The 57,671-nt window shown below is 71.5% G+C and carries 45 protein-coding genes (1 of these 45 running past the window's edge); 19 read left to right on the top strand and 26 right to left on the bottom strand.

Going from position 1 to position 57,671, the window contains the following annotated elements; all coding sequences use genetic code 11:
* The 5 genes in view from AB0C82_RS10270 to fdhD are tightly spaced (at most 5 nt apart) and all read left to right on the top strand, a layout consistent with a single transcriptional unit that may run on beyond the window.
* On the top strand, positions 1-773 hold the 3' portion of the coding sequence (locus AB0C82_RS10270; RefSeq protein ID WP_362839802.1) for a 2-dehydropantoate 2-reductase. It extends 271 nt beyond the left edge of the window; 773 of the gene's 1,044 nt are visible here — the last part of the coding sequence; the start codon falls outside the window, past its left edge; its stop codon occupies positions 771-773.
* The gene (locus AB0C82_RS10265; protein WP_362838561.1) at positions 770-2,734 is read left to right on the top strand and encodes a molybdopterin-dependent oxidoreductase; all 1,965 of its coding nucleotides are present in this window, start codon (positions 770-772) and stop codon (positions 2,732-2,734) included. The genes AB0C82_RS10270 and AB0C82_RS10265 overlap by 4 nt, the downstream gene beginning before the upstream one ends.
* The gene (locus AB0C82_RS10260; protein ID WP_362838558.1) at positions 2,725-4,692 is read left to right on the top strand and encodes an NAD(P)H-dependent oxidoreductase subunit E; all 1,968 of its coding nucleotides are present in this window, start codon (positions 2,725-2,727) and stop codon (positions 4,690-4,692) included. Before AB0C82_RS10265 ends, AB0C82_RS10260 begins: the two co-directional genes overlap by 10 nt.
* Positions 4,689-5,549 (top strand): 2Fe-2S iron-sulfur cluster-binding protein, encoded by an 861-nt coding sequence (locus AB0C82_RS10255; protein WP_362838555.1) that lies wholly within the window; start codon positions 4,689-4,691, stop codon positions 5,547-5,549. The genes AB0C82_RS10260 and AB0C82_RS10255 overlap by 4 nt, the downstream gene beginning before the upstream one ends.
* Positions 5,550-5,554: 5 nt before the next feature.
* Positions 5,555-6,403 (top strand): formate dehydrogenase accessory sulfurtransferase FdhD, encoded by an 849-nt coding sequence (gene fdhD, locus AB0C82_RS10250; protein WP_362838552.1) that lies wholly within the window; start codon positions 5,555-5,557, stop codon positions 6,401-6,403.
* An 88-nt stretch (positions 6,404-6,491) separates the two neighbouring features.
* Here fdhD and AB0C82_RS10245 read toward each other — a convergent pair whose 3' ends face one another.
* Positions 6,492-6,701 (bottom strand): DNA-binding protein, encoded by a 210-nt coding sequence (locus AB0C82_RS10245; RefSeq protein ID WP_362838549.1) that lies wholly within the window; start codon positions 6,699-6,701, stop codon positions 6,492-6,494.
* 34 nt (positions 6,702-6,735) lie between these two features.
* Positions 6,736-7,755 (bottom strand): bile acid:sodium symporter family protein, encoded by a 1,020-nt coding sequence (locus AB0C82_RS10240; RefSeq protein ID WP_362838546.1) that lies wholly within the window; start codon positions 7,753-7,755, stop codon positions 6,736-6,738.
* A gap of 116 nt (positions 7,756-7,871) precedes the next feature.
* On the opposite strand from AB0C82_RS10240, the gene AB0C82_RS10235 reads away from it, so the two are divergent.
* The 5 genes from AB0C82_RS10235 to AB0C82_RS10215 all read left to right on the top strand — a co-directional run bounded on the left by AB0C82_RS10235 (position 7,872) and on the right by AB0C82_RS10215 (position 13,118).
* The gene (locus tag AB0C82_RS10235; protein WP_362838544.1) at positions 7,872-8,756 is read left to right on the top strand and encodes a LysR substrate-binding domain-containing protein; all 885 of its coding nucleotides are present in this window, start codon (positions 7,872-7,874) and stop codon (positions 8,754-8,756) included.
* A gap of 301 nt (positions 8,757-9,057) precedes the next feature.
* Complete coding sequence (locus tag AB0C82_RS10230; RefSeq protein WP_362838541.1) at positions 9,058-10,857, top strand: long-chain fatty acid--CoA ligase; 1,800 nt, start codon at positions 9,058-9,060, stop codon at positions 10,855-10,857.
* A 111-nt stretch (positions 10,858-10,968) separates the two neighbouring features.
* A complete protein-coding gene (locus tag AB0C82_RS10225) occupies positions 10,969-11,805 on the top strand; it encodes an aldo/keto reductase (RefSeq protein ID WP_362838538.1) in 837 nt (278 codons plus the stop codon).
* Positions 11,806-11,929: 124 nt separating this feature from the next.
* On the top strand, positions 11,930-12,433 hold the full coding sequence (locus tag AB0C82_RS10220; protein WP_362838536.1) for an RICIN domain-containing protein: 504 nt from the start codon (positions 11,930-11,932) through the stop codon (positions 12,431-12,433).
* 76 nt (positions 12,434-12,509) lie between these two features.
* Positions 12,510-13,118 (top strand): hypothetical protein, encoded by a 609-nt coding sequence (locus AB0C82_RS10215; RefSeq protein ID WP_362838533.1) that lies wholly within the window; start codon positions 12,510-12,512, stop codon positions 13,116-13,118.
* Between the two features lie 49 nt (positions 13,119-13,167).
* Here AB0C82_RS10215 and AB0C82_RS10210 read toward each other — a convergent pair whose 3' ends face one another.
* On the bottom strand, positions 13,168-14,106 hold the full coding sequence (locus AB0C82_RS10210) for a class I SAM-dependent methyltransferase (RefSeq protein WP_362838530.1): 939 nt from the start codon (positions 14,104-14,106) through the stop codon (positions 13,168-13,170).
* A gap of 96 nt (positions 14,107-14,202) precedes the next feature.
* On the opposite strand from AB0C82_RS10210, the gene AB0C82_RS10205 reads away from it, so the two are divergent.
* Positions 14,203-14,544 carry a hypothetical protein gene (locus tag AB0C82_RS10205; protein ID WP_362838527.1) on the top strand — a complete coding sequence of 114 codons (342 nt, stop codon included), beginning with the start codon at positions 14,203-14,205 and terminating at the stop codon, positions 14,542-14,544.
* 51 nt (positions 14,545-14,595) lie between these two features.
* On the opposite strand, the gene AB0C82_RS10200 is transcribed toward AB0C82_RS10205, so the two are convergent.
* Positions 14,596-15,336 (bottom strand): class I SAM-dependent methyltransferase, encoded by a 741-nt coding sequence (locus AB0C82_RS10200; protein ID WP_362838524.1) that lies wholly within the window; start codon positions 15,334-15,336, stop codon positions 14,596-14,598.
* A 92-nt stretch (positions 15,337-15,428) separates the two neighbouring features.
* Here AB0C82_RS10200 and AB0C82_RS10195 point away from each other — a divergent pair, with 92 nt between their 5' ends.
* A complete protein-coding gene (locus AB0C82_RS10195) occupies positions 15,429-16,391 on the top strand; it encodes a LysR family transcriptional regulator (RefSeq protein ID WP_362838521.1) in 963 nt (320 codons plus the stop codon).
* 37 nt (positions 16,392-16,428) lie between these two features.
* Here the strand turns inward: AB0C82_RS10195 and AB0C82_RS10190 are convergent, their stop codons facing one another.
* From AB0C82_RS10190 to AB0C82_RS10165, 6 genes are all read right to left on the bottom strand, one after another.
* The gene (locus AB0C82_RS10190) at positions 16,429-16,734 is read right to left on the bottom strand and encodes a 4a-hydroxytetrahydrobiopterin dehydratase (protein WP_362838518.1); all 306 of its coding nucleotides are present in this window, start codon (positions 16,732-16,734) and stop codon (positions 16,429-16,431) included.
* 93 nt (positions 16,735-16,827) lie between these two features.
* Positions 16,828-19,119 (bottom strand): protein translocase subunit SecD, encoded by a 2,292-nt coding sequence (gene secD, locus AB0C82_RS10185; RefSeq protein ID WP_362838516.1) that lies wholly within the window; start codon positions 19,117-19,119, stop codon positions 16,828-16,830.
* 708 nt (positions 19,120-19,827) lie between these two features.
* Positions 19,828-20,670, bottom strand: a complete 843-nt coding sequence (locus tag AB0C82_RS10180; protein ID WP_362838513.1) for a rod shape-determining protein — start codon at positions 20,668-20,670, stop codon at positions 19,828-19,830.
* Positions 20,671-20,802: 132 nt separating this feature from the next.
* The gene (gene ligA, locus AB0C82_RS10175; RefSeq protein ID WP_362838511.1) at positions 20,803-22,935 is read right to left on the bottom strand and encodes an NAD-dependent DNA ligase LigA; all 2,133 of its coding nucleotides are present in this window, start codon (positions 22,933-22,935) and stop codon (positions 20,803-20,805) included.
* A gap of 61 nt (positions 22,936-22,996) precedes the next feature.
* Positions 22,997-25,132, bottom strand: coding sequence for a phage holin family protein (locus AB0C82_RS10170; RefSeq protein WP_362838508.1), 2,136 nt, complete (start codon positions 25,130-25,132; stop codon positions 22,997-22,999).
* A gap of 93 nt (positions 25,133-25,225) precedes the next feature.
* Complete coding sequence (locus AB0C82_RS10165; protein ID WP_362838505.1) at positions 25,226-25,630, bottom strand: hypothetical protein; 405 nt, start codon at positions 25,628-25,630, stop codon at positions 25,226-25,228.
* 114 nt (positions 25,631-25,744) lie between these two features.
* Here AB0C82_RS10165 and AB0C82_RS10160 point away from each other — a divergent pair, with 114 nt between their 5' ends.
* On the top strand, positions 25,745-26,521 hold the full coding sequence (locus AB0C82_RS10160) for an MBL fold metallo-hydrolase (protein ID WP_362838502.1): 777 nt from the start codon (positions 25,745-25,747) through the stop codon (positions 26,519-26,521).
* Complete coding sequence (locus AB0C82_RS10155) at positions 26,518-27,162, top strand: VTT domain-containing protein (protein WP_362839799.1); 645 nt, start codon at positions 26,518-26,520, stop codon at positions 27,160-27,162. The genes AB0C82_RS10160 and AB0C82_RS10155 overlap by 4 nt, the downstream gene beginning before the upstream one ends.
* Here the strand turns inward: AB0C82_RS10155 and AB0C82_RS10150 are convergent.
* The 4 genes from AB0C82_RS10150 to AB0C82_RS10135 form a co-directional block, all read right to left on the bottom strand.
* Complete coding sequence (locus AB0C82_RS10150) at positions 27,156-28,157, bottom strand: MBL fold metallo-hydrolase (RefSeq protein ID WP_362839797.1); 1,002 nt, start codon at positions 28,155-28,157, stop codon at positions 27,156-27,158. The two genes, AB0C82_RS10155 and AB0C82_RS10150, sit on opposite strands and share 7 nt — an antisense overlap.
* Positions 28,158-28,193: 36 nt before the next feature.
* Positions 28,194-29,420: an aminotransferase class I/II-fold pyridoxal phosphate-dependent enzyme gene (locus tag AB0C82_RS10145; protein WP_362838499.1), complete on the bottom strand. Its 1,227-nt coding sequence runs from the start codon at positions 29,418-29,420 to the stop codon at positions 28,194-28,196.
* Between the two features lie 146 nt (positions 29,421-29,566).
* A complete protein-coding gene (locus AB0C82_RS10140) occupies positions 29,567-30,415 on the bottom strand; it encodes an SMP-30/gluconolactonase/LRE family protein (RefSeq protein ID WP_362838497.1) in 849 nt (282 codons plus the stop codon).
* Entirely contained in the window at positions 30,412-31,185 is a 774-nt protein-coding gene (locus AB0C82_RS10135) for an IclR family transcriptional regulator (RefSeq protein ID WP_362838495.1), read from the bottom strand. The genes AB0C82_RS10140 and AB0C82_RS10135 overlap by 4 nt, the downstream gene beginning before the upstream one ends.
* A gap of 191 nt (positions 31,186-31,376) precedes the next feature.
* On the opposite strand from AB0C82_RS10135, the gene AB0C82_RS10130 reads away from it, so the two are divergent.
* From AB0C82_RS10130 to AB0C82_RS10120, 3 genes are all read left to right on the top strand, one after another.
* Positions 31,377-32,861 (top strand): phosphatase PAP2 family protein, encoded by a 1,485-nt coding sequence (locus tag AB0C82_RS10130; RefSeq protein ID WP_362838492.1) that lies wholly within the window; start codon positions 31,377-31,379, stop codon positions 32,859-32,861.
* 100 nt (positions 32,862-32,961) lie between these two features.
* Positions 32,962-33,771 (top strand): methyltransferase domain-containing protein, encoded by an 810-nt coding sequence (locus AB0C82_RS10125; protein ID WP_362838490.1) that lies wholly within the window; start codon positions 32,962-32,964, stop codon positions 33,769-33,771.
* Positions 33,772-33,830: 59 nt separating this feature from the next.
* Positions 33,831-34,184 carry a VOC family protein gene (locus AB0C82_RS10120; protein WP_362838488.1) on the top strand — a complete coding sequence of 118 codons (354 nt, stop codon included), beginning with the start codon at positions 33,831-33,833 and terminating at the stop codon, positions 34,182-34,184.
* A 153-nt stretch (positions 34,185-34,337) separates the two neighbouring features.
* Here the strand turns inward: AB0C82_RS10120 and AB0C82_RS10115 are convergent, their stop codons facing one another.
* Together AB0C82_RS10115 and AB0C82_RS10110 are read right to left on the bottom strand one after the other, a co-directional pair.
* Positions 34,338-36,302, bottom strand: a complete 1,965-nt coding sequence (locus AB0C82_RS10115) for a DUF5107 domain-containing protein (protein WP_362838486.1) — start codon at positions 36,300-36,302, stop codon at positions 34,338-34,340.
* Between the two features lie 97 nt (positions 36,303-36,399).
* Positions 36,400-37,296: an arginase family protein gene (locus tag AB0C82_RS10110; protein ID WP_362838483.1), complete on the bottom strand. Its 897-nt coding sequence runs from the start codon at positions 37,294-37,296 to the stop codon at positions 36,400-36,402.
* A 70-nt stretch (positions 37,297-37,366) separates the two neighbouring features.
* On the opposite strand from AB0C82_RS10110, the gene AB0C82_RS10105 reads away from it, so the two are divergent.
* Positions 37,367-37,711: a DUF6204 family protein gene (locus AB0C82_RS10105; protein WP_362838480.1), complete on the top strand. Its 345-nt coding sequence runs from the start codon at positions 37,367-37,369 to the stop codon at positions 37,709-37,711.
* 112 nt (positions 37,712-37,823) lie between these two features.
* Here the strand turns inward: AB0C82_RS10105 and AB0C82_RS10100 are convergent, their stop codons facing one another.
* On the bottom strand, positions 37,824-38,462 hold the full coding sequence (locus AB0C82_RS10100; protein ID WP_362838476.1) for a LysE family translocator: 639 nt from the start codon (positions 38,460-38,462) through the stop codon (positions 37,824-37,826).
* A 233-nt stretch (positions 38,463-38,695) separates the two neighbouring features.
* Here AB0C82_RS10100 and AB0C82_RS10095 point away from each other — a divergent pair, with 233 nt between their 5' ends.
* On the top strand, positions 38,696-41,074 hold the full coding sequence (locus tag AB0C82_RS10095) for a glycoside hydrolase family 95 protein (protein ID WP_362838473.1): 2,379 nt from the start codon (positions 38,696-38,698) through the stop codon (positions 41,072-41,074).
* Positions 41,075-41,118: 44 nt separating this feature from the next.
* Here AB0C82_RS10095 and AB0C82_RS10090 read toward each other — a convergent pair whose 3' ends face one another.
* From AB0C82_RS10090 to AB0C82_RS10050, 9 genes are all read right to left on the bottom strand, one after another.
* Positions 41,119-43,170, bottom strand: a complete 2,052-nt coding sequence (locus AB0C82_RS10090; protein ID WP_362838471.1) for a SpoIIE family protein phosphatase — start codon at positions 43,168-43,170, stop codon at positions 41,119-41,121.
* A gap of 116 nt (positions 43,171-43,286) precedes the next feature.
* On the bottom strand, positions 43,287-43,526 hold the full coding sequence (locus tag AB0C82_RS10085) for a LapA family protein (protein ID WP_362838469.1): 240 nt from the start codon (positions 43,524-43,526) through the stop codon (positions 43,287-43,289).
* Positions 43,527-43,667: 141 nt separating this feature from the next.
* A complete protein-coding gene (locus AB0C82_RS10080; RefSeq protein WP_362838466.1) occupies positions 43,668-45,458 on the bottom strand; it encodes a CocE/NonD family hydrolase in 1,791 nt (596 codons plus the stop codon).
* Positions 45,459-45,629: 171 nt separating this feature from the next.
* Positions 45,630-46,574, bottom strand: coding sequence for an LD-carboxypeptidase (locus AB0C82_RS10075; RefSeq protein ID WP_362838464.1), 945 nt, complete (start codon positions 46,572-46,574; stop codon positions 45,630-45,632).
* Positions 46,571-48,589: a prolyl oligopeptidase family serine peptidase gene (locus AB0C82_RS10070; RefSeq protein WP_362838462.1), complete on the bottom strand. Its 2,019-nt coding sequence runs from the start codon at positions 48,587-48,589 to the stop codon at positions 46,571-46,573. Before AB0C82_RS10070 ends, AB0C82_RS10075 begins: the two co-directional genes overlap by 4 nt.
* A gap of 19 nt (positions 48,590-48,608) precedes the next feature.
* Complete coding sequence (locus AB0C82_RS10065) at positions 48,609-49,952, bottom strand: M20/M25/M40 family metallo-hydrolase (RefSeq protein ID WP_362838459.1); 1,344 nt, start codon at positions 49,950-49,952, stop codon at positions 48,609-48,611.
* Positions 49,945-50,778 (bottom strand): M55 family metallopeptidase, encoded by an 834-nt coding sequence (locus AB0C82_RS10060; RefSeq protein ID WP_362838456.1) that lies wholly within the window; start codon positions 50,776-50,778, stop codon positions 49,945-49,947. Before AB0C82_RS10060 ends, AB0C82_RS10065 begins: the two co-directional genes overlap by 8 nt.
* Positions 50,779-50,953: 175 nt before the next feature.
* Positions 50,954-51,481: a hypothetical protein gene (locus AB0C82_RS10055; RefSeq protein ID WP_362838453.1), complete on the bottom strand. Its 528-nt coding sequence runs from the start codon at positions 51,479-51,481 to the stop codon at positions 50,954-50,956.
* A gap of 2 nt (positions 51,482-51,483) precedes the next feature.
* Positions 51,484-57,671, bottom strand: a 6,188-nt coding sequence (locus AB0C82_RS10050; protein ID WP_362838450.1) for a DNRLRE domain-containing protein, incomplete at its 5' end; no start/stop codon positions are given.

Genomic DNA, 57,671 nt, shown 5'->3' with positions numbered 1-57,671 from the left:
TCGGCCTGAAGGCCAACTCGTACGCCCTCTCGGGCCCCCTGGTCCATCCGCTGATGCACGGGCGCACCGCCGTGATCGCGGCGCAGAACGGCATTCCCTGGTGGTACTTCCACGGCCTCGCGGGTCCGCACACCGGACGCCGCCTGGACAGCGTCGACCCGGCGGGCGCGGTCAGCGCGACCCTGCCGCCCGAACGCGCCATCGGGTGCGTCGTGTACGCCGCCACGGAGATCGAGGCGCCGGGCGTCGTACGGCACCTGGAAGGCACCCGCTTCTCCATCGGGGAACCGGACCGCTCCGTATCCCGGCGCTGTCTCGACTTCAGCGCCGCGATGGTCGCGGGTGGGCTGAAGTGTCCCGTGGAACCGGACCTGCGCAACGACATCTGGATCAAACTGCTCGGCAACATCTCCTTCAATCCGATCAGCGCGCTGGCCAGAGCCACCATGGGCCAGATCTGCCGCCATCCGGACACCCGCGCGCTCGTGGAGTCGATGATGCGCGAGACCCTCGACGTGGCGGCGGCCCTCGGCTGCCACCCCGAGATCTCCGTGGAACGGCGCATCGCGGGTGCCGAACGCGTCGGCGACCACAAGACCTCCACCCTCCAGGACCTGGAGAAGGGCAAACCCCTCGAACTCGACGTGCTGCTCGCCGCCGTCGTCGAGCTGGCCGGACTGGCCGGGACGCCCGTACCGACGCTGCGCGCCGTGCACGCGCTCGCCGACCTCCTCGCCACCACCTCCTCGGCCCCAGCAGGGAGCGCGCCATGAACGACAGCCCCGCCAACGGCACCCACGGAAGGCGCCGCAAGGACCGGCAGCCGAAGACGTACGAACGACTGACGCACCCGCTCGTACGCGACGAGGGCGGCACCCTGCGCCGCGCGAGCTGGGACGAAGCACTGACACGCGCGGCTGCCGGGTTCCGGCAGACCCGGGCGGCGTACGGTCCCGACGCCTTCGCCATGCTGTCCTGCGCCCGTGCCACGAACGAGATGAACTACGTGGCCCAGAAGTTCACCCGCGTGGTGATGGGGACGAACAACGTCGACTCCTGCAACCGCACCTGCCACGCCCCCAGCGTCGCCGGTCTCTCGGCGGCCTTCGGCTCGGGCGGCGGGACCTCCTCGTACGCGGAGGTCGAGCACACCGACCTCATCGTCATGTGGGGCTCCAACGCCCGTTTCGCGCACCCGATCTTCTTCCAGCACGTCCTGAAGGGCATCCGGAACGGGGCCCGCATGTACGCCGTCGACCCGCGCCGCACCTCTACCGCGGAGTGGGCGGAGAGCTGGCTCGGCCTGGACGTCGGCACCGACATCCCGCTCGCCCACGCCATCGGCCGCGAGATCATCCACTCGGGACTGGTCAACACCGCTTTCGTGGAGCGGGCGACGACGGGCTACGCGCAGTACGCGGCGCTCGTCGAACCCTGGACCCTCACCGCGGCGGAGAAGGTGACCGGCGTCCCGGCCGAGGCCGTCCGGGACCTCGCGCACGCCTACGCCACCGCCGAACGCGCCCAGCTGTGCTGGACCCTCGGCATCACCGAACACCACAACGGCACCGACAACGTGCGCGCCCTGATCAACCTGTCGATGCTCACCGGGCACGTCGGCCGCTACGGCTCCGGGGTACAGCCGCTGCGGGGCCAGAACAACGTGCAGGGCGGCGGCGACATGGGCGCCATCCCGAACAAACTGCCCGGCTTCCAGGACATCCTCGACCCCGGGTCGCGGGAGAAGTTCGAACGGTCCTGGGAGACCGTGATCCAGCCCCGGTACGGCAAGACGCTCACCGAGATGTTCGAGGCGATGGAGGACGGCGAGCTGCGGGCCGTGTACTGCATCGGCGAGAACCCGGCCCAGTCCGAGGCGGACAGCGAGCAGGCGATGCGGCGCCTGGCCTCGCTCGACCACCTGGTGGTGCAGGACATCTTCCTGACGAAGACGGCCGAGATGGCCGACGTGGTCCTGCCCGCCGCCGCCGCGTGGGCGGAGACGGACGGCACGACGACGAACAGCGAACGGCGCGTACAGCGGGTCCGGGCGGCCCTCGTGCCTCCGGGCGAGGCCCGCGAGGACATCGACATCATCTGCGCGATGGCCGGACGGCTGGGCCACGACTGGAAGTTCGCCGATTCCGAGGCCGTGTGGAACGAGCTGCGCGCCCTGTCCCCCGACCACTTCGGCATGACGTACGACCGACTGGCCGAGCACCAGGGGCTGCAGTGGCCGTGCCCGGACACGGAGAAACTGCCCTCCAGCTTCCTGCACGCCCGCCTCTGGGAGACCGATCCGGCGCGGCGGGGGCCAGCGGCCCCCTTCGGCCTCGTGGCGCACGATCCGCCGGTCGATCTGACCGATGAGACGTACCCGCTGCGGCTGACGACGGGACGGCGCCTCGACTCGTACAACACGGGCGTGCAGACCGGGAGTTACGCCTCGCCGCTGCGTCGCGGCGAGTACATCGAGCTGTGCCCGGAGGACGCCGAGACTTACGGCGTCACGAGCGAGGAGCAGGTCCGGGTCTCCTCACGGCGAGGCAGCGTCACGGCGCCCGTCTGGATCGACCCAGGACTGCGGCCCGGGCTGGCCTTCATGACCATGCACTTCCCGGACGAGGTCGACACCAACCAGCTGACGATCGAGGCGAACTGCCCGATCGCCGGCACCGCCGAGTTCAAGGCGTCCGCCGTACGGATAGAGAAGCTGGTGCCCGCATGGACCTGAGATTCACCGGCGCGGCCCCCTCGGACGCCGAGCGCGCCGCGGTCGACGCCCTGCTCGGCCCTCCCCCGTCCGGCTGGGAGGGGGCGGACGAACGCACGGACGAGGACCTGCGCTGGGCGACGGGCGGTGCCTCGGCCGCCAAGGACCGCCGCGACCAGCTCCTGCCCGCTCTGCACGCGGTGAACGACCAGGTGGGGTGGATCAGCGAGGGCGCGCTCGACTACATCTGCCGACGGCTGACGGTGGCTCCCGCGGAGGCCTACGGCGTCGCGACGTTCTACTCGATGTTCTCGGTGAAACCACGCCCCACGAAGGTGCTGCACGTCTGCACCGACCTGGCCTGCGCGGCCCGCGGATCGGGACCGCTCTGCGCGGCCCTGCGCACGGAACTCGGCGAACCGGGCACACCGGTGGAGGGGACGGTGTGGCAGGAGAGCCCGTGTCTGGGCCTGTGCGAGAGGGCCCCGGCGGCGTTGCTGCTCCAGGCGGGGAGTCCAGCCCCTCCCACCCGCGATTCCACCCCTCCCGTGCCCCGCCACCCGACGCCGGCCCTTCCCGTGGCCCACCACCCGCCGGCCCTTCCGGGGCCCGTGCCTCCGGCCGCCCCCGGCGACGGCCCCCGCCGGCACGCCGCGGTGATCGCCCCCGCCACCACCCCCGCCCTCCTCGCGGCGGCCCGCTCCCCCGCCGACGCCCCCACCGAGCCCCCCGCCCGGTCCGCCGTCCCCCAGTCCGGCTCTCCCGCCCTCGTCCTCCTCAAGCGCATCGGCACCGTCGACCCCGCCTCCCTCGACGACTACCGCGCCGCCGGCGGATACACCGCCCTGCGTCGCGCCTTCACCCTCGGCCCCGCCGGAGTGATCCGCGAGGTACTGGACTCCGGCCTCGTCGGCAGGGGCGGTGCCGCGTTCCCGACCGGACGCAAGTGGCAGGCCACCGCCCAGCAGGCCGACGGCCCGCACTACCTCGTCTGCAACGCGGACGAGAGCGAACCGGGCACGTTCAAGGACCGTGTCCTGATGGAGGGCGACCCCTTCGCCCTCATCGAGGCGATGACCGTCGCCGGATACGCGATCGGCGCCGGGCACGGTTACCTCTACCTGCGCGGCGAGTACCCCCGCGCGTACGCCCGGCTGAGCGGCGCCCTCGCGTCCGCCCGCGCCCGCGGCCTGCTGGGGCCGGACGTCCTCGGGCAGGGGTACGCCTTCGACATCGAGATCCGGCGCGGGGCCGGGGCGTACATCTGCGGCGAGGAGACCGCCATCTTCAACTCGATCGAGGGGCAGCGGGGCGAGCCACGCTCCAAACCGCCGTTCCCGGTGGAGAAGGGGCTCTTCGGCAAACCGACCGCCGTCAACAACGTCGAGACGCTGGTCAACGTCCTGCCGGTCCTGGAGCGGGGTGGCGCCGCCTACGCGGCGACCGGCTCCGGAGCGTCCACCGGCACCAAACTGTTCTGCGTCTCGGGGCAGATCGCCCGCCCCGGCGTCTACGAGCTGCCGTTCGGCGCGAACCTGCGGGAACTGCTCGATCTGGCGGGCCCGCCGCGCAATCTGCGGGCCGTGCTGCTCGGCGGCGCGGCGGGCGGCTTCGTACGCCCTGACGAGCTGGACGTCCCGCTCACCTTCGAGGGGACCCGGGCCGCCGGTACGACGCTCGGTTCAGGGGTCGTGCTGGTCCTGGACGACTCGGTCGAGCTGCCGCGCATCCTGCTGCGGATCGCCGAGTTCTTCCGCGACGAGTCGTGCGGCCAGTGCGTGCCCTGCCGGGTGGGCACCGTGCGCCAGGAGGAGGCGCTGCACCGGATCGTGGACCGGACCGGGGCGGGCGCCGCCGAGGACATCGCGCTGATGAGAGAGGTGGGGCAGGCAATGCGGGACGCCTCGATCTGCGGTCTGGGGCAGACCGCCTGGAATGCCGTGGAGTCGGCCATCGACCGTCTGGGGGTCTACAAGTGACCGCTGTGCCGCTGCAACTGCCCCGCCGTCTGATCGAGTTCACCCTCGACGGGCAGGAGACCCGGGTCCCGGAGGGCTCGACGATCCTGGATGCCTGCCGCGCGGCGGGCAAGGACATCCCCACGCTCTGCCAGGGCGACACCCTCACACCGAAGAACGCCTGCCGGGTCTGCGTCGTCGAGGTGGAGGGCGCCCGCACCCTCGCACCGGCGTGCTCGCGCCGCGCGGAGGCGGGCATGACGGTGCTGACGGAGACCGAACGGGCCCGGCACAGCCGCAAGGTGGTCCTGGAGCTGCTCGCGTCCTCCACCGACCTGTCGACGACACCACGCGCCGCGGAGTGGCTCAAGGAGTACGAGGCGAAGCCTGACCGTTTCGGCCCGGACGCCGCCCGGGTCGACGAGGAACCCAAGGTCGACAACGACCTCTACGTCCGCGACTACGACAAGTGCATCCTCTGCTACAAGTGTGTGGACGCCTGCGGCGACCAGTGGCAGAACACGTTCGCGATCGCCGTGGCGGGGCGGGGGTTCGACGCCCGGATCTCCACGGAGCACGACGCGCCGCTGACCGATTCGGCGTGCGTGTACTGCGGCAACTGCATCGAGGTCTGCCCCACCGGGGCGCTGTCCTTCAAGAGCGAGTTCGACATGCGCGCGGCAGGCACCTGGGACGAACCGGCCCAGACCGAGACCACCACGGTCTGCGCGTACTGCGGCGTCGGCTGCAACGTCACCCTCCACGTGCAGGACAATGAGATCGTCAAGGTCACCTCACCGCACGACAACCCGGTGACTCACGGCAACCTCTGCATCAAGGGCCGTTTCGGCTACCAACACGTACAGAATCGGGTTTAACCGCCATGGGACGGGTCACCGAGCGCCGCCGCACCATCCGCATCCGGGACGGGGCTGTCACCACCCGCCCCGACACGCTGGTCGCCGAGGAGCCGCTGGAGATCCGGCTGAACGGCAGGCCGCTCGCCATCACGATGCGCACCCCGGGCGACGACTTCGCGCTGGCGGCGGGCTTCCTGGTGAGCGAGGGCGTGATCGGCGAGGGCTCGGAGGTGCAGTCGATCGTGTACTGCGCCGGGGCGACGGCCGACGGGGTCAACTCGTACAACGTGGTCGACGTGAAACTCGCGCCGGGCGTCGTGGTCCCCGACATCACGCTCGAACGCAACGTCTACACCACGTCCTCGTGCGGTCTGTGCGGCAAGGCGAGCCTCGACGCCGTCCGCACCACGACCCGTCATCCCGTGGCCGATACTCCCCCGGTCCGGGTCACACCCGAACTGCTCGCCGGCCTCCCCGACCGGTTGCGCGAGGCACAACGGGTGTTCGACCGGACCGGGGGTCTGCACGCGGCGGCGCTGTTCTCGGAAGCGGGCGAACTGCTCGACATCCGGGAGGACGTCGGCCGGCACAACGCGGTCGACAAGCTCGTCGGCCGGGCCCTCACCGACGACCGGCTGCCGCTCTCGCGGGCGATTCTGCTGGTGTCGGGGCGGGCCTCGTTCGAGCTGGCGCAGAAGGCGGTGATGGCCGGCATCCCGATGCTCGCCGCCGTCTCGGCGCCGTCGTCACTGGCCGTCGATCTGGCTGCCGAGACCGGACTGACCCTGGTGGGTTTCCTCAGGGGTCCGTCCATGAACGTGTACGCGGGTGAGCACCGCATCGCTCTTACGGCGACGGCCGGCACGGGCTGACGCGGACCCGCCCGCTGCACGGGTCAGGGGTCCGGCCGGCGGGGAGCGCCCCCTGCGCCGGCCGGTCCCTCCCGGCACGCGCGCCGGATCACTTCCCCGCCAACGACAGCCCCTTCTCCGCGAGGGCCTCCTCGATCACGCGCAACGCCTTCGGCCCGAATCCGTGCAGCCGCAGCAGCTCGGCCCCGGTGGCACCGGTGAGCTGATCCAGCCGGGTGTATCCGGCGGCGCGCAGGGCTCCTCGGGCGGGGTTGCCCGCGGCGTGCGGAAAGCCGTCCTCGGGTGCGGTGCGGTCCACGGCCATCGTTCCTCCCGGGCAGGGTGGTGGGGTCTCAGCCCACCGTAACGGGCTCCTCGGACACCGCCCCGCTCGTGGGCAGCGGGTCCCGGGAGCGTCGCTTCGCGAGTACCGCGCAGACCATCAGCTGCATCTGGTGGAAGAGCATCAGGGGCAGCACCGCGAGGCTCGCGTGGGCGCCGAACAGGACACTCGCCATCGGCAGCCCGGCTGCCAGGCTCTTCTTCGAACCGGCGAACTGGATGGCGATCCGGTCCCCCCGGTCGAAGCCGAGGCGCTTCCCGCCGTACCAGGTGAGGGTGAGCATCAGCGCGAGCAGCACCGCTTCGGTGGCGAGCAGCGCGCCGAGGCGGCCGGGAGTGACCTGGTGCCAGATGCCGGCGACCATGCCCTCGCTGAACGCCGTGTAGACGACCAGCAGGATCGATCCGCGGTCGACGTATCCGAGGACCTTCCTGTGCCGGGCGAGGAAGCCGCCGATCCACCGGCGCAGCAGCTGTCCGGCGAGGAACGGCACCAGCAGCTGGAGCACGATCTTCAGCAGCGCGTCGGCCGAGAAGCCGCCGCCGCTCCCCCCGATGAGCAGGGCGGCGAGCAGCGGGGTGAGGAGGATCCCGGCGATGCTGGAGAAGGATCCCGCGCAGATCGCCGCTGGCACGTTGCCGCGGGCGATCGAGGTGAAGGCGATCGATGACTGGATCGTCGAGGGGACCAGGCAGAGGAAGAGCAGGCCCTCCTGGAGCTGGGGCGTCAGTACGTACGGCACGAGCCCCGTGCTCGCGAGTCCGAGCAGCGGGAACGCGACGAACGTGCAGGCCAGGACGGTGAGGTGGAGACGCCAGTGCCTGAGGCCTTCGAGCGCCTCGGCGGTGGAGAGCCGTGCTCCGTACAGGAAGAAGAGGAGGGCGACCGCTCCGGTGGACGCCCCGCCCGCAACCTCCGCGGCGGTGCCGGAGGCGGGGAGCAGCGCCGCGAGTACGACGGTGCCGATCAGCGCCAGGACGTATGGGTCGATCGGCAGCCAGGTCGGCAGCTTCAGGGTGCGGCGGCTCATGTGCTCCACGTGTCTCTCGGTCAGGTCGTGCCCTCCCCATCGTGCTCCTGATCATCGCGATCGGGAATCCGGCATACCGCTCTGACTGTGATCACGGATCGCGATAACGTGGACCCATGTACGACCCCGCGCAGCTCCGCACCTTCCTCGCCGTCGCGCAGACCCTGAGCTTCACGCAGGCCGCCCGCAGGCTCGGTGTCCGCCAGTCCACGGTCAGCCAGCACGTGCGGCGGCTGGAGGACGCGACCGGGCGGCAGTTGTTCGCCCGCGACACCCACAGCGTCGACCTCACCGAGGACGGCGAGGCCATGCTCGGCTTCGCCCGGTCGATCCTCCAGGCGCACGAACGGGCGTCGGCCTTCTTCACCGGCACCCGGCTGCGCGGCCGGCTGCGGTTCGGCGCCTCCGAGGACTTCGTCCTCACCCGCCTCCCGGAGATCCTCGAAGCGTTCCGCCGCGACCACCCCGAGGTCGAACTGGAACTGACCGTGGAGCTGTCGGGGACCCTGCACCAGCAGCTGGAAGCGGGACGGCTCGATCTCGTGCTGGCCAAGCGGCGCGCGGGCGACACCCACGGCGAGGTGGTCTGGCGTGACGCGCTGACCTGGATCGGCGCGCCGCAGCTGCGGATCGATCCGGAGCGCCCGGTGCCGCTGATCGTCTTCCCGCCGCCCGGCATCACCCGGGCCCGCGCCCTGGAGGTCCTGGAGGAGCACGGCCGGTCCTGGCGGGTGTCCTGCACGAGTACGAGCCTGAGCGGACTCGTCGCGGCGGCCCGCGCGGGCCTGGGCGTCATGGCGCACACCCGCGGGCTGATCCCGCCGGGCCTGGCGCCGGTGCCCGCCAGGGCGGGGCTGCCGGAGCTCGGCGACGTGGACTTCGTCCTGCTGCAGGGCAGGAACCGGGGCCGGGCGCAGGAAGCGGCGGACGCGCTGGCCGCGTCGATCCTGGCGGGCGGCGACCGGCTGCACCGGGGGATCAGCGGCCGGGAGTCCGCCTGACCACCGGGACAGGCCCCCCTCCGCACCCTGACAAGACCGGGGAAGAGCCGTGTTCGGGGACGAAGCGGGAGTGACCGCGGTGTACGGATTCGGTGGAGATTCGGGCGCAAGCCCCGTACCTCACGGCCGGAAGTCTGCCCGGGCCTTGCCCATCTGGCCGGATTTCTACGGCTGACCTGTGCGGATGCGAGGCGTTACGGAGGCTTCACACTCTCCCGCGAAGGCGCCCGGTGGGGTAGCGTCGCGGCGCTGTGCGGAGGTCACGAGGAGCAGTTCATTGCGCGAATTCACTGTCCCACCCATGGCGGCCGCGCCTCACGTCGGCGGTCTCGCCGATGCGGTGTTCGACAACGCCGAGGACGATCCGCACCGGATCGCCCTGGGGCGCAAGGACGCGGACGGACACTGGCGCGATGTCACCGCCGCGAACTTCCGCGACGAGGTACTGGCCCTGGCCAAGGGGCTGATCGCGCACGGCGTGCGCTTCGGCGACCGCATCGCCCTGATGTCCCGCACGCGGTACGAGTGGACGCTCTTCGACTTCGCGGTGTGGACCGTCGGAGCCCAGTCCGTACCGATCTACCCGACGTCTTCGGCCGAGCAGGTCCTCTGGATGCTCCACGACTCCGAGGTCACGGCCGTCATGGTCGAGCACGAGGACCACGCGATGACCATCGGCTCGGTCGTCGACCGGCTGCCCCGGCTGAAGCGGCTCTGGCAGCTGGACGCCGACGCGGTGGGCGAGCTGGTCGCGGCGGGCGCGCAGATCGACGACGACGTGGTGCACAGGCACCGCCGTGCCGTGACGCCGGAGTCGGTGTCCACGGTGATCTACACCTCGGGCACCACGGGCCGCCCCAAGGGCTGCGTGATCACGCACGCGAACTTCATGTTCGAGTCGGACACCATGGTCACCCGGTGGGAGCCGGTGTTCCACTCCAAGACGGGCGACGAGGCGGCGACGCTGCTCTTCCTCCCGCTGGCCCACGTCTTCGGCCGGATGGTGGAGATCGCCGCGATCCGGGGCCGGGTGAAGCTGGGCCATCAGCCGGAGCTCTCGGCACGCGCCCTGATGCCGGACCTGGTCTCGTTCCGGCCGACCTTCATCCTCGCGGTTCCCTACATCTTCGAGAAGGTCTTCGCCGGCGCCCGGCGGAAGGCGGAGGCGGAGGGCCGGCTCGGACCGTTCGAGAAGGCCGTCGAGATCGCGGTGAAGTACGCGGAGGCCTTGGAGGACCGGGCCTTCGGCACCGGACCCGGACCCTCGGCCGGACTGCGGATGCAGCACCAGTTCTTCGAGAAGATCGTCTACAAGAAGGTCCGCGACGCGATGGGCGGCCGCGTGCGGCACGCGATGTCCGGCGGTTCCGGGATGGACCGCAGGCTCGGCCTGTTCTTCGCGGGCGCCGGAGTCCTCGTCTACGAGGGGTACGGCCTCACCGAGTCCACCGCGGCAGCGACGGCGAACCCGCCGGAGCGCACCCGCTACGGCACGGTCGGGCAGCCGATTCCCGGCGGGACCGTCCACATCGCGGACGACGGTGAGATCTGGGTGCACGGCGCGAACATCTTCTCCGGGTACCTGGGCGACCCGAAGGCCACGGAAGCGGCACTCCGCGACGGCTGGCTGGCGACCGGCGACATCGGGGCGCTCGACGAGGACGGGTATCTGACGATCACCGGGCGGAAGAAGGAGATCCTCGTGACGTCCGGCGGCAAGAGCGTGTCGCCCGCAGGTCTGGAGGAGCGCGTACGGGCCCATCCGCTGGTGGCCCAGTGCATCGTCGTCGGCAACGACCGCCCGTACATCGCGGCGCTGGTGACCGTGGACCAGGAGTCCGTGGAGCACTGGCTCGCCATGCAGGGCCGGTCGATGCCGAGCCCGGGCGAACTGGTGCGCGACCCGGACCTGGAGATGGAGGTCCGCCGTGCGGTCGTGGCCGCCAACACGGCCGTGTCCCAGGCCGAGTCGATCCGCACGTTCCGGATACTGGCACACCAGTTCACCGAGGAGCGCGGGCTGCTCACCCCTTCGCTGAAACTGAAGCGCAAGGCGATCGAGACGGCGTACGCGGCCGAGGTCGACGCGCTCTACCACTGAGCCGCTCGCGTGGAGCACTCCGGGCGAGTCACTCGCACGAGCGGGAATGTGTACGCCCCCGTGATCGTTGACCTTCGGAGTACCAACCGACGACGTAAGGATCGACCGCTCGTGAGCCAGGTCCCCTCCCTCACCCTCAACAACGGTGTCGACATGCCGCAGCTCGGCTTCGGCGTCTGGCAGGTGCCGGACGACGAGGCGGAGAAAGCGGTGGCGACGGCCATCGAGTCCGGGTACCGGAGCATCGACACCGCCGCGATCTACGAGAACGAGTCGGGCACCGGCAAGGCCGTCGCCGCCTCGGGTGTCGCCCGTGACGAGCTGTTCGTCACCACCAAGCTGTGGAACAGCCAGCAGGGTTACGACAAGACGCTGCGCGCGTTCGACGCGTCGCTCGACAAGCTGGGTCTCGACTACGTCGACCTGTATCTGATCCACTGGCCGCTCCCGGTCAAGGACGCGTACGTGGACACGTACAAGGCCCTGGAGAAGATCCTCGCGGACGGCCGTGCCAAGGCCATCGGCGTGTCGAACTTCCTGCCGGTGCACCTGGAGCGCCTGATGGCGGAGACCTCCGTGGTGCCCGCGGTCAACCAGGTCGAGCTGCACCCGCAGCTCCAGCAGGCCGAGCTGCGCGCCTTCCACGCCCGGCACGGCATCGCCACCGAGGCATGGTCCCCGCTGGGCCAGGGCCGTGGCCTCCTGGAGGTCCCCACCGTCGTCGCGATCGCCCGGAAGCACGACCGGACGCCCGCCCAGGTGGTGCTGCGCTGGCACCTCCAGACGGGCAACGTGGTGATCCCGAAGTCCGTGACCCCGTCGCGGATCGTGGAGAACCTGGACGTGTTCGGCTTCGAGCTGGACGCCGACGACCTCGCGGCGTTCGCGGCGCTGGACGAGGGCAAGCGCCTCGGCCCGGACCCGGCGGAGTTCGACTACGACGCCTGAGCCACCCCGCGTCCGGTGACGCGTGAAGCCGCCGCGGGTCCCGAGGGACCCGCGGCGGCTTCGTACGCCGGGGCGCTGGTGAATACTGGTTCCGCCGTCCGGACACGCCTGAGGAGCAAGGAACATGAGCGCCGACCACGCGCCCGTCGTCGAAGCGGGCACGTACCGCCTGCGCAACGTGGCCAGCGGACTCCTGCTGGAGGTCCGCGGGGCGGCGCGGGGCGGCGGCGCCAAGGTGCAGCAGGGCGAGGAGAGCGGATCGGCCGCGCAGCACTGGCAGATCTCCCCGGTGCACGAGGGTGCGGCTCTGCACCATCTGGTCAACGCCCACAGCGGCAAGCGCCTCGACGTCGCCAACGCCTCCACGGAGAACGGCGCCAGAATCCAGCAGTGGCGTGCCAACAACTTCGGCGCCCAGGAATGGCTGATCGAACAGCACCTGGAGGCGCCCGGCACCGTCACCCTCGTCAGCTTCATCAGCGGTCTCGTCCTGGAGGTCGCCAAAGGAAGCACCGAGGACGGGGCCGACGTCCAGCAGTGGGAGGACACCGACTCCCCGGGCCAGTGGTGGCAGTTGGAGCCGGTGCCGGGCTCCGGTGGACGGACGGGGCATCGGACGTCGTCATGAGTACGCGTACTCATGACCCCGACAATCCGCTCGTCCCACAATCGAGCGGCCCCTGTCGTACGGAACGGAGTCCCTCGTGAGACGTCTCCCGCTGGCCGTCGCCGCCGGTCTGCTGCTGCTGACCGCCTGTGGCACCGAACGCGTGACCTCCGCCGACGGCCCACAGGACGCGGGCTCGCCTTCCAGCGCCCGCCCCTCCACGGCCGAGGACTGGAAGAAGCTGGCGGACGAGGCACGAGCGAAGCACGACAGGAAGTTCCGTGACGTGGCGGCCCGTTGCACGGACGTCGCCCCGAGCGCGTCGGCCGGTCCGACCGGAGGCGCCACGGAACCCTCCAACCCCGAGGCGGACCGCTACCGGGAGAACCACGCCTTCAAGCAGCAGGCTCCTCTCGGCCCCGAACAGCAGTGCCGCGGAGACGCCCACGCGGACCGGATCACCGACGCCCTGCGTGAGACGGGCGGGCCCGGCCCGTCCGACGAACAGCACGTACGCGCCGTACTGGAGAAGCTCGGTTATCCGGCGGAAGTGACCGAGGTCTACGGCTCGGGACAGGCGCTCGGCTTCAGCATCTCCGTACCCGGCGCCCCGTGCGTCAGCGGAGGCGTGGGCCCGCCGCTGAACGTCGAGGCGCACGGCGTCTACATGGAGGGCGGCTGCAAGGAGCCCCAGGGCGGGCACTGAGCCAGGGGCCCCGCCCGTTCCAGGGCCCTCCTGCGCACCGGACCCGCGCTCAGCCCCGCGCGGCCACCTGCACCGTCCGCGCCGACAGCACGAAGACGTCGTCGCGACGGTGCAGCCCGGCCGGGTCCGCCGGATCGAGCAGCCGGTCGATGACCGCGAGGTCCTCTTCCGACAGCCGGTCCGCCAGCACCTCGCGCTGACGGGCGAACGTCTCGACGACGTGCTCGCGGGCGAGCGTGGAGAGCGGGGCCGGCAGGTCGAGCAGGAAGCTGCGGGTGCCCTGCGGCTTCAGACCGACGGCGCAGAACAGGGCGTTCCAGTCCTCGGTCTCCTGCCTGGCGTCCGGCAGGGCCGCCCGCATGTCCGCGAACCAGTCCGCCGAAGCCGCGTCGATGCGGGCCTCCAGACCCGCCCCGCCGATGCCGATGTCACGCGGCAGCTGACGTGTGGGCAGCCCGCCCTCGACGAGGGCGACGGCGCCGCCCGGGCGCAGCAGCCCGGCGAAGCCGGCCAGGACACCGCGCTGGTCTCCCATGTGGTGCAGGGAGTTGCCCGCCCAGATCAGATCGGCCTCCACCAACTTGCCGAGATCCTGGGGAAGTTCGGCGTGGATGGTCCGGACCCTGTCACCCAGCCCGAGCCGCTCAGCGCGGGCCCTGGCGCGCTCCAGGAGGGCCGGCGTCCCGTCCACCGCGATGACCTCGGCTTCGGGGAACACCTCGGCGAGCAGGCAGGTGATGACGCCGGGGCCGCTGCCGACGTCCAGGACGCGGCGTACCTCGCGGGCGGCCGGCAGGCCTGCGACCCAGCGGGCGGCCTCCCCGTACTGCCCGAGACCGAGCTCCGCGTTCTGCTCCAGCATGGGACCCATCACGTCCCAGTCGAAGTCGCCTGCATCGGGGCCGTGGCCGTGTGCCGCGTGACCGTGCCCGTGTGTCTGCCCGTGGTGTCCGTGTCCGCCATGTACCTGTTCGGTGTGCTTGGTCATGGCGTCAGCCTGCACGGAAATCACATCCTGGGCGAACTTTCTTGCCGGTTCCGCAAACCCTGTTCCAGCGCCGCGTCAGGTGCGCCCCGGAATGACGTGGTCGTCGCCCTGCTCACGGGGGACGTCCCCGACGAGGGCATGCACGAACTGACCGGGCCCGGGCTGCTGACCTTCGGCGAGGCGGCCTCCATGATCGGGGAGGCGACGGGACGTGAGGTGCGGTACGTCCCGGTGTCCGGCCCGCAGTACGCGGCGGCGCCGGCGGAGTACGGCGTGCCGGAGGCCGAGGCCGGTTTCCTGGCGGAGCCGTTCTCGACGCTGCTGGACGGGCACAACGCGGTGACGACGGACGGCGTCAAGCGCGCCCTGGGCCGCGAGCCGAAGGAGTTCGGCGCGTACGTGAGGGAGACGGCCAAGAGCAGCGTCTGGCGGGTGTGACAGCCGCCGGACCGGACGGAACCTGAACCGGCAGGAACCGGAACCGGCCGGTCAGACGCGGCGGAAGGCCAGCAGCCGGTACGCCGGGTCGGGGCGCGGCCGGTCCGGTTCCGGCAGGCCGGTGAGCCGCATCGCGAGCCGTTCCGCCGCGTTCCCCGGCAGGGCGAGCCGTGAGGCGTAGTACCCCTGGCGCACGGCCCTCGCCGTGGTGAGCGGGGTTCGGCCCTGGCCGTGGCCGGCAAACCCGGCCTCCCCCGCCTGCTCCAGGCCGTACCGCTCCGCGTACGCGCCGACCATGTCCGCGCCGTCCGACGGGCCCGCGGTGAGATACGGGGCGAAGAGCTCGTCGATGTCGCTCCCCACGTCGTGCCCCGCGTCCTTGTCGACCGTGGTCACGAAGACTCCGCCGGGTCGCAGGACCCGGGCCGCCTCCGCCACCACGTCCCCTACCGCTCCCTCCGGCCGCAGCAGGTGCAGCAGCCAGACCGCGGTGACGGCGTCGACCGCGGCGTCGGGCAGCGGCAGCCGCCGTACGTCGGCGAGTGTCACCGCTTCGATCCGCTGGTGTGCCATCCGCGCCATCCCCGGCGAGGCGTCGGCCCCGATCACCCGGAGGCCGGGACGGCCCAGCGCTATGCGCTCGCTCACGAGACCCGTACCGCAGCCGATGTCCAGCAGGGTGCGGGCGGTGGGCGGGATCAGTCCCAGGACGGCGTGGGCCGCGGCCTCGGCGCGGGGCACTCCGCCGCGCGTGGTGTCGTAGACCGCTGCCTCGATGTTGTAGTCCAGCACGTTCATGACTCTAGGACACCGGTCCGGCATCGCCGGGCACAAAGAGGGCGCGTGTATTGCCGCCGCGCCACCGGCGCCCATAACGTGCGTTTATGGAGCTGGAGTTGCGCCATCTGCGGACCGTACGTGCCATCGCCGACACCGGCAGCCTCACCAAGGCCGCCGCCTCCCTGGGGCTGGCGCAGCCCGCGCTCAGTGCCCAGCTGCGGCGGATCGAGAAGGCGCTCGGCGGTCCGCTCTTCGACCGGGACCACACGGGTTCCCGGCCCACCCCGCTCGGTGAGCTGGTGCTCGAACGGGCCAGGGTTGTGCTGCCCGCCGTCAGCGAACTCCAGGAGGAGGCGGTGCGGTTCGCCCACGCGCGCACCGCGATGGAGCGCTTCCGGCTCGGCGGGACGCACGGTCCGCTGCTCGGCGGACTCGTCGACCGGCTGGCCACCGCCCACCCGACGGCGCCGGTGTCCACGTACACCACGTGGTCGGTGGCGGAGATCGCCTCGCTGCTGATCGGTGGGCGCCTCGACTTCGCTCTGATCGGCGCGTGCGGCGAGAGTCCGCCACCGGAGCCCGACCGGCTCAGCTGGCGGGTCGTCGGCGTCGACCCGGTGTTCGTGATGCTGCCGGAGAGCCATCCTCTGGCAGGACGGCCCGAGCTGGAGCTGTCCGAACTGGCCGACGAGTGCTGGGTGGACGTGCCGGGCGACGGCTGTTTCGCGGACTGTTTCGCCACCGCGTGCGCGCGGGCCGGTTTCACCCCGGCGTCGGTGTACGAGACGGACACCGCCTCCGTCGTCCATCTGGTGCAGGTGGGGCGGGCCGTCGGGCTGTGCCGGGCGACGTTCCCGCCGACACCCGGTCTCGTGACCCGGCCGATCGCCGGAGCGCCGCTGAGCTGGCGTCACCTGCTCGGCTGGCACCCCCGTTCACCGGCCGCCGGCCGGGCGGCCGGGATGGTGGGCCGGCACGCCGGGGCGGCGTACGCGCAGGCGGTGGAGCGCAGCGAGAGCTACCCGGGCTGGCTCGCCGCGCATCCCCGGTTCGGCGCCGCGCCCTGACCCGCGTTCGGTCGTGGCCGGGGGCGCGGCGCCGGCCTCACCTGGCGTCGTGCGCGGAGGCGATGGCCTCCACACGCGTCGCCAGCGTCAGGTCCTTCCCGGTGACGGCGCCGCCCGCGGAGTGGGTGTTCACGGACAGGCCGACGGTGTTGTAGCCGAGGGTGAGGTCCGAGTGGTGACCGAGCTCCTCCTGGATCTGAGCGATGTGGACGGTCAGGGCGGCGGCGGCGAAGTGCGAGGGAAGCCGGTAGGAGCGGGCGATCCTGCTCCCCTCCAGCTTCCAGCCGGGCAGATCACCCAGCCGGGCCTCGATCTCTTCCTGCGACAGCGGTTCATCGGCCACGGCACGGCTCCCTACGGCGACGGGCGGCATCAGCAACTGCCCGTGACGTTACGGGGCCCGTGCGAGCCCCGCCGCGAGTGACACGGCCGCGCGTCACACCCTGGCTCCGTTGTCGAGCGGTCCTCGGCGCGCCGCCGGTGCGGTCCGCCGCCCGGACGCACGGACCGGCGGCGGGACCTTGCTGCTCCTTTCCAGTACGAGGGCCAGGGGTACGGCGGTGAGCACCGAGGAGTAGGTCCCCACGCAGACACCGATGAGCAGGGCCAGCGCGAAGTCGGCAAGGGAGTCGCCCCCGAGCACGGCGAGCGCGACGAGGATGAAGAGCGCGCCCATGCCGGTGTTGACCGTTCTGGGGACGGTCTGGAGCACAGCCCGGTCGGCGACGGTGGCGAGGGGCAGACCCCGGTTCCCCGCCCACAGCTCGCGTACCCGGTCGAAGACCACCACGGAGTCGTTGACGGAGTAGCCGATCACGGTGAGGAGGGCCGCCAGGAAGATGCCGTCGACGGTGCGTCCCAGCCAGGCGAACGCGCCGACGAGGATGACGAGGTCGTGGACCAGTGCCCCGACCGAGGCCACGGCGAAGGTCCAGCGGAACCGGACCGCCAGGTAGGCGAGTTGCACGGCGACGGCGACGGCCAGGGCGATCAGCGCATGGCGCCGCAGTTCCTCGCCGAGGCTGGGTCCGATCAGTTCGTCGCGCACCTTGACCGTCTCACCGCCCTCGGCGGCCAGCGCCGCACGGAGGGCGTGCTCGCCGTCGTTGTCGAGCTCTCCGGTGCGTACGGACAGGTCGCCCGCGCCCGCGGTGGTGACCTCCGCCTCACCGAATCCGGCGGCGGCGAGAGCGGTACGGGCGCTCTCCACGTCGACGGGCCGGCTCGTGGAGTACTCGACCAGCCTGCCCCCCGTGAACTCGACACCGAGACCCACCCCGCGCACGACGATGCCGAGCACGGCGAGCGCGACGAGTGCGGTGGAGAGCAGCAGCCACCGGCGCGGCGACGTGAAGAGCCGCCGGTCCCGGCGGGTCAGCCACGTCCGTACACGTCCGGGCGTGGCGATGCCGTTGACGCCCCGGTAGTCACTGACGAACCGTGACCGGGCGGCCGTCTCGGTGAGTGCGCGGGCGATGACGAGCGCGGAGAACATGGAGGCGAGGACGCCGATGCCGAGCGTGACGCCGAAGCCCTTGACGGGTCCGGAGCCCAGGAGGAAGAGGAGTCCCGCCGCGATGAGGGTGGTCACGTTCGAGTCGGCCACGGCACTGCGGGCGTTACGGAATCCGGCGGCGAGCGCGGTACGCAGGGTACGGCCGGGGCGCTCCGCGCACTCTTCGCGGGCCCGCTCGAACACAAGGACGTTGGCATCGACCGCCATCCCGATGGCGAGGACGAATCCGGCGAGACCGGGAAGCGTGAGCGTGACCCCGAGCGCGACGAGGGCGGCGTACGAGATGACGCCGTACGCGGCCAGTGCGACGGCGGCGAGCGCGCCGAAGAGCCGGTACACGAAGGTGATGAAGAGCGCGGTGGCCGAGGCCCCGATGAGAGCGGCGGCGACACTGGCGTCGATGGCCTGGGCGCCGAGCGTCGGGCCGACGGTCCGCTGTTCGACGACCTCGACCGGGACGGGCAGGGCGCCGCCCTTGACGAGGAGCGCGAGGTCGCGCGCCTCGTCGGCCGAGAAGGAGCCGGTGATGCGGGTCGAGGCGGACGGGATGCCCACGTCGCAGGCGACCGAGGGATCGACCTGCGGTGAGGAGATGACCTTCGTGTCCAGGACGATGGCCACCCGGCGCCGGTCGTCCTGGACGGGGTGGCAGGCCGCCTCACCGGTCAGCCCGGTCCAGTCGCGGGCGGCGTCCTTGTGGAAGGCGAGGTCCACGGTCCAGCCGGCGCCCTGCTGGGCGTCGAAGACGGCGGTGGCGTCCTTCACGCCCGCGCCGGTGAGTGCCGCGGGTCCCAGGGCGAGGAGACGGCCCCGCTCATCGGGCAGCGACGTCCCTCCCTTGTCACCGTCCGCTTCGGTGCCCGGCCCCCGCACGGCGTGGAAGGTGAGCTGGGCGGTGCGGCCGAGCACGTCGGCGGCCTTGCGCGGGTCCTGCACGTCGGGCAGTTCGACGATGATGCGGTTCTCGCCTGAGCGGGTCAGTGTCGGCTCGGACACGCCGAGGGAGTCGATGCGGTGGCGGAGCACCTCCAGCGTGCGGTCGGTGCTCTCCCGGTCCGCGACGGCGGTACCGGAGTCCTTGGCCTGGAGCACCATCCGGGTGCCTCCGCGCAGGTCCAGGCCGAGTGCGGGAGACATGGTCAGCGTGATGTACACGGACACGAGCAGTACGGCAGCAGCCAGAACCGCTCGCACCGTGGCGGCGCGAGTCATGGGAATCCTCCGAGGGGGCGCCGTCGCCCTCGTCTCAGCGAGGACGGTACGGCTGCGCTGTGGAACAGGTCCGGAGACCGGTCGGTGGACCGGCCTGACCTGCGGGAGGACCCCGTACGCCGGGCAGCGCGGCACAGGCGCTGTCGGGCACGCGGACGGGCGCACCGGCCGGACGCGGTCCGGTGGTGCGCGGTACGGCCGTACGGTGCGGGCCGGGCGGCAGCGCGTGGTGACCCGGAGTCCCGACGTACGGGGATGAGTGGGGGCGTTCGGTACCGGCGCGGGGCGGCCCGGTGGGATCACCGCTGGGCGCTCCGGCGCGCCGGGGTGTGGATGCCGCCGGGAGCGGGGGGCGTCGGGGTTCCTGGACGCCCGCCCCTGGGGTGCGCGGGCGGCGGGTGTCGTGAAGGTGGCCGGGCCGTGCGGTCCTGTCGGTGTGCTGGACCGGGGCGTGCGAGGAGGGTGCGCGGGCTGTGGACGACTGGGCTGCGGAGGACGGGGCTGCGGAGGACCGGCCGGTTGACGACTGGGCTGAGCCCGCTTCCGCGAGCGCGGGAAAAGCCGACGCTCCCGCCGCCGGGGCGCCGCCGATGAGCGCGAGGACCGTGAGGAGGAGTGCGGTCAGGAGGTGACAGGCAGCGTTCTCGGTCCGGGCGCGTGGCCTGCCCCCCGGGTGTGTGTTCCCCGGGGGCGTCCCCGGGAGGGGGGTCACCTCGGTAGGCCGGGAAGGGCGGGAGCAGCCGCGCCGGAGTGGTGCAGGACGGAGCCGAGTATCAGTCCGGCACCGCGCACGACCGCCGTCGACGGGTCGTCGGCGAGTCGGACGGGCACTCCGAGGCGGACCGCGATCCGGTTGGTGATGTCGGGGCGCAGGGCTCCGCCTCCGGCGAGCAGGGGTCCCCTGCGCAGGGCGCCACGGAGGGCCCCGTACCGGTCCTGCCGCCACATCGACATGATCATGTCCAGCACGCTCCGGACGACGATTCCGGGCACGGGGTCCGCCGCGGGGTCCGCCGTCAGGTCCGCCGAGGGACCCGCCACCGGGTCGCTGAGTCCGGTCTCGGCCTGGCGGGCATCCGCGACCGCCCCGTCGACGAGCAGGGTGACCTCGGTCAGCTCGGCACCCAGATCGATGACGAGCAGCGGACCGCTCCCCCGTGGATCCGCGTGCGCGGCGGCGGCCCTGGCGCTGTCGAGGACGACGATGCCGGCGGGCCCGAGGGCTGCGAGGAGTTCCGTCGCCGCCCTCCGGTGCCCGGCTCCGGCCAGGACGGGGTGGCTGAGCACGATCACGGTGTCGCTGCGGTCGGGTCCCAGCGCCGCGTCGGCGATGCGGCCGAGCAGCCGGCCGCAGGACTCGGGATCGGTGATCCGCCCGCGCCGTACGGGACGCCCCGAGGCGTCCTCCGGCAGCGGGTCGAGGACGATGCCGCGCCCCGGAACCCAGGCACGGGTCCGTGAGCTGCCGAGGTCGATGGCGAGCCCGCGCGTGGCCCTGGGGTGCCTGCGGAACGGGCGGCCGTGTCGCCGACCCTCGCGCAAAGAACTCATCGCCCCTCACCCCTGGCCCGCCACCGCAGCCGTCCACGCACCGATGACCCGCTGATAGCGAGGCATGACCGATCCCTCACTATGCAATACCGGGGAGGAGAACGCCACTTCCTCGGAGAATCAAAGGAGCACTCACTCGGGCCCGGTCTCTCCCCCCGGGGCCCCGGCCTCAGACTCCGTGACCAGAAACGCTTCCACCAGCTCGGCGAACTCGTCGGGCGCCGTGATCCGCACGCCGAGGTCCTCCGCCTTCGTGCGCTTGGACCCGGCCTTCTCCCCCGCGACCAGGAGGCTCGTCCGCTTGGAGACACTGGACGACGACTTGCCGCCGGCCCGCTCGATCAGTTCGTTCATCTGGTTGCGGGACAGCTTCTCCAGCGGGCCCGTCATGGCACCGGTGACGACCACGGTCATCCCGTCGAGAGGCAGCTCCGGCCGCGCTTCGGCGCCCGCTTCGGCGTCCTGCGCCGTCCCCCGCTCCGGCGGCGGCGTCGCACCGGGCTCCGTCATGTTGACACCGGCACCCACCAGCTTCGCGATCAGCGGGGCGAGCTCCGCCAGCTCCACGACCACACCGGCCGCCTTCTCCTTGCCGATGCCGTCGACCAGCTGCAGCGTCTCGGCGTCGGCGGCGACGATCCGGTCCATCGTGGCGAAGTACCGGGCGATACGCCGGGACATGGAGCGGCCCGTGCCGCGTACTCCGAGGGCGCAGAACACCCGGGACAGCGGACGGCTGCGGGCGGTCCCGATGGCGGCGAGCAGATTGTCCGTGGAGGTCTCGCCCATCCGGTCCAGGGCGAGCAGCTGCTCGCGTTCCAGGGTGAACAGGTCGGCGAAGTCGGCGACCAGACCCGCGTCGACGAGCTGGACGACGCGGGTGGAACCGAGACCCTCGATGTCGAGCTGGTCGCGCCCCGCCGCGTACGAGATGGAGGCGACCAGGCGGCAGTTGCGTCCGCGCGTGCACCGCCAGCGCTGCTCGCTCGTGTCGATCTCGGAGCCGCACTGCGGGCACGTCTGCGGGAACTCGATTGGCTGTTCGTCACCGGTCCGCAGGTGGGCGACGGGCGCCTCGATACGGGGGATGATGTCGCCGGCCTTGTAGACCATCACCTGGTCGCCCAGGCGCAGATCACGCCGGGTGATGTCCGCCGGATTGTGCAGCGTCGCGAAACTGACGGTCGATCCGTCGATCTCGACCGGCTCCAGGACGGCACGCGGCGCGATGATGCCCGTACGCCCGACATTCCACTCGACGCCCAGGAGCCGGGTGACCTTCTCGACGGCCGGCAGCTTGTACGCGATGGCCCAGCGGGGGGCCCGCGTGCCTGACCCCGCCTCCCGCTGGTCGTCGGCCAGGTCCGCCTTGATCACGATGCCGTCGATACCGAACGGCAACGAGGCGCGCAGCGCGGCGACCTCCTCGACCCTGGCCTGCACCTCCTCGGCCGTGGTGACGGTGCGCGGCGCCACGGCCGTGTCCGCCGCCGTGTGCACACCGAGCCCGGCGACGTACGCGAGGACCTCGCTGTGCGGGAGTTCGCCCAGGATGGCGGTCAGGTCGCCGGAGTCGGCCAGCGGGAGCGCGCCGTAGGCGAAGAACGTCATCTCGACGCGGTAGGGCCGGTCCTTGGCCCGGAGCGTGCCCGCCGCCCCGTTGCGCGGGTTGGCGAAGGGCGCGCCGCCGTGCTCCGTACGCACCGCGTTGGCCTGTTCGAACTGCTCGTTGGTCATGAGGACCTCGCCGCGCACCTCGATGGTCACCGGCGAGCCGAGCTGCTCGGGCAGACCCATGACGGTGCCGATGGCGTGCGACACGTCCTCGCCCGCGGTGCCGTCGCCCCGGGTGATCAGCCGGTCGAGACGGCCCTCGTGGTAGCGCGCGGCGACGGCCAGTCCGTCGAGCTTCGGCTCCACGCTCCAGGCGGCGACGGGTCTGCCGATCCGCCGCTCCAGCGACGCCGTCCAGGTGACGAACTGCTCGGCGGAGAACACGTTGTCCAGCGAGAGCATGGGCACGGTGTGCGGTACGTCCCCGACGGCGGCGCCACCCGCGACCTTGCCCGTGGGCGACGCCGCCAGCAACTCCTGCGGGTGCTCGGCCTCGTAGGCGGCGATCCCCCGCACCAGACGGTCGTACGCGTCGTCGTCGAGCGTGCTCTCGCCCGAGGCGTAGTACGCGGCGGCGGCCTGCGCGGCCTGGTCGACAGCGGCGGCGTACGCGGGCGCGTCGGCGAGCACAACAGCTGAGTTCGTCGTCATGCCCCCATCCTGCCGCCCACCACTGACAATGCCCCGGGCCGCCCGCCGGACGCCCCGTCCGTCAGCCCGGTGCGCCGGGCACGGTGTCGCCCGCGGGCGGCCGTCGCCCCTCCTCGGCGGAAGCCGGCAGGCCGTCCGCGGCCAGCGGAACCTGCGGTCCGGACGCCTCGCGCAGCCAGCACGCGAGCACGCGGTGCACGGACTCGGCACCCACCAGCTCCTCCTTCGCCCCCACGGCTGCCAGGGGGTCGGTCATTCCGGCGGGCCAGAGCAGGAAGGGCCGCGACTGCTCTCCGCCCAGCCCGCCGTGCGAGCCGATCTGTTCCTCGAAGGCGTGCACGTGCCCCGTGCGGGGCTCGTACATCGAGTTGACCATGACATCTGCGACATGCGGAAAGGTGTCCGTGCGCCGCACCGCGTCCGCCGCGCCGGGACCGAACACGCCGAGCGGGCCTTCGCCGTCCGTCAGTTCCGCAACGGGGATCTCGAAGCCGGAACCCAGCACGACGGATCCGTGCTCCTCGCTGCGCACGAGCAGGAAGCCGACGCCCGGATGGCCGGCCAGTGTCCCCAGCAGCGCCGGGTGGCGGCGGTCGATCTCCTCGCGCGAGGCACGTCCCGCGATGTCCGGGAAGGACAGCAGCCCCAGGTTGCCCGAGGCGAGTACGACCGGATCGGAGCGTTTGGCGGGGTGTTCGGCCTCCCCCGCCTCGACGGGCCTGTGCAGGGCGATCCGGACCGCGGCACGCGCCTCCGAGCCACTCCTCGTACGCTGTGCCCGTCGGGGCACGGGCAGCCCGCAGCCCGCCCGCACGAGGTCCTTCAGGGTCAGCCCGTACTTCCCCGCGAAGGTCTCGCCGGGGCTCTGGCCGTGGTCGGAGAGCAGGACGATCCGATAGGTGCGCGGTGCCTGGTCGGCGACCTTGGTGATGAGGGCGAGGGAGCGGTCGAGCCGTTCGAGGACCTTCTCCGCGTCGCGGCTGTGCGGCCCCGAGTGGTGCGCGACCTCGTCGTAGGCGACGAGGTCGGCGTAGACGGCGGTCCGTCCGGCGAACATGTCGCCGATGACCGCGGCGACCACCACGTCGCGCTCGATGACGGTCGCGAAGGCCCTGATGAACGGATAGAGCCCGCCGCGCTTGATGCGGGGCCTGTCCTTCCGCACGCGTGCGCGTGTCGACTGGCCGATCTCCCGGCCGACCTCGGCGACGAAGGAGAGCGCGGTCCGCACGGCGTTGGCGGGGTCGGAGAAGTAGGCGAAGTACCCCGCGCGGGAGCGGCGCCCCTTGCCGCGCCGGGCGGCCATCGACAGCACCAGGGCGAGCTGGTCGGCTCCGCCGCTGAAGAGGTTTCCGCGGCTCGCCCCGTCGACGGTGAGCAGCCCGCCGTCGTGGGTGCGGGCGATGGCGCGCCGCTGGAGTTCGAGTGCGCTCGCGGGCCTGCTGGAGACCATGACGGTGCCGGTCTCCTTCTCGTACCACCGGAAGGCGGGCACGTCGTGGTTGCTGCCGTGCAGGATCGCCAGCTGGCTGGCGCCCGTCTGGCTCGACCAGTCCGTGTACCAGGGCATCACCCGGTGGCCCGTGCCGCCGGTCAGCCACCGCTCGACGGTCGGCATCAGCCCGTCGGCCGCGGCCTTCGTCAGTACGTCGTGGCCGACCCCGTCGAGCTGGATGAACACGGTTCCCGGCGGGCCGCCGCGGCCGCCGTCCGCGGTACCCGCCGTGCCTCTGCGGCGGCGGCGCCGGTCGGCGAGGCGGGAGAGCCTGCGCCGGTAGGCGTCGTCGTCCCGGACCGCGAGGGCGGTGGACGTCGCGGAGGCCACGGCCGACATCACCGCGGCCACGACGACCGCGGTCTCCGGGTCGGCGGCTCCGCGCCCGTCCGGGATGAGGCGCAGGGCGATCAGCAGCAGGGAACCGTTGAGGAAGAAGACCAGCGCGCCCAGGACCAGGGCGGGTACGACGAGCAGCGCCCTCACGAGCACGGGCCAGACCAGTGCGGAGAGGAGACCGAACGCGCCCGCGCCCCAGGCGGCGGTGAACGCGGTCTTGGTGATGGTGTCGCCGTTGTCCGACTGGAGCTGGAACTCGGGCAGGATGCCGGCGAGCGCCAGCATCGTCAGGGTGGAGACCGCCCAGACCGCCAGCACCCGCATCAGGGCTCTGCCCGTCGTACGCCATCGCGCGTCTCTCACGCCGTCCACCTCACGTCCGGGCCCTGTCGTCCCAAGGCCCGCGACCAGCCTTTCACAGCGGGCCGGGCAGGCTCCGAGCCCCGCCGGGCCCGGTCAGCAGCCGTCGTACCCGGCAGTCGGCATGGAGAGCCTGCGGTGGACGCCCGCCTTCGAACGGGCGGTGTACACCGGCTCCTCGAAACCGGCCAGTTCCAGCCGTACGCCGCGCCGCTCGCACTCCGCGGTGAAGGCCGGCACCGAGGCCAGCGCCTGCGCGAGGATCCGGCTGTTGGGCGCCACGAACAGGTCGACCTCACCCCCGTCGACGTCCGCCCACAGGGCGCGGTGGTCCGACCGCAGCCGGTGGGCGCGCAGCTGCCGGGTCACGACGTACCCCTGATCGGCCGCCCAGCGGGCGCACAGGGCCTGCTGACTGCGGGTGTCCACGAGGAACGGGTCGCCGTCGAGCTCTTCCAGCGGCGTGAGACTGGCGATGGCCGCCACCCGTACACGGTTCATGACCGGCTCCCCCGAACGCAGAGTCTGTCCGCGAGCGTACCGGTAACCGTCCGTAGCGTCCCCTGCCCGCACGAAAGGCCCTAGGCTCGGTGGGAACGAGCGAGGAGGCGTCGCGTGCCGGTGGAGATCACCTGGTGGGGTCATGCCACGTGCACGATCGAGGACTCGGGGGTGCGGGTGCTGACCGATCCCCTCTTCGTGCGGCGCTTCGCGCATCTGCGCCGGCGTCGCGGCGCGGTCCCGCCGCCGGAGGCGGCCGCCGCCGAGCTCGTACTCGTCTCGCATCTGCACTCCGACCACCTCCATCTGCCGTCCCTGGCGCGGCTGACCCAGGGCAGCCGGCTGCTCGTGCCCGCGGGTGCGGTGCGGGCCGTGCCGGGGTTGCGGGTGCTGCGACGGGTACGGGGGCTGCACATCACCGAGGTCGAGGCGGGGGACGAGGTGAAGGTGGGCGGCCTCCGGGTGCGGGCCGTCCCCGCCCGGCACGACGGGCGCCGGCTGCCCGTCGGGCCGCACCGCTCACCGGCGCTCGGTTACGTGGTCGAGGGCGAGGCGCGTACGTACTTCGCCGGGGACACCGGCCTCTTCGACGGGATGGCCGAGGCGGTCGGCGAGGTCGACGTGGCGCTGTTGCCGGTCGGCGGCTGGGGCCCGTGGCTGGGCCACAACCACCTGGACGCCACCCGCGCCGCCGAGGCGCTGACCCGGCTCGGGCCCCGCTCGGCCGTGCCCGTGCACTACGGCACGTACTGGCCGGTGGGGATGGACGGCATCCGGCCGCACGAGTTCCACGCGCCCGGGGAGGAGTTCGTGCGGCACGCGGCGCGGCTGGCCCCCGAGGTGACGGTGCACCGGCTGGAGCACGGTGAGCGTGTGCGGCCCACGTGGTGATCGCGGAGGTGGTCCGGCTGCTCCCGGACGAGTCTGCCCAGCAGGCCGCCGGATACCCGACGCTGTTCCTCCTGGTGGCGCTGGGATCGTTGGTTCCGGTGATTCCGACGGGGGCCCTGGTGAGCTCGGCGGCCGTGGTCGCGTTCCATCAGACGGCACCGTTCTCCCTGCTCATCGTGTTCGCGGTGGCGTCGGCCGCCGCGTTCCTCGGCGACATATGCCTGTACTGGCTGGGCCAGCGCGGGACGCGCTCCAAGAACGGCTCGAAGTGGCTGCGGGCCCTCAGCGACCGGGCGGCCCCCGAGCGGCTCGCGCAGGCGCAGAAGAAGCTGGATGAGCACGGTGGGACGGTCCTGGTGCTCTCCCGGCTGGTTCCGGCGGGTCGGATTCCCGTGATGCTGGCGTGCCTGCTCGGCCGGATGCCGCTCCGCAGGTTCGCCCGCGGGGACGTCCCGGCGTGCCTCGCCTGGGCCGCGACGTACCAGCTGATCGGGATCCTGGGCGGCTCGCTGTTTCCCGAGCCGTGGCAGGGCGTGGTCGCGGCCGTGGGCCTGACCCTGCTGATCAGTGCGGCACCGGCGGTGTGGCGCGGGCTGCGGGCCCGGTTCGGACACCGGCCGGGTGACGCGGCCGGTCAGTGAGCGAACACCCGCGAGCCGCCGATCGGCAGGTCCCAGAGCCGGTCACGTGCGTGTCCGGCCCGCTGCCACTCGGTACGCAGCCGGGTGAGCGGTTCCAGGACCGGCTCGGCGGAGAGCAGGAACGTCGCCCAGTGCATCGGCGCCATCGCCCGGGCCCCGAGGTCCTCGTACGCGCGCACGGCGTCCTCCGGGTCGGTGTGCACGTCGCGGAGCCACCAGCGCGGTTCGTACGCCCCGATCGGCAGCATCGCCAGATCGAGCCCGGGGTGGCGGCGGCCGATCTCCTTGAACCAGTGCCCGTAGCCGGTGTCCCCTGCGAAGTAGATCCGCTGCCCGCCGTCCCGGTCGCCGAGCACCCAGCCGCCCCAGAGGGACCGGCAGGTGTCGGTCAGCGTCCGCTTGGACCAGTGGTGCGAGGGCACGAAGTCGAAGCGGACGCCTCTGAGCTCCGCCGACTCCCACCAGTCCAGCTCGGTGACGCAGCTGAAGCGGCGGCGCCTGCACCACGCCCCGAGGCCCGCGGGGACGAACAGCGGGGTGTCCCTCGGGAGCCTGCGCAGGGTGGGGGCGTCGAGGTGGTCGTAGTGGTTGTGGCTGATGACCACCGCGTCGACGGGCGGAAGTTCCTCCCACCGGACGCCGACGGGAGTGATCCTCGCCGGGGTGCCGAGTATGCGGCGCGACCACACCGGATCGGTGAGGACCGTGAGCCCGCCGATGCGCACGATCCAGCTGGCGTGACCGGCCCAGGTCACCGCGCTCGTACGGCTGTCCGTCACAGGCAGCGGCGCGGGGGCGAACGGCAGCCGGTGGATGCCGCGCAGCCCTTCGGCGTTGGGCCTGATCGCACGCTCACGGGCCAGCCGTGTCATGCCCCTGACGCCGGGCAGAGGTGTGGTCAGGCGGTCGGCGAACGTCCGGGGCCAGACGCGGACCTCACCCAGCGGGCGTGTCGCGGTCGCACCGTCGGGCGCCGTGGTCCCGGCCTTCTCCATGGGGCGTTGCGTCTGTTCCGTCATCGAACGGCTCCTTCACCGGAGTTCGTCGAGGGCGCCCGCGAACCTGCTCAGCGCCTGCGCGACGTGCGGCAACTTCAGGGGTTCCACCGCGGTGAGGGACTCCATCTCCTCCTCCTTGGTCGAGCCGAGCAGCGGTCCTGTGCCCAGCCGCACCCGCAACGCGCCCAGTTCGTCCCCGAACCGGTGACCTCCGGGCGTCGGGGCGCCGAGCCTCCGCGTGAGGTACTCCTCCAGTTCCATGGAGTCCGTCACGCCGCGCGCCGCGAGCCGGGAGCGGAGCGGGCCGAGGTCCGCGTACAGGTGCCGGCCCGCCTGCGGGGGTCGGGCCAGGGCGCCCGCCGTGAGCACGGCGCGGTGGGCGGCGGCGGCCACGGCAGCGTGCAGATCCGCGGCCTGCCGCATCCTCACCATGACGGCCTCCGGCTCGCGCAGTGCGTGGGCGGCCGCCGGGGCCACGGGCCCGGCGACGAGGGCGCCGAGCGCGGTGAGGACGTCGAGCGTGCGGGCGCGGCATGCGGCGGCCCGGTCGGTGGCCGGGAACCGGGCGACCGCCACCGGCCAGGCGGCCGGCGTCAGCGCGCCCGCCAGGTCGGAGAGCACCGTGACGTCGTCGGGGCACATCTCGGCCGGGCTGAGCAGGACCGTGTCCTGCGGCCTGTGCAGGGTGTCGCGCCAGGTCTCGTCGCTGATGATGTGCAGCCCCTCGCCCACCGCCGCCTCGCATGCCTCGCGGACGAGCTCGGGCGGGGCGACTGTGGCCGTCGGGTCGTCGACCACGGAGAGCAGCAGGAGCTTCGGCGTGCCGCCCTCGGCACGCACCCTGCGGACCGTTTCCAGCAGGGCGAACGGATCGGGGATGCCGCCGCACTCGGCGGGGGTCGGCACATGGTAGGCGGGGCGGCCCAGGAGACGCGCCTGCGGTGTCCAGGAGGCGGGGCAGGGGCGCGGCATGAGGACGTCGCCGCCGTGCGCGGCGATCAGGGAGAGCAGCAGGGGCTGGGCGCCGGGGGCGGCGGCGATCGCCTCGGGTGCCGTGTGAAGACCTCGGCGTGCCCAGTAGGCACCGGCCGCCTCACGCAGGACGCGTCCGCCACCGGGCGGCTCGGGGTGGGTACGGGCGGCGGCGGCGGCCAGTACGGCGGCGAGTTCCGGGAGCACGGGGAGGCCGGGGTCGGGGGCGGGCGGACCGTACCGGACGGGTCCGTGGTCCTCCCGCTGATCACGCTCGGTCCCCTGCATCGGGCCTCCATCCGCCGGCGGTCCCTGCTATCGCCCTCACGGCCCTTTATACGGAGGTTTCCCCCTCCGCGCCCGCGCACGCGTACGGCCGTTCGTGGGTCCCGCCGAGCGGGTTCCCGCTCGGCGGGACCCCGCGCGCTCGACGCTCAGCCCGCGAACGCCGTGCCCGGCAGCCCTCGCCCCACGTCCGGGAGGACGAGCAGCGATCCCGACAGCGGGTGCGGCGCCACAAGACCCGTACGGGCCGTCGAGACGTACAGGTCACGCAGGCCGGGTCCACCGAACGCGCAGGCCGTCGGCCGTCGTACGGGCAGCACGAACGTCCGGTCCAGTCGCCCGTCGGGCGTGTACCGCCGTACCGCCCCGCCGTCCCAGAGCGCGACCCACACAGCTCCCTCCGCGTCGACCGTCAGCCCGTCCGGCAGACCCGCCCCCGGCTCGATCGTGGCGAAGGGCCGCCGGTAGACGGCCCGGTTCCCGAGGAAGTCGAGGATGTCGATGCGTCTCGTGGCCGAGTCGATGTAGTACATGTGCCGGCCGTCCGGGCTCCACCCGGTCCCGTTGCTGCACCCGACGACGCCCAGCGCGTCCTGCGCCGTGCCGTCGCCGGTGACCCGCGTCAGGCTGCCGCCGGTCTCGTCCTCGTCGTAGAGCATGGTCCCCGCCCACAGCGCGCCGTCCGGCGCCACCGCCGCGTCGTTGCCGCGCCGCCCCGGGACGGGCTCGTGGACCAGCCAGGAGAACGCGCCATCGGCGTCGTACAGGCCGATGCCGTCGCGGAGGTTCACGACCAGCCCGCCACCCGCTCGCGGCTTCGCCGCTCCGACGTGCTGCTCGGTCGCCATGACCGTGCGGCGGCCCGTTCCGGGGGTGTACGTGTGGACGCGCGAGCCGAGGATGTCGACCCATATGAGACGGTCGGCCGCGGCATCCCAGGTGGGCCCTTCGCCGAGTGCCGCCTGTTCCCTTACGGCTATCTCGACGCCGGAGGTCATGCCTGCGCCTTGCGGTGTCCGAGGCGGGCGGAGAGCGCGTCGGCGCCGCCCACGGCGAGCCGTGCCAGTTCCGCTTCGCGCTCCTCGGTCCAGCGGATCATGGGGACGGAGATGGAGAGCGCGGCGACGACGTGGCCCGCCCGGTTCCGTACGGGCGCGGCCACACAGCTCACGTCCGGATTGGACTCACGGTGCTCGACCGCGATGCCGCGCGTGCGTACGGCGGCGAGCGCGGACCGCAGCTCCGCCGCGTCGGTGACGCTGTTCGCCGTCATCGCGACGAGTTCGCGGCCGTCGAGGCGGGCGTCGAGCTCGGCCTCGGGCAGGGCGGCGAGGAGGAGCTTGCCCACGGACGTGCAGTGGGCGGGCAGTTTCCGGCCCGCCGCGGAGACCATGCGGACGGCGTGCGTGGAGTCCACCTTGGCGATGTAGATGACCTCGGTGTCCTCGAGGATGGCCACGTGGACCGTCTCCCCGCAGCTCTCGGCGACCTCGCGGGCCACCTGCTGCCCCTCGGCGGCCAGATCGAGCTGCTCGGCGTACCGGCTGCCGAGCTGGTACGTCCGTACGCCCAGCCGGTAGCGGCCGGGCTGCTCCGGGATGGTCACCAGGTAGGAGCGGGCGGCGAGAGTGGTGAGCAGTTCGTGCACGGTGGTGCGCGGCAGCTGAAGCTTGCGGGTGACCTCAGGGGCCGAGAGGGTTCCGTCACCCTGGAGGAAGAGTTCCAGTACATCCAGCGCCCGGGTCACCGCTGGGACGAGTCGTCCCATGTTCTCCCACCCATTTCGTTTGTTCGACACTCCGGTCAATGACCGGAATCACGAACGCAGGCTAGCCGCAGCAAACTTACCGGGGCAACGGCGAGGACCGAACTCGTTCACCCGGGGTGCCCTCCGAGGTTGTGCCGCCCCGCGTGCGCGCCTCCTGGTTCGAGCCGGCACAACAGGGTATTCGCTGTCCCATGCCTTCATTCCGAACCGGTTCCGCCACCCGTCCCGCAGCCTGGCTGCGCCGACGCGACCTCGCCGTCTTCGAGAGCGTGGCCGGCCGGCACTGGCCGGGCGCGGAGCCGCTGCTGCCCCGGCTGAGCCGCAGCGCGAACCACGGGCTGCTCTGGTTCGGGGCCGCGGCCGGGATGGCCGCACTCGGCGGCAGCCCGCGGGCCCGCCGCGCGGCGCTGCGCGGGATCGCCTCGCTGGCCGTCGCCTCGGCCGCGATCAACACCGTGGGCAAGGGCGCCGTGCGGCGGGACCGGCCGGTACTGGACGCGGTGCCGGTGATACGACGGCTGAAGCGCCAGCCGTTCACCACCTCCTTCCCCTCCGGACATGCCGCGTCCGCCGCCGCGTTCGCCACGGGCGTCGCCCTGGAGTCGAAGGGCTGGGGCGCGGCCGTCGCACCGGTCGCGGCGGCGGTCATCGCGTCGCGGGTCTACACCGGGGTGCACTATCCGAGCGACGTGCTGGCCGGTGCGGCGCTCGGCGCCGGGGCGGCCTTCGCGCTGCGCGGGGTCGTACCGACGCGCGGCCAGCTGCCCGCACCGGGAAGACCGCCGGCCGACGCGCCCGTGATGCCCACCGGGGAGGGGCTTGTCGTCGTCGTCAACCGGGAGTCGGGGTCGGCGACAGCCGCAGCCTCGCTCCTGCGTGACTCGCTGCCGCTCGCGGAGGTGGTGGAGTGCGCGCCCGCCGATCTGCGCGGGGCGCTGGAAGAGGCGGCCGGACGGTGTCTGGCACTGGGGGTCTGCGGGGGTGACGGGACGATCAACAGCGCGGCGGCCGTGGCGGCCACGCGCAAGCTGCCCCTGGCCGTGTTCCCCGGCGGCACACTGAACCACTTCGCCTACGACCTGGGCATCGAGACCGTGCAGGACACGGCCTCCGCGGTCGCGTCCGGCAGCGCCGTCAGGGTGGACCTGGGCCGCATCCGGCCCGGACCGGAGGGGCGGGACGGGTATTTCGTCAACGCGTTCAGTCTCGGCGTCTACCCGGAGCTCGTACGGACCCGGGAGCACTGGTCGCCGCGCATCGGGGGCTGGCCCGCGGGGGTGCTCGCGGCGGTCGAGGCACTGCGCGGCACGAGCCCGCTGGAGGCCGAACTGCAGGGCCGCCGACGCCGGTTGTGGCTGGTGTTCGCCGGCAACGGGACGTTCACGCGGATGGGACCGATGCCGGGCCGCCGCCACAACCTGGCGGACGGGCTGCTGGACGTGCGGGTGGTGCACGGGGGCCGCACACCGGGCCTGCGGCTGCTGGCGGCGGCGCTGGCGGGTCCGCTGACCCGCTCGCCCGTTCACGCGGCGGTGCGGCGGCGCCGTGTCCGGCTCACCGGCCTGGCACCGGGCACCCCGTACGCGTACGACGGTGAAGTGGCGCACTCGGGGACGGAGTTGATGATCGACAAGCTGCCGGAGGCGCTCACGGTCTACTGCCCGATGACCGCATGACCGCATGACCGCATGGTGAGATGTGTATCTCATCATGCGACATCAGGAAGTAGCGTGTCCTCACCTGCTGCCGAAGTGCTTCCAGAGAGGACGTGCGGTCATGTCCAAGGAGACGGCCGTCTACACCCATGGCCACCACGAGTCCGTACTGCGGTCGCACCGCTGGCGGACCGCGGTCAACTCGGCCGGATATCTGATCGGTGAACTCCGGCCAGGAATGGCGGTGTTGGACGTCGGATGCGGGCCCGGCACCATCACGGCCGACCTGGCGGCCCTGGTCGCGCCCGGCCGGGTGACCGCGGTCGACATCACGGACGACATCCTCGGCCCCGCCGCGGAGGTCGCCGCCGAGCGGGGCCTGGACAACGTGGAGTTCGCGACGGCCGACGTGCACGCCCTGGACTTCCCCGACGACTCCTTCGACATCGTCCACGCCCATCAGGTCCTCCAGCATGTGGGCGATCCTGTCCGCGCGCTGAGCGAGATGCGCCGGGTGTGCAGGCCGGGCGGCCTCGTCGCGGCGCGCGACAGCGACTACGCCGCGATGACCTGGTTCCCGGAGACCCCCGGCCTGACGGAGTGGCAGGACCTGTACGGGCGGGTGGCCCGTGCCAACGGCGGCGAGCCCGACGCGGGACGGCGGCTGCTCTCCTGGGCGAGGCGGGCCGGGTTCACCGACATCACGCCGACCGCGGCCGCATGGTGTTTCGCCACGCCGGAGAGCCGCGCCTGGTGGAGCGGTCTGTGGGCCGACCGTACGACGGCCTCCGTGTACGCGAAACTGACGGTGGAGGGCGGCCACGCCGGCGCGGCGCAGCTGACCGCGGCGGCCGCCGCATGGCGCACCTGGGGCGAGCAGGACGACGCGTGGTTCATGGTGCCGCACGGCGAGATCCTCTGCCGCGTCTGAGGTGCCGGCCCGGCAGGAATGGATCACATGCGGCGGGGCTGCCAACTACCCTTGTGCGCATGGAAATCCTCGGAACCACGCTGCGTATCTGCGTCGACGACCTGGACGCATCGGCGGCCTTCTACGAAGGCCTCACGGGCGCCCCGGCGCTGCGCTTCGAGCGCGGCGGGGTCTCGGTCGCCGCGATCAGCTGCTTTCTCCTGATGAGCGGTCCGGAATCGGAGCTGGAGGTGCTGCGCAAGGTTTCGGCGACGATCGCGGTCAAGGACGTCGACGAGGCCCACGCGGCACTCACCCGGGTGGGCGCCAGGATCGTCGCCGGTCCGGTGCCGACCCCGGCCGGACGCAATCTGATCGCCCTGCACCCCGACGGCTCGGTCTTCGAGTACGTGGACCGCAAGACGGCCGTCTGACGGGTCAGCTCCCCGGGAACGAGTGCGCCGGTACCTCGTAGGCCAGTGCGTGCGGGCCGGCAGCCGTCCAGGTGGACGGCTGCCGGCCCGCGGTGTTCCCGCACCGACTGACCCGCGCCTTGCACGACTGGGGATGCCGCACCCGGCCGGTGATCAGTGTTCCGGGCGCATCCGGTGGTTGTACGCGTCCGGGAGCGGATCGTCGGTGACCGCCTTCCAGAGCTCGCCCAGGATCTCGGCGCCTTCGCGTAGGTCGGCGACCTCGAAGCCGGAGTCGAAGAGGGCGCGGACGGCGGCCGTGTCGCCTTCGGCGAGCAGGATGCGAGCCTCCAGGAGGCGGAAGCGGCCACGGTCGCGAAGGGCGGGAGGCAGGGCGGACCAGGTGCGACGGGCGGACTCCGTTCTTTCCGCGGCCAGTTGGGCCTCGATCGTCTCGCGGGCCAGGGCGTCCGTCGCGGCGGCCCAGGTCTCGCCGCCCGGCTGGGCGTGGAGATCGTCGAACGCCTCGCCGTAGTGGTCGGCGGCCCGGCCGGTCTGGCCGCTGTCCTTGGCCGCGACGGCGAGGCAGCGCAGGAGGGGCCAGCGGGGCCGGGCGTTCGGCAGCCCGCGTTCCCAGCTGCGGACGGCCTGGGCCCGGTCGTCGGCGTGCCACTGGGCGACACCGAGGTGGTATTCGGTGAGGGGGTCGGCGGGGGCCGTCTCCAGCATGTCGCGCCAGTGCGGGGAGACGAGGGAGGGGCCGGGCGGAGTCGCGGCGTCCGGCTCCGGGAAGGTGCCGGAGCGCAGCAACTCCAGCCACGGGGCCTGCTGCGGGCCGAGGGTGGACTCGGGGAACGGGGTGCCGGGGAGTTCGTATCCGGCCCGCTGGACTTCGAGGGCTCCCCAGCCGGAGCCGGTGGCGAGTGTTTCACCCGGTTCGGTGTCGGCGCAGGCGTGCCACGCCTCGTAGGCGGCTTCGACGGCTTCGCGCGGCAGGGCGCGCTCCAGCCTCTCCCCGGCCTCGGCCCGGGCCCGGACCCAGTCCGCTCCGTGCACGGTCGCCGGGTCCGTGGAGAGGGGGCCGTACGACTCCAGCCAGCTGAACTCGCCGCCCGGTTCGAGCGGGATGTGCTCCAGCTGGGTGCGGGCGAGACCGGCCTGTATCTCCGCGTAGCCGCCGGTGCCCGGCTCGGTCAGCCAGTCCTGCCAGCGGCGTCCGCCGGGACCGCTCCCCCACAGGAAGAGCTTGCGGCCGCGCAGCAGATCCGTGGACGTCTGGACGAGTCCGTCGCCGTCCTCGTCGAGGGACGCGATCCAGCGGCGGACCCCGTCGGGGACCTCGTAGAAGTAGTTGGCGGGGTGTTCGCTGCGCAGAGGGTACGTACGGTCGATGCCGCCGTTCTCCGGGACGGGGACGCGGCTCAGCGTCCGCTCGTAACCGAAGTGCCATGCCTCGTCGACGGGGGCCAGGACACGGGTCCCCTCGCTCTCGGGGACGGCGATGTTGGACCACCAGTAGACGGGGGCGGGGTGCTCGTGCGGGTTGCGGACGCGGACGCCGACGTGCAGGAACTCGGAGTCGTCGGGGAGCCACAGGTCCACCTGGAAGGGCAGGTCGCGCAGCCGCTCCCACTCCCAGAGCCGGACCATGGTGCCGCCGCCGGGGGCGGGAACGAGGGCCGCGTGGACCGGGGCGCAGGAGAGAGTGGTGTGGCCGGTGGCGCCGATGTTCCACTCGATGCCGCCGGAGAACCAGGCCCCGTTGAGCGCGAACGCCGCGGGCTGGAGGACCGGGTTGCGGTAGAGCAGCTCGCGGCCGGTCGGCTTGTGGTGCAGGGAGTGGACGCGGCCGCCGAGACCGGGCAGGACGGTGACGCGCAGCAGGTCGTTCTCGATGACGATGGTGTCCAGGGCGGTGGGGGTGCGTTCGCGCCCGTAGCCGTCCAGGATGCGCGTCGGCAGGACAGTGCGCAGCGGTTCGTGGCCCAGTTGCCGTGCCATGTCTCGGGGCAGACCGGCCCGTTCGCGGTCGTCGAGCGCGTGCGGTTCGTCGAGCGGCCGCAGGGCGGGCAGCGGGTTCTCCGGGCCCAACGGTGCTGCGGGCAGGTTCAGTACGGCACGTCGTACGGTCGTGGCCAAGACAACCTCGCTCCCTCGCGCGGGCCGCCGCAGGTCCGGGCGCCCCCCCGATGACCATGGAACACGCTGGACGCCTCCCGGACCAGGGGCGCAGCCGTCAGTCTTCGGAAAAGGCCCCGACGACGAGGTCGGCGAGGAGGGTGCCCGCGGTCCCGTCCGGGTCGAGGTCGGGGTCGTAGACGGTGATGTTCATGCCGACGCACCGGGACGAACCGACCAGGGTCCGCAGGAGGGGCGCGAGTTCCTCGGGGAGCAGTCCGCCGTCGTCGGGGCTGTCGACGGCGGGCATCACACTCGGGTCGAGCACGTCGGCGTCGAGGTGGACCCAGAATCCGTCCAGCTCGGGAATCTCCAGGGTTTCGACGACGGCGGCGGCGAGTGCGTCGGCGCCCCAGGTCCGGATGTCCCCGACCGTGGCGTTGGGGATCTTCAGGGCGGTCATCTCGGCACGGTCCTCGTCGTGGTCCCTCATCCCGAACAGCCGGACGTCCTCGTCCCTGAGGTACGGGCGCAGCCCTTCCAGGTCGCTGAGGTCGGACTGTCCGCGTCCGGTGGCGATGGCCAGTTCCTCGCCGGCGGCGGCGCCGACGCGGGTGTCGTTGCCGAGGTGGCGGAAGTCCGCGGAGCCGTCGACGGCGGCCAGTCCGTAACGACCGATGCGGCGCAGGGCGAGGGAGGCCCCGAGCTGGATGGAGCAGTCGCCGCCGAGCACGAGGGGGAACTCCCCGGCCCGGACGTGCTGTTCGACGCGGTCGGCGAGCGTACGGGTGTACGTGGCGATGGCGGCGGCGTTGAAGACACCGTCCCCCTCCTGCCAGTCACCCCGGTCGTAGCGAGGCGGTACGACGACACCGCCTTCGAACGCGCCGAGCCGCTGCACGATCCGCCGCTCGCGCAGCGCGCCCGCCAGCTTGTAGCAGCCGGGCACGGTCCCGGGCGCCGGCGGCCGCAGCCCCAGGTTGGAAGGCGCGTCGACGACCACGATATTCCGCATGTCTCGCATCCTCGTCGTCGTAGCCTGCTCCCCGCAAGACAGTGGAGACCGCGAGAGGGTGGCACAGGGAATGAGCACGCAGCACACGTACCGGGTGATCGTGCGGGGGACGTGGGAGGGGCTCACGGAGGAGGCACGGACCCGGCTGCTGTCCGAGGTCGATCAGCACGGCCTGACGGCGATGCAGTTCAGCGAGGAGGGCTCACTGACCTACGACGCCGCTCTGAAGCACTTCAGCTTCCGCTACGTGGTGGTGTCGGACGCGGGGGACGGCGAGGAGATGGCTGGGGCGATCGCCGAGGACCGTGCCAAGACGGAGCTCAGGGACCGGGGATGCGGCCACGGTGCGCTGCGCTCGACCGTGACGGACATGGACACCATGAAGATCAACTACAAGGGGCGCCGGGGGGCTTGACCCGCGTGACCTCGCGCCGGTCCTACGCCGGTGGAGGGACGGGACGAACGCCCTGGCCTGCGCCCGTGGAACCTGGGCGTGGGCGCGGGTCGGGGTGCCGCGGCCCGGCCCTTCAGTCCTTGCGGCCGGTCGCCGCGACGGTGACGCCGAGGCCGATCATGGTGAGGCCGCCGACGCCTCCGATCAGCGACAGCCGTCGCGGCGAGCGCGCGAACCAGGTCCGCGTGGTGGCCGCGACCAGGCCCCACACGCTGTCCGATGCCAGCGCGATGACGTTGAAGACCACGCCGAGCAGGAGCATCTGGGCGGTGACGTGGCCCTGGTCCCGGTCGACGAACTGAGGCAGCACGGCGGCGAAGAAGACCATGGTCTTGGGGTTGGCCACGCCGACCACGAAGCCCTCCCCCAGGGTGCGCAGGCTCCCGTGCGCGGGGCCGTCTCCGGTGAACGCGGCATGGAGCGAGACGCGTTGCCGTACCGCCTTGATCCCCAGGTACACCAGGTACGCGGCGCCGACGAGCTTCAGCACCGTGAAGGCGAGGACGGACCGCTCCACCAGGGAGCCGACGCCCAGCGCCACGGCGACCACGAGCGCGTACGCGCCCAGTGTGTTTCCGACGACGGTGGTCAGCGCGGCACGGCGTCCCTGCGCCAGCGCCCGCCCGATCACGAACAGCACACTGGGGCCGGGGATCACGATCAGCAGGAACGACATGGCCGCGAACGCCATGAGTCGGTCGGTAGACACCATGCACGGCATGTAAGCACGGATGGCACCGAGGCCTGAAGCTGTTTTCTCCGCGGGCCCAGGCGCGGGGTGTTCAAGGCGCACACACACCCTCATCCGATGTCTCGCCGCGTAGACGCGGAACTTCGGCGTCTATTGCCGTGTCGGCGCCACACTTCTAAGGTTCACGTCATGAGTCATCCGATCTCTGGCTGCGAGCCATGAGGTCCACGACAAGCAAAGACGAGGGACCGTTCATGTCACGCACCCACTCCGTCGCCGGGCGGACGCTCCGCTACGACATTCCCGCCACGGACTGGGAGCGGGAAGCGCTGCCCATCGGCAACGGCGCCCTGGGGGCCATGGTCTTCGGCGGTGTCGCCCGCGAGCGGATCCAGCTCAACGAGAAGTCGCTGTGGACCGGCGGGCCCGGCAGCAAGGAGGGGTACGCCCACGGGAACTGGCCCGGACCCCGGCCGGACGCGATCGCCGAGGTGCGGCGGATCATCGACGGTGACGGGGCCATGGACCCCGAGGACGTGGCACGGCGGCTCGGCAACGCCGCGTATGCGAACACGGACGGCATCCCCGGCTTCGGCAATTACCAGAACTTCGGCGAACTCGTCCTCGATGTGCCGGACGCGCCCACCTCCCCGGCCGGCTACCGGCGCTGTCTCGACGTAGGGCGGGCCCTGGCCACCGTCACGTACGTGGACGAGAACGAGGACGGGACCGGGTCCGGCGGTGGCGGTGAAGTCCGGTTCCGGCGTGAGTACTTCGCCAGCCACCCCGCCCAGGTCGTCGTCGGCCGCCTCACCGCCGACCGGCCCGGCCGGATCTCCTTCACGCTGAGCTTCGCCGCCGCCCAGGAGGGGGCGGTCGTGACCGCCGAGGACGGGCGGCTGCTGATACGGGGCGTCCTCGCCGACAACGGTCTCGTCCACGAGGGCCAGGTGCGGGTCCTCCATCACGGCGGGACCAGGACCGACGGCAACGGCCGGATCACGGTGACGGGTGCGGACAGCGCGACCTTCGTCCTCGCCGCCGGGACCGACTACGCCGACGGCTACCCGGAGTACCGGGGCGCCGACCCGCACACGCGCGTGACCGGCCTCGTGGACCGGGCGGCCGCACGGCCGTACGAGGAGCTGCGGTCCGCCCATATCGCCGACCACCGCGCGTTGTTCGACCGGGTGCGGCTGGATATCGGCGGGCGGATGCCGGACCTGCCCACGGACCGGCTGCTCGGCTCGTACACCGGCGGCGACTCCCCCGCCGACCGCGCACTGGAGTCCCTCTACTTCGCCTACGGGAGGTACCTGCTGATCGCCTCCTCACGGCCGGGCTCGCTGCCCGCGAATCTCCAGGGCGTGTGGAACGACTCCAACACCCCTGCCTGGTGCGGGGACTACCACACCAACATCAACATCCAGATGAACTACTGGCCGGCCGAGCCGACCCATCTGGCGGAGACCGCGCAGCCGTACCAGCGCTTCATCGAGCAGCTGCGCGAACCGGGGCGCAGGACCGCCGCCGAGATGTTCGGCACGGAGGGCTGGGTGGTCCACCAGAACACCAACTCCTTCGGCTTCACCGGTGTGCACGACTGGCCCACGTCCTTCTGGATGCCCGAGGCCAACGGCTGGCTGGTCCAACAGCTGTACGAGCACTACCTGTTCCACCAGGACGCGGACTTCCTGCGGACACACGCCTACCCCGCGATGAAGGAGGCGGCGCGCTTCTGGCTGGCGAACCTGCACATGGATCCGCGCGACTCCGCCCTGGTGGTCTCCCCCAGTTACTCTCCCGAGCAGGGAGCGTTCACGGCGGGCGCCTCGATCTCCCAGCAGATCGTGTTCGACCTGCTGACGAACACGCTCGAAGCCGCCGAACTCGTCGATGACGAGGCCGGGTTCAGATCCGAGCTGTCAGCGGCCCTCCACTCGTTGGACCCGGGCCTGCGGATCGGTTCCTGGGGGCAGCTCCAGGAGTGGAAGGCCGACCTCGACGACCCGGCCGACACCCACCGGCACGCCTCGCACCTCTTCGCCCTGCACCCCGGCCGGCAGATCGAGCGCGGTACTGCCTTCGCCGAGGCGGCCAGGGTCTCGCTCACGTCGCGCGGCGACGGCGGAACCGGCTGGTCCAAGGCATGGAAGATCAATTTCTGGGCCCGGCTGGGGGACGGCGACCACGCCGCGAAGATGCTCACCGAACAGCTGACGTCCAGCACCCTGCCGAACCTCTGGGACACCCATCCGCCGTTCCAGATCGACGGCAACTTCGGTGCCACGGCCGGAATCGCGGAGATGCTGCTGCAGAGCCACAGCCGTACCGGCGTCGTGGACGTCCTGCCCGCACTTCCCGCGCGCTGGGCAGAGGCCGGTTCGTACGAGGGCCTGCGCGCCCGGGGCGACTTCACCGTGGGCGCGTCCTGGCGGCGGGGCGCGCCGACGGAGATCCGGATCGCGTCCGGCAGCGGCGTCACGGCGAAGCTCCGCAGCCCGCTCTTCGCCGTGGCCTTCCACGTCGAGCGGTCCGGGGGCGGGTCCGACGACCACGCCGTGCGGGACGGCGTGCTGGTCCTGCCCACGCGCGCGGGTGAGGAGTACCGGATCACCGCCCCGGCCGTGTAAGCCGTCCCCTGCCGGTTCGCACCGTCACTCCGCGACTCGCACCGTCACGCCCCGTCGGCGGGCGGCACGAACTCGCACCACACGGCCTTGCCCTCGCCCCTGGGCTCCACGCCCCAGCGGTCGGCGACCGCCTCGACCATCATCAGCCCGCGCCCGGAGGTCGCGGCCTCGCCCGGGGTGCGCCGGCGCGGCCGGACGCTGGAACGGTCGTTGACCCAGAGGCGGACGCGGCGGTCCGGCTCCAGCAGGACCTCCAGCGTGACGACCGCACCGCCCTCGGTGTGCAGGAGCACATTCCCCAGCAGTTCGCCCGCCGCCACCTCGACGTCGTCGGCGAGTGCTCCAAGGCCCCAGTGCGCGAGGCTGTGGCGCAGGACGGCACGGGCCTCCGCCAGGCCCTCCGGATCCGCCTGGTGGATGTACTGATGGATGCGCGGCGCCTGCGCCGTCCCCACGTCCGGGTTCCTGCGCAGGACCAGGAGGGCGATGTCGTCGCCCGACTTCGCGCGCCCCCACAGCCCCTCCGTCACCTGATCGGCGAGCGCCTCCGCCTCGGCGGGGCCGGTGCGCACGGCCTCGGCCAGCGCGTCGAGCCCGACCTCGATGTCGCGGCCGGGCTCCTCGACGAGTCCGTCGGTGCACAGGACGAGGGTTTCGCCAGGCACCAGGTCGAGGCGTGTCTCGGGGTACTCGTCGTCCCCGAAGACCGAGGCCAGGCCCAGGGGCAGCCCGCCGCGCAGCCTGGGCCAGCCGATCCGGCCGTCGGTGTGTCGGATCATCGGCCCCAGGTGCCCGGCACGCACCGCCTTCACCGCCCCCGAGGCGAGGTCGACCTGGGCGTACGTGCAGGTGGCGAAGCGTTCGGTGTCGAGCTCCGCGAGGAAGCGTGAGGCACGGGCCAGCACGGTGGACGGGGTGTGCCCCTCGGCCGCGTAGGCGCGCAGGGCGATGCGGAGCTGGCCCATGATGGCCGCGGCGTGGGTGTCGTGCCCCTGGACGTCGCCGACGACGAGGCCGATGCGCCCTCTCGGCAGCAGGATCACGTCGTACCAGTCACCACCGACGTCACGGCCGCTCCACGCCGTCCGGTAGCGCACCGCGATCTCGGCGCCCTCGACGTCGGGAATGTGACGCGGCAGCATCGCGGACTGGAGGTCCGTCGCGAAGGTGCGCTCCTCGTCGAAGAGGATGGCCCGCTGCAGGGACTGTCCGACGATGCCCGCGATGCCGATGCACAGATTGCGGTCCTCGGCCGAGAACTCGGTGCGGCCCCGGTAGAACAGTCCCAGCACGCCGATCGAGCGGGCCTGGGCGACCAGGGGCAGGAAGGCGGCCGCGTCGAGGCGGCGCCGCCGGATGTAGGGGCCCAGCCGGGGGAAGCGGTCGGCCAGGGAGGGCAGCGAGGCCACGAAGCGCGGCTGCTGGGTGAGGACGGCCTCGGCGAGCGGCAGGGAGTGGTCGACCTGGTCAAGCTTCACCCCCGTGAGGCCCGACACCGGTTCGCCCGCGAGGCCCACGAACTCCAGGTCGCCCCCCTGGACCAGCCCCAGCACCAGCCCGTCGGCACCGAAGCGTTCCATCCCACCGGCGCCGGTGAGTACGGCGGTGACGTCGTCGACGGTCACCGCCCGTGCGAGGGCCTCCGTGGTGCCCTGGACCATGGCGGTCATGCGCTGCCGGCCGGCTTCGAGCGGGCTGACCAGGCTGAACTCGGCGAGGTCCGTCGTGGCGTTCCGTACGATGCCGAGCACGCGAAAGGGCACGCCGTCCTCGTCCCGGTCGACGTGTCCGCGCACATGGGTCCACTGCCGCAGGCCGTCGCGGCGCCGGATCTGGAAGTAGCAGCCGTAGGACGGATGCCCGCCGTCGACGGCTTTGCGCAACGCCGTTTCGAGGCGGGCGCACTCCTCCGGGGGGACGCGCCTGACCAGCGAGCCCGCGTTGCCGTCGAACTCGTCGGGGCGCAGATCGAAGACGGCCATGCCGCCCTCGTCGAACGCGACCGTGGACCGCTCCAGGTCCCACTCGAACGTGCCCATGCGATTGAGGGCCAGCCGCTTCTCCGTACCGATGTCCGGTCGCTCACGTGCTGCCATGCCTACGCCTCACAGGGGCCGGTCTCACCGTGGCTGCTGGTCCTGTGCTGCCCCGAGCATAACTTTGCGGGATGCCTGGCGCATGGTCGCGGGAACACGGCCGACGCAGGCCGCCGTCACTTGGTGCGGCGGCGGAACACATAGCCTCCGCAGATCGCCCCGGCCAGGAAGACTCCCAGCAGAGCGAGCCACAGCGGCATCGTGACCTCTGGAATCCACAGGCGGATGGTGACGTCCTCGGTGTTCACGCAGATGAAGACGACCGCCAGCACAGCTACGGCGAGGACGGCGATCCGGGTGGGCGTGAACCGACCCTTGGCGCTCGTTCCGTCGCTCGACACGTCCTTGGGGCTCATGGTCCGGCCTTTCGCTGGAGCCTCGTCTGCGCCACCCCGCAGTCGCCCCCTCACCAGTGTCTCCCCCCTCGGCCCGAAGGGCAGCGTCGCACCGCCATTCGGGTGACGGTGCGAAGGGCCCCGTGGCGGGTGGGCGGCCGGTCAGCCGGCCGGAACCACCGGAAGGTCCAGCACCCCTGTGTCGCCGGGCGCGCTGATGACGGTCACCGGCTTGATGCCGCGGTTCCCGAAGTACGCGGTGTCGCTCGCCGCGATCACGAACCGGAGCCGGTGGCCCGTCCCGTACCGGTGCACGATGCCGGGCAGCTCCACCGTGAAGGGCCGGGTGACGTCGGGGACACGGACCGGGGAGACCAGGCGGTTCACCAGTTTCTGGGTGCCGTCCGGTGCCACGTCGTAGACCTTCGCGAACAGGACGAGCTTGTCCGAGGCGTCCCCGCTGTTCTGGACACGCTCCGTCCTCGGCGACACGACCTTCAGAGTGGCCTTCGGGGCGCCGACGACATCGAGGGGTGCTGTCAGCGGCGCGCCGGTCCAGGCGAGGTAGGTGCCCTTGGTGTCGTACGGAGCACGGTCCGGCAGTCCGATCAGTCCGGCGAGGGAACTCTCGGAGTGGCTGGTCGGCACCAGCCAGTTGCTGTACTGACGGCTGGCCCGGACGACCTTGGACCGGTTGTCGACCAGCTTGCCGTCGCCGGAGAGGTACATCGTCCGCGAGAGGGCGGGCAGCGCGCCCGCGGTGCCGTAGCCGCTGCGCCAGTCGCGGTAGTAGGCGAACGCCGGTCCGGTGTAGGTGCGCTCCTTCTTCCGGAGGTAGCGGTCGAACCAGCCGAGCACGCGCCGGCCGACGTAACTGGTTTCCAGATTCCCCTCGGAGAGGTTCAGCTCGCCGGGGGCCTGGCCGCCGCTGTGGCCCCAGGACTGCCAGATCATCTTCGTCGTGGTGCCCTGCGCCTTGAGGGTCTTGTACGTGGCGGTCGCCTCGTTCAGGTTGAACAGGCTGTCGGACTGGCCCTGTACGAGGAGGGTCGGCGCCTTGACGCGGCTGAGGTAGGAAGCGGGCGAGACGCTGCGTGCGTAGGCGAGCATCGCCGCCGCCTCGCCTTCGGGGTAGCGCCCGGAGTTCAGCAGCCGGATGGTCTCGCAGGCCTGCGGCGCGAAGTGGAGGCAGGTGAGGCTGCCGAACCTGGACGGGTCGAGGCTCGCGTTGAGCAGCGGCTGGCCCTCCCCCATGAGGTAGAAGCCGTTGGTCCACTGCCACTTGAAGACGCCGGGGGTGTCGGAGGAGACGCCGTGACGCGCACCGGTGCTGTTGGGGGCGAGGGCGTATCCGAGGTCGTTCCACGTGATGAGGGGGACGAGTGCGTCGACGCGGTGGTCGACGGCCGCGGTGGCCAGCTGGACCGCCCCGCCGTAGGAGCCGCCGATCATGCCGACGCGTGGATCTCCCGCCCCGTCCTGGGTGACGTAGTCGGCCTTGGTGCCGTCGTCGGCGGCGCGGGAGCCGGCCAGGAAGTCGAGGAGCCCGGAGGCCGCCTCGCCGTCCACCGCAGGGGCGTCGAGGGTGATGAGGCAGCCCGACTTACCGAAGCCGAGTCCGGAGTAGACGAGGCCGACGTAGCCGCGTGCGGCGAACGCCTTGCCGATGGCGTCGGTCGAACCGTCGGACTTGCTGCCGCCGAAACCGTTGGTGGCGAGGACCGCCGGCGCGGGGTTCGTGGCGTCGACGCCCGCGGGGCGGTACAGGTCGGCGTCCACGGTGCACGAGCGCTCGCCGGCCCGGAGGGTGAACTTCAGCGGGGTGACGGTGTATTGAGCCGCCTCCGCCTGGGCGGGACCGGCGAGGGCGAGAGGTGCGGCCAGCGCCGCACCCGCCACGAGGACAAGTGGTTTGCGGAACCTGGAGACGGCACCGGACACGAAGACCTCCACACCGAGGACCCTTACCGACCGGTAAGTACCGGGGCTCGCTCATGCTGTGGCAGGCGTCACAACCGTGTCAACGCTCAGGGCGGCGTTTCCTGAATCTTGCTCAACCTCTGCACGCGTCGACGGAATTCGGGGCTCCGGGAGGAACAGCGGCCTCGCGGGAGGAAAGCACCCTCAGGCCAGTGCCGGCACCTCGACGGTGAGCGTGCACCGGCCGCCGTCCGCCGGCGCGTCCAGCACGGCGGGGAGTCCGAGCGGAATCGTCAGCGCCGTCGGACTGTGCCCGAAGCCCAGCTCCTCGACCACCGGGATACCCAGGCCGCCGAGCCGGTCGGCGAGCACGGCCCGCACCTGCTCGTACGGTCCGCAGTTCTCCCACGACCCGCACGCCACCCCGGAGATCCCGTCGAGGGCGCCGGTACGCAGCAGTTGGGTGAGGATGCGGTCGATCCGGTACGGGTCCTCACCCACGTCCTCCATCACCAGCAGCCCGCCCCGGGCCGACCGCCGGGCGTGCGCGGCGCCGATGTCCGCTGCGAGCAGGCTGACGCAGCCGCCGTACGTGATGCCGCGGGAGCGGCCCGGGACCAGCGCGGACGCGGACTCCAGGCCGAGCGTGCGGACCGAATCGGGTTCGAAGAGGGTGGCGCGCAAGGACTCCTGGGTCGGGGCGTCCTTGAGGAAGACCTCGGTCGCGACCATCGGTCCGTGCAGGGTGGAGATGCCTGTCCGTACGGCGAACGCCTCGTGGAGCGCGGTGATGTCGCTGTAGCCGACGAACACCTTGGGGCCGGCCGCCCGCATGGCGGTCCAGTCCAGGAGGTCGACCATGCGGTGGGCCCCGTAACCGCCGCGGGCGCACAGAACGGCGTCCACGGCCGGGTCGCACCAGGCGTCCTGGAGGTCCTGGGCCCGGTCCTCGTCCGATCCGGCCAGGTAGTCCAGACCGGGGTGGGCGTCGAGGACGTGGGGTGCCACCACGGGGTCCAGGTCCCAGCCGCGGAGCAGGTCGAGCCCGGCGTCGAGCCGTTCGGCGGGTACGGGACCGCTGGGGGCCACGACGGCGACTCTGGCCCCCGGTCGCAGCCGGGCGGGCCTGGTGAGGGACCTGAGCGTCACTTGGTCAGCTCCAGCCGCGGTACGTCGGGGCGGTCGATGCCGAACGTCTGCGCGTAGAGGGAGAGTTCGGCCTCCAGCGCCCGGACGAGGGTCTCCGCGCGCCGGAACCCGTGGCTCTCCCCCTCGAAGGCGAGGTACGCGTGCGGAACGGCCCGGCCCGCGAGCGCGGCCAGGAACCGTTCGCACTGCACGGGCGGGCAGATCACGTCGTCGAGGCCCTGGAGCAGCAGGAACGGGGCGGTGAGCCGGTCGGTGCGGTGCATCGGCGACCGTTCGTCGTAGCGCTCCGGCACTTCGGCGAACGGGCCGACGAGCGACTCCAGGTACTGCGACTCGAAGTCGTGGGTCTCGTCGGTGGCCCAGCCGGCCAGGTCGAGGATGGGATACATGATCGTCCCGCAGGCGTAGACGTCGGTGCCGGTGAGGGAGGCGGCCGTGGTCCAGCCGCCGGCGCTGCCGCCGCGTACGGCCAGCCGGTCGCGGTCGGCGGCGCCCTCGGCGGCCAGTGCCTCGGCGACGGCGGCGCAGTCCTCGACGTCCACGACGCCCCACTGCTCGCGGAGCCGCTCGCGGTAGGCGCGGCCGTAGCCGGTGGAGCCGCCGTAGTTGACCTCGGCGACTCCGATGCCGCGGGAGGTGAAGTAGGCGATCTCCAGGTCGAGTACGAGCGGGGTGTGCCCGGTGGGGCCGCCGTGCACCCAGATCACGAAGGGGGGCTTCTCGCCCTCGGGGCCGGTGTGGTCGGGGTGGCGCGGCGGGTGGATGTGGGCGTGGATCTCGCGGCCGTCCGGGCCGGTGAAGGTGCGCTCCTGCGGCTGGGAGTAGTACGCGGGGTCGACGGCGTCGCTGTGGTGAGCGCCGATGATCCGGGTGTGGCCGTCGGCGGTGTCCAGTTCGACCACCTGGGCGGCGGTGTGCGGGCTCGCGGCGATGCCGATGACCCTGGTGTCCTGCACGGCGAGTGTCTCGGCCCAGGCGGTCCAGGGTCCGGCCACGTCGGCGAGTTCGCCGGTCTCCGGATCGAGCACCCCGAGCCGGGTGGTGCCCTTGCCGTGGATGACGGCGATCAGTCCGTTGTCCAGGATCCGGAACCAGCGCATCCCGATGCGCCACATGGGGCCGCCGAACTCCTCGCTCCGGCCGCCGCAGACCCTGCGGCTCGGCACGACGGAGCCCGCGGGGGCGTCCGGGCGGACGCGCTGGATCTCCCACCAGCCGCTGATGTCGGAGACGAACAGCAGCGAGCCGTCGCGGTCCCATTCGACCTGGCAGACGGACTCGTCGGTGTCGCCGACGAGCGGGTGGACGCCGGTGAACGTGTCAGCGTCGGTGATGTCCGCGACCATGACGACGGTGCCGTCCCACGGCATCTGCGGGTGGTCCCAGGCGATCCAGGCGGCCCGCCGGCCGTCGTGCGAGATCTTCGGCCCGGTGACGAACCGGTGCCGGAAGTCGGAGAGTTCCCGTACGGCGCCGCGGTCCTCGGCGGCAGAGCCGTCCAGCGGAACGGCGACGATCGCCCGGCGCACGTCGGTGGGCGCCTCGCCGGTGAACTCCTCCATGACGCACCAGACCTCACCCTGCGCGCCGCTCTCCGTGCGGACCGGGCGGAGCTGCGGATCGGCCCAGCGCAGGCCGTCACCGACGTCGGAGACGGGGGTGAGCGGCCAGGGATCGCCGGGGCCGTCCGGCTCGTACGCGTACAGCCGCTGGTCGTCGAAGTGGACGAAGACGATCAGTGGGCCGCCTTCCGAGCGCTCGGCCCCGGCCCAGGGCTGGCCGCCGTACTCGATGACGCGGCTCCGGGCGTTCCATGGCGCGGGCAGCGCGGCGGCGGCGGCGCCGTCCGCGCGGCGGCGCACCAGGGCGCGGCGGCCTCCCTCGGCCGGGCGCGGCTCCGTCCACCACACCTCGTCCCCGACGGTGCCGACGAACTCTGGGCGGCCGTCGTGCGAGGCGGCGAGTGCGGCGTCGATCGGCGACGGCCAGCTTCCGTAGGGCGCTGTGGTGACCATGTGATTCCCCCGTGTCGGGTCAGGCGGTACGCAGGTAGTGGTCGAGGACGCGGACGCCGAAGTGCAGGGCGTCGACGGGGACGCGCTCGTCGACGCCGTGGAACATGGCCTGGTAGTCGAAGCCGACGGGCAGCTTCAGGGGCGAGAAGCCGTATCCGGTGATGCCGAGCCGCGAGAACTGCTTGGCGTCCGTGCCGCCCGACATGCAGTAGGGAACGACGTGGCCGTCCGGGTCGAAGCGTTCCACGGCGGCGCGGAGCCTGGCGTACGTGGGTGAGTCGACCGGGGCCTGGAGCGGGACCTCGCGGTGGTGGAACTCCCAGGAGACTCCGGGCCCGGTCAGCCGGTCCAGGGTCTCGACGAACTCGTCCTCACCGCCGGGCAGCATCCGGCCGTCGATGAAGGCGGTGGCACGACCGGGGATCACGTTGACCTTGTAACCGGCTTCCAGCATCGTCGGGTTGCTGCTGTTGCGGACGGTCGGCTCGACGAGCGCGGCGGCGGGGCCCAGCTTGCCGAGCAGCTCGTCGACGTCGAAGCCGGGGGCCTCGGTGTCGACGGGGATGCCGTGCAGCGCGGCGATCTCGGTGAGGGCGGCCCGGACGGTCGGGGTCAGCCGTACCGGCCACGGGTGCGCCCCGATGCGGGCGACGGCGGAGGCCAGGGTCGTGACGGCGTTGGCCCGGTTGACCTTGGAGCCGTGCCCCGCCTTGCCCTCGGCGGTCAGCTTGAGCCAGCCGGTGCCGCGTTCACCGGCGGCGATCGGGTAGAGGGACATGCCCTCGCCCGCGTGGAAGGTGAAGGCCCCGGACTCGCTGATGCCTTCGGTACAGCCCTCGAAGAGGTCGGCGTGACGGTCGACGAGGAAGCCGGAGCCGTCCTCCGCGCTGGCCTCCTCGTCGGCGGTGTACGCGATGACGATGTCACGGCGGGGGCGGACTCCGGCGCGCGCCCAGGCGCGTACGACGGAGAGGACCATCGCGTCCATGTTCTTCATGTCGACGGCCCCGCGGCCCCAGACGACTCCGTCGCGGACCTCACCCGAGAAGGGGTGAACCGTCCACTCTGCGCTCTCGGCGGGTACGACGTCGAGGTGTCCGTGGACGAGGAGGGCGTCGGCGGACGGATCGGTGCCCTCGATCCTGGCGACCACGTTGGTACGTCCCGGCGTGCGCTCCAGCAGGGCGGGCGCCAGTCCGGCGGCGGCCAGCCGTTCGGCCACGTACTCGGCTGCCGGGCGCTCCCGGCAGTCGCCGCCGCCCCGGTTGGTCGTGTCGATACGGATCAGTTCGGAGGTGAACGTCACCGACTCCTCCAGCGCCTGCTCGTCCACGGGACCGAGCGTGCCGATCGTCTCAGCCATATTGTTCCTCCACGGCGGACGACACGATGGTCGTCACCGCCTTGAACGTGCGAATACCTTCGTACATCGTGCCGCTCGTGTAGGCGACTCGCCGCTCGCCGGTGGGCGCCACGCCGGGTACGACGGTGGCGGCCGCGGCCAGATGCTCGGCGTCGAACTCCAGCTCCACCGTGAAGGTGGCGCCCGTCACGGGAGTGTGGCGTACCGCGAGCCCGGTGGCGTCATTGGCGGCGGCCCTGATGTCCGCGGCGGTACGGGTGGGGGTGCGGCACACCGCCGCGTACCGCGAGACGTAGTCCTTCACCGCGACCTTGCGGGCGGCGGGCGCGTATCCGTCGGCGTCGACGCAGGTCAGGTCGTCCCCGGTGACGAGGACGACGGGCACCCCGTACTCGGCGGCCACGTGGGCGTTGAGCAGCCCCTCGCTCGCGCGGACCCCGTTGAGCCAGACCCCGGTGATGGAGTTGGCGAGGTACGTGTGGGCGAGCACACCCTCCGTACCGGCCCCGGTGTGGTAGCCGACGAACGCGACGGCGTCGACGTCGCCGTGCTGGATGCCCTCGACCATGGAGAGGGACTTGTGCTTGCCGGTGAGCATCTGGACCCGCTCGTCGAGCCGCTCCAGGAGCAGGTTGCGCATACTCCAGTGGGCTTCGTTCACGAGCACCTCGTCGGCTCCCCCGTCGTAGAAGCCGAGGGCGGCCGCGTTCACGTCCGAGGTGAACATGGAGCGGCACCGTTCCCACTGCGGGGTTCCGGGCAGCACGTCGGCGGGCCACGTGACTCCCGTGGCGCCCTCCATGTCGGCGCTGATGAGGATCTTCATCGGCGTCACGTTACGCGTCGCCGCCTGGCCGGACCAGAACCACAGAAAGGTTTAATGGTCCAGTCCTATGGCGGGGGCCGGTGCACCAGGCACCGGACTGCGCAGTCGGCGCAGCAGAATGGGCCCCCCGGTCGACCGGGGGGCCCATTCTGGTCATTCGGTCAGCTCGGTCCGCTCAGGAAGCGACGACGACCGAGCGAAGGTAGACCGTGTACGCGCCGCCGTCGGTCACGTCGACGGAGACCGTGTACGTGGGAGCCGGTCCCGGTTCACTCGTACCGTCCGAGGAGCCCTTGAGGTAGGTCCGGCCCGGTCTGCCCGACCAGCCGGCCTCTTCGGCGTCCTCGACGTAGAAGCCCTCACGCATGTCACCGCGCGGAACACCGATGCCGTCCAGGAACGTCTCCATGCCCGCCCTGGGCAACCGGAAGGTGAGGCAGAGGCTGTACGAGGACCATCCGTCACTGATGAGCGAGGCCACGTCCTGCGCACCCTTGGGAACGCTGAGCCGGTGCATGTTCAGCACCTTGGCAGCGGGGGCGCCCGACGTCAGTCGCCCCTGTCCGTCGGAGACCGACTGCTTCGGGTCCGTACCGGAACTCGTGACGGCCCGGCTTCCGCCGGTCTCCTGTCCGCACCCGGCCACCCCCGCGAGGAGGGCCGCCAGGAGCAGCGCGCCGACAGCGGACTTGGCTCTCCGCATGGCTACCACCCTCCGATGGTGAAGGCCGTGGTGCCCTTCACGTCGTACTCCTGGGCCATTCCGACCACATGGAGGTGGGCCATATCGTACTGCTTCAGCGAGACGGGCCCGGCGTGCACATCCTTCCTCGGAACGGATTCGGTGCCATTGCCCCAGTTGTAGCGCTTGTACACCGAAAGCTGGGCGACCATGACGACGTCACCGTTCCCGTTCACGGTCTCGCGCCCCTCGACCCGGTACTGGAATCCGTTCAGCGCGTAATACCAGTCGAGGCTGTCCTTCTCACTGGCGCGGGTCGAGACCCACCCGCTGTCGAAGGAACTGTCTCCCTTGTACTTCTCCAGCGTCTCTCCCAGGTGCTCACGGAATCCGGGGATGTCCTGGAGCATCTGCGCGGGGTCCACGTGGTAGTCCTCGCCCGAGTTCTGCATGTAGTGCATGAGCAGGTTGTACGCGTTCCCGAATCCCTTGTGCGCGAGACCCGACATGACGAGGGTGTTGACCTTCCACCACGTCTTCTGGTCCGTGGAGTTGGCCTCGTCCGTGTCGTAGGCCCGGTAGTCCGAGGCCGGCGGGACCGGCTTCCCGTTGGATTCGTAGTAGTCCGGCGACACGGTGCCACCGCTGTTGCGCACGATGCTCTCGTAGTTGTTTCCGAAGCCGGTGACCTTCGTGCCGCCCTCGCATGTGTACATGCCGGAGGCGCACTCCTCCAGCTGGTGCCCGTCGAGCTCGACGCGGCTGACGGGGTTGCCGCCGGTGAAGGCGTAGCGGTTGTTGGTGAACGGGTCCGCGCCGAGGCCCATGTCCGCGAGTGCCCCGTTGAACATGTCCCGGCTGGTGAAGCGGTTGAGGCCCGGGTCGTAGTCGCGGAAGCCCATGTCGTACGTGCCCGACGAGGCGTCCCACCGCTTGGCATTGTAGCGGTAGGCGTTGTGCTCCTCCTTGCTCGGGTCGGCGGCGTCGGGCTTGTCGATGCCGGTGAACTCGGAGGTGTCGTTCCCGCCGAAGGCCGTGTAGCCGTAGGTGGACTCGGTGTCGCCGGTCTCCCCGGTCAGCGTCTCGACGTCGGTGTGGCTGTTGTAGCCGTAGTAGCCGTCCTCCGTCGTGCCGTCCGTGTTCTGCTTGATCTGGGAGAGACGTTCGCCCCACGGGCTGTACTGGTAGGACTTGGTGAGCTCGCCGGCGACCTCTTCACCCAGTACCTCCTGGGACATCCCGAGGTAGGTGAAGTCGGTGGTCTTGCCGTCGGCGGTCTTCGACGCGGTGCGGTCCAGCGGGTCGAAGGTGTACTTCGTCGACTTGAGCACCCCCGTGTCGTCCATCTTCTGCGACTCGACGACGTGGTCGAAGCCGTCGTAGACGCTCCGCCCGACGACCTCCCCGCCCGAGGTGATCGACTCCTGGCGGCCGAACGGGTCGTAGGTGTAGCTGCCGCCGACTCCGGACGTCGAGGACGTCAGCAGCCGGTTGCGGTCGTAGGTGAACGTCGTCGGCGTGCCCTTGACGTTCTGGCTGATGACGTTGGCGTTGTCGTCGTGGACGTACGTCTCCGTCCCGGCACCGTTACCGGTCTTGACCGACGTGGCGAGCCGGTCGGCCGGGTCGTAGGTGTAGGCGGTCGTGGATTCGAGGTACGCCGCGTGGTTGTCGGCGTTCATCTTCTTCGCGACGTCCTGCGCCTTGCTGCCGTTCGCGTCGTAGGTGTAGGTGTGCGAGGAGACGAGGGTTCCGTTGGCCTTCTTCTCCACCGTCGACTTGACCGGTCCGTCGAGGAAGTAGGTGTAGTCGACGGTGTTCTTGTTGGCCTTGGTCTCCTGGAGCTTCACTCCGCGGTCGGTGTAGGTGTACGAGGACACCTTCGGGGCCGTGTCCGTCGCGGACGTGCCGACCGACACCGTCTTGACGAGCTGGCGCAGATCGTAGGTGTAGCTGGAGAACTGGTCGGGGTGGGTGACCGTCTCCGGCTGCCCGTTGGCGTCGTAGGTGTACGACGTCGCCTTCTTCTCCTGTCCCGCCAGCGCCTCGGTGGACTTCTGGATCTGGTTGAGGCCCGTGTACGTGAGGGTGTACGCGTCGACCTTCGCGCCGGACGAGGTGTCGTCGATCGACGTCAGGTTGCCGTTGACGTCGTAGACGTAGGTGAAGTCCCGCTTCTCCGCGTCCGTGTCACCGCTGGTGTCACGCACCAGCTTGACCGCGTCCGCGACCACCACACCGCCGCTGTTCTGCTCCAGCTTCAGCTTGGCGTCGTTGCCCTGCTTGAGGGTGTACGAGCCGAGGCCGACCCACGTTCCCGGGGCCAGGTTCTGGTCCTTGGCGACCGGCGGCTGGACGTTGGCACCCTGGGTGAGGGTGTACTTCGCCGTCGTGGCCGCACCGGCGACCTGCGGGTACTTCACGTACGCCGTGTACGTGCCGTCCTTGGGCACGTTGAGCGTCCAGTTGAACGAGTCCGTACCCGCACCGGCCGCGTGCGTACGGTGGTCGTAACCCTGCTGGCCGGTCGCGCTGGCCTTCGCCCACGTGCCGAGAGCCGAGGTGTTCTGGTCGTCCGAGTTGTCGACGAGGACGACCGAGCTGCCCACCGGCACACCGGCGTCCGACTTCGCCTTCAGCGACCCGTCCGGGTAGTACGCCCACGACATGGTGCGGTCGGAGGACCCACCGGCCGAGGTGAGCGTCCTGGCCTTCTGCTGCCCGAGCTCCGTGTAGTCGTACGTCGTCGCGATGTCCCAGGGGTCCGTGGACTTCCGGGCGAGACCGTTGTCGAAGTACTCGTACGTGGTGTCGTTGCGTACGGTCTGGCCCGCCGACGGAGGCAGAGAGGTCTTCGCCACCCGTCCCACGGCGTCGTACGCGGTACCCGTGTAGACGTCCGCCTTGTTGTAGCGGGTGTCCGCGGGGTCGTACGGCTGGAACTGCTTGACCGGACGGTTCATCGCGTCGTACTCGGTCCGTGCGGTGAAGTCGTCCGCGGCGGCCGTGGCCACACCTCGCGGAGTGATCACCTTGGTGGCGTTGCCTACCTGGTCGTACTCGAACTTCGATGTCCGGTACGTCGGCGCGGCAGCCGTGCCGCCGTGCGGGGTCTGGACCTGCGTCCGCTTGCCCCGCGCGTCGTAGGTGATCTTGGTGGTGGCACCCTCCTGGTCGGTGGTCTCGATGATCCGGGAGTCGAGGTCGTACTTCGTGGAGGTGGTCTTGCCGGCCGCGTCCGTGGCCGCCGTCGCCCGGTGGTTCAGGTCGTAGGCGGTCTTGGACGTGAAGTCGTCCGGATCGGTCGTGGCGTTCTTCTTGGGGTCGACGACCTTGGTGACGTTGCCGACGTTGTCGTAGGTGTAGGAGATCTTGTCCTGCGCGGAGTTCACGACGTCGGTCGTCTGGTTGATCACGTCGTAGATGTTGGTGGTGGTGAAGGAACCCGCCACCGCACCGGTCACGTTGCCCTTGGGCTCGGTGGTCGTCCTCAGGTTGCCGACCTTGTCGTACGTGTAGGTCGACTTCCGCGGGACGGTGTTGTTGTTGGCCGGTGCCGTCGCGGCGACGACCTGGTCCGCCGGGTCGTACGTGGCGGTGGAGGCCGCACCGTTCGGCTGGGTGGAGACCGTGACGTTGTCGTTCGCGTCGTAGACCGGCTCCGGCGTCGTGATCAGAACGCCCGCGTCCTGGTCCTTGGGCACGGTGCTGACCAGCGGACGGCCGTACGTGTCGTACGTCTGCGTGGAGACCGCGCCCAGCGCGTCAGTGACCCGGGTGACCTGGCCACGCTCGTCGTACACGAAGTCCGTCGACTTGCTCAGCGCGTCGGTGATCTTCGCCGGGAAGCCCGTCGGTCCGAAGTCGCTGTTCGTCGTCGGATTGCCGTTGGCGTCCGTCGCCCTGGTCATCTGACCGTGGGCGTCGTACGTGTACGACGTGGTGTAGTCACCCACCGTCGCCGTCTCGGCGCCCTTGGGGTCGGTGACCGACTTGAGGTTGCCGAACTCGTCGTAGACGAACTGCCAGGCGTGGCCGAGCGGGGACGTCCTGCTCGACAGGTCCGTCGCGTACCCGTCCAGACGGGGCCGGTAGGCGAACCTGGCGGCGTTCGCCGGGTACACACCCGGAGCGCACTCCGCCGCGGTCGGCACTCCGGCCTTGTTGTTCTCCGGGTCACGCTGCCACAGGGGATAGCCGGTCCTCTGGTCGTAGCAGTAGGCGGTCCTGGCGCCGTTGGCCTCTTCCAGATAAGTGACGTTGTTGTCAGCGTCCCAGGCCATCTTCGTGGTCTGCGAGGCCGCGTTGGTGGTCCGGACGGCCCGGCCGAAGTCGTCCGTCACGTACTCGGTGACGTGCGCCTCGGCGTCCTTGACCGAGGTGGCGGTGAACTTCGTGTTCGTGGCGTCAGGCGTGTACGTGAAGCCGGTGACACCGTTCAGACGGTCGGTGATCGTCTGCGTCCACCAGTGGTACTTGGGGTCGTCGCCCTCCTTGGGCGCGTAGTACCCCACTCGCGTCGCGTTGCCGCGCGGGTCGGTCGCCTGCACCAGCTTGACGTTCTTGTTGCCCTGCGTGGCGTCGTAGGTGAACGCGAACACCTTGGGCTGGCCGGAACCGGAACCGTCGGTGATCCGTCCGAGGAGACCCTTGTCGGTGTAGCGGAGGGAGACCGTACGCCCGGAGACGTCGGTGACCGACTTGATGTGGTCGTAGATCTTCGAGTTGTTCAGGTTGCTGCCCGTGGTGACCACGCCACTGTCGTTGACGTACTCGTACGTCGAGTCACCCTTGGTGAAGTAGTTCACCGTCAGCGACTGCCGGCCCACCGGGTCGGTGATGTACTTCAGGAACTTGGTGGGCTTGTTGTTGGACTTGCGCTCCTCGTACGTGTACGTCTGCGTGTTGCCGTTCTTGTCGACGGTCGACGTCATGTAGCCGTCGCAGCCGAACAGGAATCGCGTGCCGTCCGGACGGGTCATCGTCCAGGCATCCGGAGTGGGGTCCTTGGCGGGCGTGCAGTCGAGGTCGGGCTTCGCGGCCAGCTTGTAGTGCACACCGGCCGGGGCCTTCCAGCTGCCGTCGGCCTGCTCGGCGAAGACGTGGGTGGTGCCGTCGCCGTCCGGCAGCCGGATCTCCCTCGGATCGGGATTGGGGTGGAAGTCCAGCGGCGCACCGAGACGGATCGGCCCGGCAGCCTGCATCGACCAGCCGTGCCCCGAGACCGTGTCGGAGGTGTCCAGGGAGTTGTAGGCCATGCGGAAGAACGTGTTCAGCCCGCGGCCGGGGTTGGTGAACGCGTTGTAGGACCAGACGCTGTTGCCGGCGGCCAGGTTGTTCATCAGCGTGGAGCCCGCGCCGGTGTTCTTGCCGGTGTAGGAGGAGAACTTCTCCAGGCCGAGCTGGTTGGAGGTGGGGTCCTCCACGGCGACGTTCTGCTTGAGTCCGGCGATACCGGCGGTGCCGGAGACCCAGGTGCTGGTCGTCTTGTCGAAGACGTCCCAGGTCAGCGCGTAGTCGGTGCGCTTGTTGCCCGAGTCGGAGTTGATGGGGGTCTTGACCTGGGCCTGGAGGCTGACCGAGTCACCCGGTGCGACGTCACGGGGCAGGGCGGTCTGGATCTGGTTTCCGCCGTTGGTGACATCCGTGCCGTCCGGGAGGGCCCACTTGTAGGTGAGGACCTGGTCGGTGGCCTTCCACGTGGTCGTGGTGGTGTTGGTGAGGCTGAAGTCGACCGTGTACGTGGTGTTCGGCGTCATCCGGGCCGGGGTCTGCGGCGCGAAGTACGTCGACGCGGTCGTGGAGTCGATGTACGTGACCACGATCTTCGGGTGGAGCTTGGGCTCGGCACCCTCGGAGGACAGGAACAGGGTGCGTTCCTGCTTCGCGACCTCGTCGGCCATCTTGATGGCGACGCCCTTCTGGGACGTCGGGGTGCTCACCCAGGACTGCGCGAGTGAGGTGACGTTCCAGTCGTGGCGTGCCGGGTCGTTGGTCTTGGACCCGGTGTCGGACACGACCGCGCCGACGTCACCGCCCGGGGTGGTCCATGCGGTTGCCGCATTGGCCTTCGCCCAGGTGGCGGTCTCGTCGAAGTCCCGCGTCAGCGGGCGCAGTTCGTAGATCGCGCCGGTGGTGTCCTGGCTGGTCTGGGTGCCCCACAGGCGTACCGTCGCGTCAAGGACGCGGGCGGTCTGGGGGATGCCCAGTG

Source organism: Streptomyces sp. NPDC048560, from assembly GCF_040650955.1.
Classification (GTDB): domain Bacteria; phylum Actinomycetota; class Actinomycetes; order Streptomycetales; family Streptomycetaceae; genus Streptomyces.
The sequence above is the reverse complement of the archived record's forward strand: the minus strand, read 5'-3'. Positions and strand labels throughout refer to the sequence as shown.

Excerpts from the sequence above, each read along its gene's own strand:
- AB0C82_RS10265 (WP_362838561.1), top strand. The coding sequence starts at position 770 with ATGAACGACAGCCCCGCCAACGGCACCCACGGAAGGCGCCGCAAGGAC.
- AB0C82_RS10260 (WP_362838558.1), top strand. The coding sequence starts at position 2,725 with ATGGACCTGAGATTCACCGGCGCGGCCCCCTCGGACGCCGAGCGCGCC.
- fdhD (WP_362838552.1), top strand. The coding sequence starts at position 5,555 with ATGGGACGGGTCACCGAGCGCCGCCGCACCATCCGCATCCGGGACGGG.
- AB0C82_RS10240 (WP_362838546.1), bottom strand. The coding sequence starts at position 7,755 with ATGAGCCGCCGCACCCTGAAGCTGCCGACCTGGCTGCCGATCGACCCA.
- AB0C82_RS10235 (WP_362838544.1), top strand. The coding sequence starts at position 7,872 with ATGTACGACCCCGCGCAGCTCCGCACCTTCCTCGCCGTCGCGCAGACC.
- AB0C82_RS10230 (WP_362838541.1), top strand. The coding sequence starts at position 9,058 with ATGGCGGCCGCGCCTCACGTCGGCGGTCTCGCCGATGCGGTGTTCGAC.
- AB0C82_RS10220 (WP_362838536.1), top strand. The coding sequence starts at position 11,930 with ATGAGCGCCGACCACGCGCCCGTCGTCGAAGCGGGCACGTACCGCCTG.
- AB0C82_RS10210 (WP_362838530.1), bottom strand. The coding sequence starts at position 14,106 with ATGACCAAGCACACCGAACAGGTACATGGCGGACACGGACACCACGGG.
- AB0C82_RS10195 (WP_362838521.1), top strand. The coding sequence starts at position 15,429 with ATGGAGCTGGAGTTGCGCCATCTGCGGACCGTACGTGCCATCGCCGAC.
- secD (WP_362838516.1), bottom strand. The coding sequence starts at position 19,119 with ATGACTCGCGCCGCCACGGTGCGAGCGGTTCTGGCTGCTGCCGTACTG.
- AB0C82_RS10180 (WP_362838513.1), bottom strand. The coding sequence starts at position 20,670 with ATGAGTTCTTTGCGCGAGGGTCGGCGACACGGCCGCCCGTTCCGCAGG.
- ligA (WP_362838511.1), bottom strand. The coding sequence starts at position 22,935 with ATGACGACGAACTCAGCTGTTGTGCTCGCCGACGCGCCCGCGTACGCC.
- AB0C82_RS10165 (WP_362838505.1), bottom strand. The coding sequence starts at position 25,630 with ATGAACCGTGTACGGGTGGCGGCCATCGCCAGTCTCACGCCGCTGGAA.
- AB0C82_RS10150 (WP_362839797.1), bottom strand. The coding sequence starts at position 28,157 with ATGGAGAAGGCCGGGACCACGGCGCCCGACGGTGCGACCGCGACACGC.
- AB0C82_RS10145 (WP_362838499.1), bottom strand. The coding sequence starts at position 29,420 with ATGCAGGGGACCGAGCGTGATCAGCGGGAGGACCACGGACCCGTCCGG.
- AB0C82_RS10140 (WP_362838497.1), bottom strand. The coding sequence starts at position 30,415 with ATGACCTCCGGCGTCGAGATAGCCGTAAGGGAACAGGCGGCACTCGGC.
- AB0C82_RS10135 (WP_362838495.1), bottom strand. The coding sequence starts at position 31,185 with ATGGGACGACTCGTCCCAGCGGTGACCCGGGCGCTGGATGTACTGGAA.
- AB0C82_RS10130 (WP_362838492.1), top strand. The coding sequence starts at position 31,377 with ATGCCTTCATTCCGAACCGGTTCCGCCACCCGTCCCGCAGCCTGGCTG.
- AB0C82_RS10125 (WP_362838490.1), top strand. The coding sequence starts at position 32,962 with ATGTCCAAGGAGACGGCCGTCTACACCCATGGCCACCACGAGTCCGTA.
- AB0C82_RS10120 (WP_362838488.1), top strand. The coding sequence starts at position 33,831 with ATGGAAATCCTCGGAACCACGCTGCGTATCTGCGTCGACGACCTGGAC.
- AB0C82_RS10110 (WP_362838483.1), bottom strand. The coding sequence starts at position 37,296 with ATGCGGAATATCGTGGTCGTCGACGCGCCTTCCAACCTGGGGCTGCGG.
- AB0C82_RS10105 (WP_362838480.1), top strand. The coding sequence starts at position 37,367 with ATGAGCACGCAGCACACGTACCGGGTGATCGTGCGGGGGACGTGGGAG.
- AB0C82_RS10100 (WP_362838476.1), bottom strand. The coding sequence starts at position 38,462 with ATGGTGTCTACCGACCGACTCATGGCGTTCGCGGCCATGTCGTTCCTG.
- AB0C82_RS10095 (WP_362838473.1), top strand. The coding sequence starts at position 38,696 with ATGTCACGCACCCACTCCGTCGCCGGGCGGACGCTCCGCTACGACATT.
- AB0C82_RS10090 (WP_362838471.1), bottom strand. The coding sequence starts at position 43,170 with ATGGCAGCACGTGAGCGACCGGACATCGGTACGGAGAAGCGGCTGGCC.
- AB0C82_RS10085 (WP_362838469.1), bottom strand. The coding sequence starts at position 43,526 with ATGAGCCCCAAGGACGTGTCGAGCGACGGAACGAGCGCCAAGGGTCGG.
- AB0C82_RS10070 (WP_362838462.1), bottom strand. The coding sequence starts at position 48,589 with ATGGTCACCACAGCGCCCTACGGAAGCTGGCCGTCGCCGATCGACGCC.
- AB0C82_RS10065 (WP_362838459.1), bottom strand. The coding sequence starts at position 49,952 with ATGGCTGAGACGATCGGCACGCTCGGTCCCGTGGACGAGCAGGCGCTG.
- AB0C82_RS10060 (WP_362838456.1), bottom strand. The coding sequence starts at position 50,778 with ATGAAGATCCTCATCAGCGCCGACATGGAGGGCGCCACGGGAGTCACG.
- AB0C82_RS10055 (WP_362838453.1), bottom strand. The coding sequence starts at position 51,481 with ATGCGGAGAGCCAAGTCCGCTGTCGGCGCGCTGCTCCTGGCGGCCCTC.